The 56,525-nt window shown below is 61.1% G+C and carries 56 protein-coding genes and 1 pseudogene (2 of these 57 only partly in view); 33 read left to right on the top strand and 24 right to left on the bottom strand.

From position 1 onward, the window contains the following. The 3 genes in view from AB1462_RS08440 to AB1462_RS08450 are tightly spaced (at most 2 nt apart) and all read left to right on the top strand, a layout consistent with a single transcriptional unit that may run on beyond the window. Positions 1-173, top strand: partial view of a DUF484 family protein gene (locus tag AB1462_RS08440; protein ID WP_090401512.1) — the end only. The gene continues 544 nt to the left of window position 1, outside the view; only the last 173 of its 717 coding nucleotides appear in the window; the start codon falls outside the window, past its left edge; it ends in the stop codon at positions 171-173. A 2-nt stretch (positions 174-175) separates the two neighbouring features. Further along, positions 176-1,075 (top strand): tyrosine recombinase XerC, encoded by a 900-nt coding sequence (xerC, locus tag AB1462_RS08445; protein WP_367246576.1) that lies wholly within the window; start codon positions 176-178, stop codon positions 1,073-1,075. Beyond that, positions 1,072-1,767, top strand: a complete 696-nt coding sequence (locus AB1462_RS08450; RefSeq protein ID WP_090401510.1) for an HAD family hydrolase — start codon at positions 1,072-1,074, stop codon at positions 1,765-1,767. Before xerC ends, AB1462_RS08450 begins: the two co-directional genes overlap by 4 nt. Positions 1,768-1,883: 116 nt before the next feature. Here the strand turns inward: AB1462_RS08450 and sutA are convergent, their stop codons facing one another. The 4 genes from sutA to glnK all read right to left on the bottom strand — a co-directional run bounded on the left by sutA (position 1,884) and on the right by glnK (position 4,660). Further along, positions 1,884-2,210, bottom strand: a complete 327-nt coding sequence (gene sutA / locus AB1462_RS08455; RefSeq protein WP_027608315.1) for a transcriptional regulator SutA — start codon at positions 2,208-2,210, stop codon at positions 1,884-1,886. A gap of 102 nt (positions 2,211-2,312) precedes the next feature. Further along, positions 2,313-2,738, bottom strand: coding sequence for a secondary thiamine-phosphate synthase enzyme YjbQ (locus AB1462_RS08460; protein ID WP_071485166.1), 426 nt, complete (start codon positions 2,736-2,738; stop codon positions 2,313-2,315). Positions 2,739-2,949: 211 nt separating this feature from the next. After that, entirely contained in the window at positions 2,950-4,287 is a 1,338-nt protein-coding gene (locus AB1462_RS08465) for an ammonium transporter (protein WP_315335366.1), read from the bottom strand. Between the two features lie 34 nt (positions 4,288-4,321). Continuing rightward, a complete protein-coding gene (glnK, locus tag AB1462_RS08470) occupies positions 4,322-4,660 on the bottom strand; it encodes a P-II family nitrogen regulator (protein WP_002555808.1) in 339 nt (112 codons plus the stop codon). Between the two features lie 422 nt (positions 4,661-5,082). Between glnK and AB1462_RS08475 the strand changes: the two genes are divergently transcribed. Together AB1462_RS08475 and AB1462_RS08480 are read left to right on the top strand one after the other, a co-directional pair. Beyond that, positions 5,083-5,343, top strand: coding sequence for an accessory factor UbiK family protein (locus AB1462_RS08475; RefSeq protein ID WP_090401508.1), 261 nt, complete (start codon positions 5,083-5,085; stop codon positions 5,341-5,343). Positions 5,344-5,484: 141 nt separating this feature from the next. Further along, positions 5,485-6,981 (top strand): YifB family Mg chelatase-like AAA ATPase, encoded by a 1,497-nt coding sequence (locus tag AB1462_RS08480; protein ID WP_367246577.1) that lies wholly within the window; start codon positions 5,485-5,487, stop codon positions 6,979-6,981. 62 nt (positions 6,982-7,043) lie between these two features. On the opposite strand, the gene AB1462_RS08485 is transcribed toward AB1462_RS08480, so the two are convergent. Both AB1462_RS08485 and AB1462_RS08490 read right to left on the bottom strand, forming a co-directional pair. Continuing rightward, positions 7,044-9,020: a methyl-accepting chemotaxis protein gene (locus AB1462_RS08485; RefSeq protein ID WP_090401458.1), complete on the bottom strand. Its 1,977-nt coding sequence runs from the start codon at positions 9,018-9,020 to the stop codon at positions 7,044-7,046. Positions 9,021-9,198: 178 nt separating this feature from the next. Continuing rightward, a complete protein-coding gene (locus tag AB1462_RS08490) occupies positions 9,199-10,119 on the bottom strand; it encodes a LysR substrate-binding domain-containing protein (protein ID WP_259191645.1) in 921 nt (306 codons plus the stop codon). Between the two features lie 152 nt (positions 10,120-10,271). Between AB1462_RS08490 and AB1462_RS08495 the strand changes: the two genes are divergently transcribed. Next, entirely contained in the window at positions 10,272-11,684 is a 1,413-nt protein-coding gene (locus AB1462_RS08495; RefSeq protein WP_090401456.1) for a NorM family multidrug efflux MATE transporter, read from the top strand. Here AB1462_RS08495 and AB1462_RS08500 read toward each other — a convergent pair. Beyond that, positions 11,681-13,354: a bifunctional diguanylate cyclase/phosphodiesterase gene (locus tag AB1462_RS08500; protein ID WP_090401455.1), complete on the bottom strand. Its 1,674-nt coding sequence runs from the start codon at positions 13,352-13,354 to the stop codon at positions 11,681-11,683. The genes AB1462_RS08495 and AB1462_RS08500 overlap by 4 nt on opposite strands. Before the next feature lie 254 nt (positions 13,355-13,608). Here AB1462_RS08500 and rep point away from each other — a divergent pair, with 254 nt between their 5' ends. Further along, positions 13,609-15,618: a DNA helicase Rep gene (gene rep, locus AB1462_RS08505; RefSeq protein ID WP_027608306.1), complete on the top strand. Its 2,010-nt coding sequence runs from the start codon at positions 13,609-13,611 to the stop codon at positions 15,616-15,618. A gap of 58 nt (positions 15,619-15,676) precedes the next feature. Next, on the top strand, positions 15,677-16,249 hold the full coding sequence (locus tag AB1462_RS08510) for a xanthine phosphoribosyltransferase (RefSeq protein ID WP_053258645.1): 573 nt from the start codon (positions 15,677-15,679) through the stop codon (positions 16,247-16,249). A 136-nt stretch (positions 16,250-16,385) separates the two neighbouring features. Here AB1462_RS08510 and AB1462_RS08515 read toward each other — a convergent pair whose 3' ends face one another. From AB1462_RS08515 to dadA, 6 genes are all read right to left on the bottom strand, one after another. Further along, positions 16,386-18,308, bottom strand: coding sequence for an acetyl-CoA hydrolase/transferase C-terminal domain-containing protein (locus AB1462_RS08515; RefSeq protein ID WP_367246578.1), 1,923 nt, complete (start codon positions 18,306-18,308; stop codon positions 16,386-16,388). Between the two features lie 136 nt (positions 18,309-18,444). Continuing rightward, the gene (locus AB1462_RS08520; RefSeq protein WP_053127685.1) at positions 18,445-18,858 is read right to left on the bottom strand and encodes a c-type cytochrome; all 414 of its coding nucleotides are present in this window, start codon (positions 18,856-18,858) and stop codon (positions 18,445-18,447) included. A 181-nt stretch (positions 18,859-19,039) separates the two neighbouring features. Continuing rightward, positions 19,040-19,588 carry a cupin domain-containing protein gene (locus AB1462_RS08525; RefSeq protein WP_003176893.1) on the bottom strand — a complete coding sequence of 183 codons (549 nt, stop codon included), beginning with the start codon at positions 19,586-19,588 and terminating at the stop codon, positions 19,040-19,042. Positions 19,589-19,704: 116 nt separating this feature from the next. Continuing rightward, positions 19,705-20,778: an alanine racemase gene (gene alr / locus AB1462_RS08530; RefSeq protein ID WP_259191642.1), complete on the bottom strand. Its 1,074-nt coding sequence runs from the start codon at positions 20,776-20,778 to the stop codon at positions 19,705-19,707. A gap of 80 nt (positions 20,779-20,858) precedes the next feature. Continuing rightward, positions 20,859-21,212, bottom strand: a complete 354-nt coding sequence (locus AB1462_RS08535) for a RidA family protein (RefSeq protein WP_259191641.1) — start codon at positions 21,210-21,212, stop codon at positions 20,859-20,861. Further along, positions 21,184-22,485 (bottom strand): D-amino acid dehydrogenase, encoded by a 1,302-nt coding sequence (dadA, locus tag AB1462_RS08540; protein WP_090401449.1) that lies wholly within the window; start codon positions 22,483-22,485, stop codon positions 21,184-21,186. The genes AB1462_RS08535 and dadA overlap by 29 nt, the downstream gene beginning before the upstream one ends. 156 nt (positions 22,486-22,641) lie before the next feature. Here dadA and AB1462_RS08545 point away from each other — a divergent pair, with 156 nt between their 5' ends. Beyond that, positions 22,642-23,130: an Lrp/AsnC ligand binding domain-containing protein gene (locus tag AB1462_RS08545; RefSeq protein WP_003176896.1), complete on the top strand. Its 489-nt coding sequence runs from the start codon at positions 22,642-22,644 to the stop codon at positions 23,128-23,130. 17 nt (positions 23,131-23,147) lie between these two features. Here AB1462_RS08545 and AB1462_RS08550 read toward each other — a convergent pair whose 3' ends face one another. Further along, entirely contained in the window at positions 23,148-23,501 is a 354-nt protein-coding gene (locus tag AB1462_RS08550; protein ID WP_003176897.1) for a YkgJ family cysteine cluster protein, read from the bottom strand. 114 nt (positions 23,502-23,615) lie between these two features. Here AB1462_RS08550 and AB1462_RS08555 point away from each other — a divergent pair, with 114 nt between their 5' ends. Further along, positions 23,616-24,908, top strand: a complete 1,293-nt coding sequence (locus tag AB1462_RS08555; protein ID WP_315335370.1) for an FAD-binding oxidoreductase — start codon at positions 23,616-23,618, stop codon at positions 24,906-24,908. Here AB1462_RS08555 and AB1462_RS08560 read toward each other — a convergent pair whose 3' ends face one another. Next, positions 24,909-25,133: a DUF1127 domain-containing protein gene (locus AB1462_RS08560; protein WP_024078086.1), complete on the bottom strand. Its 225-nt coding sequence runs from the start codon at positions 25,131-25,133 to the stop codon at positions 24,909-24,911. A gap of 166 nt (positions 25,134-25,299) precedes the next feature. Between AB1462_RS08560 and AB1462_RS08565 the strand changes: the two genes are divergently transcribed. Then, a complete protein-coding gene (locus AB1462_RS08565; protein WP_367246579.1) occupies positions 25,300-26,724 on the top strand; it encodes a PLP-dependent aminotransferase family protein in 1,425 nt (474 codons plus the stop codon). A 62-nt stretch (positions 26,725-26,786) separates the two neighbouring features. After that, positions 26,787-28,352 (top strand): phospholipase D family protein, encoded by a 1,566-nt coding sequence (locus AB1462_RS08570; RefSeq protein ID WP_259191635.1) that lies wholly within the window; start codon positions 26,787-26,789, stop codon positions 28,350-28,352. A gap of 12 nt (positions 28,353-28,364) precedes the next feature. On the opposite strand, the gene AB1462_RS08575 is transcribed toward AB1462_RS08570, so the two are convergent. Continuing rightward, positions 28,365-29,507, bottom strand: coding sequence for an MFS transporter (locus AB1462_RS08575; protein ID WP_090401445.1), 1,143 nt, complete (start codon positions 29,505-29,507; stop codon positions 28,365-28,367). 148 nt (positions 29,508-29,655) lie between these two features. Further along, positions 29,656-31,149, bottom strand: a complete 1,494-nt coding sequence (locus AB1462_RS08580; RefSeq protein ID WP_090401444.1) for an aldehyde dehydrogenase — start codon at positions 31,147-31,149, stop codon at positions 29,656-29,658. A gap of 230 nt (positions 31,150-31,379) precedes the next feature. Between AB1462_RS08580 and AB1462_RS08585 the strand changes: the two genes are divergently transcribed. Further along, positions 31,380-31,742 (top strand): cupin domain-containing protein, encoded by a 363-nt coding sequence (locus tag AB1462_RS08585; RefSeq protein WP_367246580.1) that lies wholly within the window; start codon positions 31,380-31,382, stop codon positions 31,740-31,742. A gap of 71 nt (positions 31,743-31,813) precedes the next feature. On the opposite strand, the gene rpmG is transcribed toward AB1462_RS08585, so the two are convergent. Then, positions 31,814-31,969, bottom strand: coding sequence for a 50S ribosomal protein L33 (gene rpmG / locus AB1462_RS08590; RefSeq protein WP_003176906.1), 156 nt, complete (start codon positions 31,967-31,969; stop codon positions 31,814-31,816). Between the two features lie 11 nt (positions 31,970-31,980). After that, positions 31,981-32,214 carry a 50S ribosomal protein L28 gene (gene rpmB / locus AB1462_RS08595; protein WP_003176907.1) on the bottom strand — a complete coding sequence of 78 codons (234 nt, stop codon included), beginning with the start codon at positions 32,212-32,214 and terminating at the stop codon, positions 31,981-31,983. A gap of 458 nt (positions 32,215-32,672) precedes the next feature. Here rpmB and AB1462_RS08600 point away from each other — a divergent pair, with 458 nt between their 5' ends. Beyond that, a complete protein-coding gene (locus AB1462_RS08600) occupies positions 32,673-34,265 on the top strand; it encodes an ABC transporter substrate-binding protein (RefSeq protein WP_315335372.1) in 1,593 nt (530 codons plus the stop codon). A 28-nt stretch (positions 34,266-34,293) separates the two neighbouring features. Here AB1462_RS08600 and radC read toward each other — a convergent pair whose 3' ends face one another. Further along, positions 34,294-34,968 (bottom strand): DNA repair protein RadC, encoded by a 675-nt coding sequence (gene radC / locus AB1462_RS08605; protein ID WP_090401441.1) that lies wholly within the window; start codon positions 34,966-34,968, stop codon positions 34,294-34,296. A 143-nt stretch (positions 34,969-35,111) separates the two neighbouring features. Between radC and coaBC the strand changes: the two genes are divergently transcribed. The 6 genes and pseudogenes from coaBC to AB1462_RS08635 all read left to right on the top strand — a co-directional run bounded on the left by coaBC (position 35,112) and on the right by AB1462_RS08635 (position 41,551). Next, the gene (gene coaBC / locus AB1462_RS08610) at positions 35,112-36,320 is read left to right on the top strand and encodes a bifunctional phosphopantothenoylcysteine decarboxylase/phosphopantothenate--cysteine ligase CoaBC (RefSeq protein ID WP_027608291.1); all 1,209 of its coding nucleotides are present in this window, start codon (positions 35,112-35,114) and stop codon (positions 36,318-36,320) included. Positions 36,321-36,325: 5 nt separating this feature from the next. Beyond that, complete coding sequence (gene dut / locus AB1462_RS08615; RefSeq protein WP_053127661.1) at positions 36,326-36,781, top strand: dUTP diphosphatase; 456 nt, start codon at positions 36,326-36,328, stop codon at positions 36,779-36,781. Positions 36,782-37,021: 240 nt separating this feature from the next. Continuing rightward, positions 37,022-38,443 (top strand): annotated as a pseudogene (locus tag AB1462_RS08620) (phosphomannomutase/phosphoglucomutase); the annotation flags it as partial. Between the two features lie 18 nt (positions 38,444-38,461). Then, a complete protein-coding gene (gene argB, locus AB1462_RS08625; protein WP_015886532.1) occupies positions 38,462-39,367 on the top strand; it encodes an acetylglutamate kinase in 906 nt (301 codons plus the stop codon). A gap of 268 nt (positions 39,368-39,635) precedes the next feature. Continuing rightward, entirely contained in the window at positions 39,636-40,694 is a 1,059-nt protein-coding gene (locus tag AB1462_RS08630) for a type IV toxin-antitoxin system AbiEi family antitoxin (protein WP_090401438.1), read from the top strand. Continuing rightward, a complete protein-coding gene (locus AB1462_RS08635; protein ID WP_090401437.1) occupies positions 40,682-41,551 on the top strand; it encodes a hypothetical protein in 870 nt (289 codons plus the stop codon). Before AB1462_RS08630 ends, AB1462_RS08635 begins: the two co-directional genes overlap by 13 nt. Before the next feature lie 73 nt (positions 41,552-41,624). On the opposite strand, the gene pyrE is transcribed toward AB1462_RS08635, so the two are convergent. Next, complete coding sequence (gene pyrE, locus AB1462_RS08640) at positions 41,625-42,272, bottom strand: orotate phosphoribosyltransferase (RefSeq protein WP_027608288.1); 648 nt, start codon at positions 42,270-42,272, stop codon at positions 41,625-41,627. Between the two features lie 82 nt (positions 42,273-42,354). Between pyrE and AB1462_RS08645 the strand changes: the two genes are divergently transcribed. Beyond that, entirely contained in the window at positions 42,355-43,134 is a 780-nt protein-coding gene (locus tag AB1462_RS08645; RefSeq protein ID WP_003195493.1) for an exodeoxyribonuclease III, read from the top strand. A 58-nt stretch (positions 43,135-43,192) separates the two neighbouring features. Here the strand turns inward: AB1462_RS08645 and AB1462_RS08650 are convergent, their stop codons facing one another. Continuing rightward, on the bottom strand, positions 43,193-43,561 hold the full coding sequence (locus tag AB1462_RS08650; RefSeq protein ID WP_367246581.1) for a DUF4870 domain-containing protein: 369 nt from the start codon (positions 43,559-43,561) through the stop codon (positions 43,193-43,195). A 22-nt stretch (positions 43,562-43,583) separates the two neighbouring features. After that, entirely contained in the window at positions 43,584-44,306 is a 723-nt protein-coding gene (gene rph, locus AB1462_RS08655) for a ribonuclease PH (protein ID WP_016975928.1), read from the bottom strand. Positions 44,307-44,522: 216 nt separating this feature from the next. Between rph and AB1462_RS08660 the strand changes: the two genes are divergently transcribed. The 6 genes from AB1462_RS08660 to AB1462_RS08685 all read left to right on the top strand — a co-directional run bounded on the left by AB1462_RS08660 (position 44,523) and on the right by AB1462_RS08685 (position 49,819). Continuing rightward, positions 44,523-45,386, top strand: a complete 864-nt coding sequence (locus tag AB1462_RS08660) for a YicC/YloC family endoribonuclease (RefSeq protein WP_259191627.1) — start codon at positions 44,523-44,525, stop codon at positions 45,384-45,386. A 10-nt stretch (positions 45,387-45,396) separates the two neighbouring features. Further along, positions 45,397-46,017: a guanylate kinase gene (gene gmk, locus AB1462_RS08665; protein WP_027608284.1), complete on the top strand. Its 621-nt coding sequence runs from the start codon at positions 45,397-45,399 to the stop codon at positions 46,015-46,017. A 167-nt stretch (positions 46,018-46,184) separates the two neighbouring features. Then, a complete protein-coding gene (gene rpoZ, locus AB1462_RS08670; RefSeq protein ID WP_017735757.1) occupies positions 46,185-46,448 on the top strand; it encodes a DNA-directed RNA polymerase subunit omega in 264 nt (87 codons plus the stop codon). A gap of 60 nt (positions 46,449-46,508) precedes the next feature. After that, the gene (spoT, locus tag AB1462_RS08675; protein ID WP_015886535.1) at positions 46,509-48,614 is read left to right on the top strand and encodes a bifunctional GTP diphosphokinase/guanosine-3',5'-bis pyrophosphate 3'-pyrophosphohydrolase; all 2,106 of its coding nucleotides are present in this window, start codon (positions 46,509-46,511) and stop codon (positions 48,612-48,614) included. Positions 48,615-48,638: 24 nt separating this feature from the next. After that, the gene (locus AB1462_RS08680; protein WP_367246582.1) at positions 48,639-49,019 is read left to right on the top strand and encodes a RidA family protein; all 381 of its coding nucleotides are present in this window, start codon (positions 48,639-48,641) and stop codon (positions 49,017-49,019) included. A gap of 56 nt (positions 49,020-49,075) precedes the next feature. Next, positions 49,076-49,819, top strand: a complete 744-nt coding sequence (locus tag AB1462_RS08685) for a hypothetical protein (protein WP_090401435.1) — start codon at positions 49,076-49,078, stop codon at positions 49,817-49,819. A 62-nt stretch (positions 49,820-49,881) separates the two neighbouring features. On the opposite strand, the gene AB1462_RS08690 is transcribed toward AB1462_RS08685, so the two are convergent. Next, the gene (locus AB1462_RS08690; RefSeq protein WP_090401434.1) at positions 49,882-50,733 is read right to left on the bottom strand and encodes an SDR family oxidoreductase; all 852 of its coding nucleotides are present in this window, start codon (positions 50,731-50,733) and stop codon (positions 49,882-49,884) included. Positions 50,734-50,922: 189 nt separating this feature from the next. Here AB1462_RS08690 and exbB point away from each other — a divergent pair, with 189 nt between their 5' ends. The 6 genes from exbB to AB1462_RS08720 all read left to right on the top strand — a co-directional run. Further along, positions 50,923-51,894, top strand: a complete 972-nt coding sequence (exbB, locus tag AB1462_RS08695) for a tonB-system energizer ExbB (protein ID WP_090401433.1) — start codon at positions 50,923-50,925, stop codon at positions 51,892-51,894. A 6-nt stretch (positions 51,895-51,900) separates the two neighbouring features. Next, positions 51,901-52,326 carry a TonB system transport protein ExbD gene (gene exbD / locus AB1462_RS08700; RefSeq protein ID WP_032884416.1) on the top strand — a complete coding sequence of 142 codons (426 nt, stop codon included), beginning with the start codon at positions 51,901-51,903 and terminating at the stop codon, positions 52,324-52,326. Further along, positions 52,323-53,072, top strand: coding sequence for an energy transducer TonB (locus AB1462_RS08705; protein WP_090401431.1), 750 nt, complete (start codon positions 52,323-52,325; stop codon positions 53,070-53,072). Before exbD ends, AB1462_RS08705 begins: the two co-directional genes overlap by 4 nt. A gap of 142 nt (positions 53,073-53,214) precedes the next feature. Then, positions 53,215-54,135, top strand: a complete 921-nt coding sequence (locus tag AB1462_RS08710) for a hydrogen peroxide-inducible genes activator (protein WP_015886540.1) — start codon at positions 53,215-53,217, stop codon at positions 54,133-54,135. 8 nt (positions 54,136-54,143) lie between these two features. Continuing rightward, entirely contained in the window at positions 54,144-56,219 is a 2,076-nt protein-coding gene (recG, locus tag AB1462_RS08715) for an ATP-dependent DNA helicase RecG (protein ID WP_090401430.1), read from the top strand. Between the two features lie 77 nt (positions 56,220-56,296). Next, positions 56,297-56,525 carry the 5' end (the start) of an aminoacyl-tRNA deacylase and HDOD domain-containing protein gene (locus AB1462_RS08720; protein WP_090401429.1) on the top strand. It continues 1,172 nt past the right edge of the window, so only the first 229 of its 1,401 coding nucleotides appear in the window; its start codon is at positions 56,297-56,299; the stop codon falls past the right edge of the window.

Below are 56,525 nucleotides of genomic sequence, written 5' to 3' on the forward strand. Positions count from 1 at the left end.
CTACCGCCGTAGTCGCCCTCAGCCATCAAGGCCTGCACGGCGTACTGGCCATTGCCAGCCGCGATCCCGCGCACTACAAGAGCTCGGTGGGCACCTTGTTCCTGACCTATATTGCCGAAGTGCTGGGCCGCGTCTTGCCACGCTTCACCACCGCCCTGCGCGCGGTGCGCTAGCCATGGAACGGCAACTGGACGCTTACTGCGCTCACCTGCGTAACGAGCGCCAGGTGTCACCCCATACCCTGGAGGCTTACCGACGGGACTTGAACAAGGTCCTGGCGTACTGCGAGAAACAGCAGGTCACCAGCTGGAAGGCCCTGGACATCCAGAACCTGCGCAGCCTGGTCGCACGGCTGCATCAGCAAGGCCAGTCCTCGCGCAGCCTGTCACGCCTGCTGTCGGCGGTGCGCGGTCTCTATCACTACCTCAATCGCGAAGGCCTCTGCGACCACGACCCGGCCAATGGCCTGTCCCCGCCGAAAGGCGAACGACGCCTGCCCAAGACCCTGGACACCGACCGTGCCCTGCAATTGCTCGATGGCGCCGTGGAGGACGATTTCCTCGCCCACCGCGACCAGGCGATCCTCGAGCTGTTCTACTCTTCGGGCCTGCGCCTGTCGGAGCTGACGGGCCTGAACCTCGATCAACTCGACCTGGCCGATGGCCTGGTGCAAGTGCTCGGCAAGGGCAGCAAGACCCGGGTGCTGCCGGTAGGCAGGAAAGCCCGCGAAGCCCTGCAACTGTGGCTGCCGCTGCGCGCCCTGGCCAACCCGGTGGACGACGCGGTGTTTATCAGCCATCAAGGCCGGCGCCTGGGGCCACGGGCCATCCAGTTACGGGTCAAGGCCGCGGGCGAGCGCGAGCTGGGGCAGAACCTGCATCCGCATATGCTGCGGCACTCCTTTGCCAGCCATATGCTGGAATCGTCCCAGGACCTGCGCGCCGTGCAGGAACTGCTCGGCCACTCCGACATCAAGACCACGCAGATCTATACCCATCTGGACTTCCAACACCTGGCAACGGTCTACGACAGCGCCCATCCACGGGCCAAACGCATCAAGGACGGCGACTCATGAGCATCAAGCTGATCACTTTCGACCTGGACGACACGCTCTGGGACAACGTACCCGTCATCATCAGCGCCGAAGCGTCGATGCGCGAATGGCTGGCGGTTAACGCCTCCAAGGTGGGCGACCTGCCGCTGGAACACTTCGCCAGCCTGCGTCAGCAGGTGCTGCAACGTCATCCCGAACTCAAACACCGCATCAGTATCCTGCGCCATCGGGTGTTGATACATGCGTTTGAAGAGGCCGGGTATCCACAGCCTGAGGCCACGGAAATGGCTGATGTGTGTTTCGAAGCATTCATTCACGCCCGCCATCAACTCACTCCCTTCCCTGAAGCGGAGCCGATGCTGCAAGCGCTGCGCCAGCACTTTCTGCTGGGTGTGATTACCAATGGCAATGCCGATGTGCAGCGTGTGGGCCTGGCGGACTACTTTCACTTTGCCTTGCGCGCTGAAGATATCGGCATCGCCAAGCCGGATGCGCGGTTGTTTCAGGAAGCGCTGCAGCGAGGCGGAGTGGATGCCAGCGCGGCGGTGCATGTTGGCGATCACCCTGGGGATGACATTGCCGGGGCGCAGCAAGCGGGGCTGAGGGCGGTGTGGTTTAACCCCACCGCCAAGGTGTGGGAAGCAGACAAGCGTCCCGACGCGGAGATTCGTAGCCTGACTGAGCTACCGGAGTTGCTGCGCAGTTGGCAGTAGCACCAGAGATCCAAGCCCCCTCCCACATTTGGATTACCACAAGGCTCAAATAAATCATCAGGCATGAAAAAACCCGCAGCGACGGCGGGCTTTTTCTTACAAGCAGGTGGCTGACCTTAGATAGGTCGGCTGCCGTACTTGTTATCCGGCTTCTTGGGCGGGTCTGCAACCACATTGGGCTCGACTTCGACCACTTTGCCGCCTTTGGCAAGAAACTCTTCCATCGCACGGGCCAACGCATCGCGCTCTTTGTTCTTGGCCTCAACGCTCGGCAATTCGTCTACCGACACAGCAGCCTTGGCCTTGCCTTTGGCAGCTGGAACAGGAGCGTCATCACCACCGTCGTCTTCAGCGACGTCTTCCGCCGCCGCTTCAAGACCTTCTTCGGTGTCGTCTTCGTCACCTACTTCGAGTTCGTCGTTTTCCAGATCATCGTCGCTCATGTTCTACCTCATGACTTGCGAAAAGCAGATTAGTTATAGCCCAGCTTCGCCCTCTGTCGAGGTTGCCGGAAAAAAATCAACATCCACTGGATAACCAGTGGCTTATGCCCCATCACCGTGCAAGGTGGCGAGGACTTTACGAGCACCGCCATGATCACGGTGCTCGCCCAGATAAACACCTTGCCAGGTCCCCATCGCCAAGCGGCCGGCCTTGACCGGCAAACTCAGCTGGCAGCCCAGGAGACTGGCCTTGAAGTGCGCCGGCAGATCATCCGGACCTTCGTCGTTGTGTTCGAACCCGGCACGGCCTTGCGGCACCAGCGAGTTGAAAAACCGCTCGAAGTCACGGCGAACCGCCGGGTCGGCATTCTCGTTGACGGTCAACGAGGCCGAAGTGTGCTGCAACCACAGGTGTAACAGGCCGACGCGACACGCCTTCAATTCAGGCAAGCCGGCAAGCAACTCATCGGTCACCAAGTGAAAGCCCCGGGGCTTGGCCCGCAGGGTAATCAGGGTCTGTTGCCACATACAGTTCTCCGCCCATCGGCGCGCATTCTAGCGCGCTCTGGGAAAAAACAAAGTGCCGAATACGCCTACATGCCTGTAAGACATTCGCACGGTGGAAAGTGCCGCGTGCGCCCCATCACAAACTCGACGCAAAAACCGGTACAGCTTGTTATCACTGACAAACGCCAGGCAAAAAAATGCCCGGCAAGCCGGGCATCTTTTTTTCGCGTACTTACAGGTTGTAGCCGCGTTCGTTGTGTTGCGCCAGGTCGAGGCCGACAGCCTCTTCCTCTTCGGTAACCCGCAGCCCCATGACCGCGTCCAGCACCTTGAGGATGATGAAGGTCACGATAGCCGTGTAGATCACGGTGAAACCGACACCTTTGCACTGGATCCAGACTTGAGCTGCGATGTCAGTCACGGTGCCGAAGCCGCCCAATGCAGGGGCTGCAAACACACCGGTGAGGATCGCGCCGACGATACCGCCGATACCGTGCACACCGAATGCGTCCAGGGAGTCGTCGTAGCCCAGCTTGCGCTTGAGGCTGGTGGCGCAGAAGAAGCAGACCACACCGGCCACCAGGCCGATCACCAGGGCGCCCATCGGGCCAACAGTGCCGGCGGCCGGTGTAACGGCTACCAGACCAGCCACGACACCCGAGGCGATGCCCAGTGCGCTTGGCTTACCGTGAGTGATCCACTCGGCGAACATCCAGCCCAGTGCTGCAGCAGCGGTCGCAATCTGAGTCACCAGCATCGCCATACCGGCGGTGCCGTTGGCCGCAGCCGCAGAGCCGGCGTTGAAGCCGAACCAGCCGACCCACAGCATGGCCGCACCCACCAGGGTGTAACCCAGGTTATGAGGCGCCATCGGGGTGGTTGGGAAGCCTTTACGCTTGCCGAGCACGATACACGCCACCAGGCCAGCTACACCGGCGTTGATGTGCACCACGGTGCCGCCAGCGAAGTCCAGCACGCCCCAGTCCCACAGCAGGCCACCGTTGCCGCTCCACACCATGTGGGCGATTGGCGCATAGACCAGGGTGAACCAGATAGCCATGAAGATCAGCATGGCGGAGAACTTCATGCGTTCGGCGAACGCACCTACGATCAGCGCCGGGGTGATGATGGCGAAGGTCATCTGGAAGGTGATGAACACTGCTTCCGGGAACAGCGCAGCCGGCCCGGTGATGCTGGCCGGGGTCACACCCGCCAGGAACGCCTTGCCCATGCCGCCGAAGAAGGAGTTGAAGTTGACCACCCCCTGTTCCATACCGGTGGTATCGAACGCGATGCTATAGCCGTAGATGACCCACAGAATGCTGATCAGGCCCGTGATGGCGAAGCACTGCATCATCACCGACAGAATGTTCTTGGAGCGCACCATGCCGCCGTAGAACAGCGCCAGGCCTGGAATGGTCATGAACAGCACCAGCGCGGTGGATGTGAGCATCCAGGCGGTGTCGCCGGAATTGAGGACTGGAGCAGCCACTTCGTCTGCCGCCATGGCCAGGCTTGGCATTACGATGGACAACAGGGCTCCGAGCCCTGCGAATTTACGCAGAGTCATATTGTTTTCTCCTGGGGCGTTGGGGTTTGGCGGCTTAGATTGCGTCGGTATCGGTTTCGCCGGTACGGATGCGAATAGCCTGTTCCAGATTGACCACGAAGATCTTGCCGTCACCAATTTTGCCGGTGTTGGCGGCCTTGGTTATCGCCTCGATAACCCGGTCAAGATCCTTGTCGTCAATGGCGACATCAATCTTCACCTTCGGCAGGAAATCGACTACATATTCCGCGCCGCGATACAGCTCGGTGTGACCCTTCTGCCGACCGAAGCCCTTGACCTCAGTAACGGTAATGCCCTGCACGCCGATCTCGGACAACGACTCGCGTACATCGTCCAACTTGAACGGCTTGATGATGGCAGTGACTAGCTTCATGAAAACTCTCTCCCGAATTGGTGGACTTGCCCCAGGAAAACAAACCCGTCTCAAGTCTAAGCGCAGTGCCTGGCTTTGTAACGCATCGTCGCAAGGGCAATTGCCATTGCGACGCCAGCGAACCACTGGTGACGAAACCTGTACCCCTGATCCGTCGGCGCACTGCATTCGTCACAGCGACTGCATCAGTGCATGGGTCATGATCGTCTAAGCAGAAACCTTGCCAGCTCCGTAAAAATCACTGAAATCAGTCCTTTGCCCACTCAAGCCCACCAGCGGGGCTATCTGGCGACGGCAATGCGCACGAAAACGGTGCATAGCCGCCCAGCCTGATGCGCGAAAAGCGTGCGACTCAGGCCGTGAAAAAGACTATAGACGCTGCGTGATACACTGCCCGCCAACAGTTTTCCGGAATATTCCCCATGCTCGCGCCCAAAGACCTCCTCGACGCCCTGAGCGGCCATGCCTCTCGCCTGTTCAGCGGCGACACCCCGCTGCCCCGCAATGAAATCGAAAGCCAGTTCAAGGCCTTGCTGCAAAGTGGCTTCAGCAAGCTCGACCTGGTGAGCCGGGAAGAGTTTGATAGCCAGATGGTGGTTCTCGCCCGCACCCGTGCGCGGTTGGAGAGCCTGGAGGCTAAGGTCGCAGAGCTGGAAGCGCGGTTGAGCCCTCCTGCTGAATAAACGCGATCAATGTGGGAGGGGGGTTGCTCCCTCCCACATTTGCTCTGGATACGTTCTGTAAAACCTCCCCGCCTCGCGTCCCCCCACCTCGTCTACCCTTGAAAAACCGCAGGAAGCGGCCTCCCCATTCAAGGAACGAGCATGTCCCTCGCCATCGTCCACAGCCGCGCCCAGATCGGCGTCGAAGCCCCTGCCGTCACCGTCGAAGTGCATATGGCCAATGGTCTGCCGTCCCTGACGCTGGTGGGGCTGCCCGAAACCGCGGTCAAGGAAAGCAAGGACCGCGTGCGCAGTGCCATTCTCAACTCCGCGCTGCAATACCCCGCCCGCCGGATCACCCTCAACCTCGCGCCCGCCGACCTGCCCAAGGACGGCGGGCGTTTTGATCTGGCGATTGCCCTGGGGATCCTGGCGGCCAGTATGCAGGTGCCGGCGTTGATGCTCGATGACGTGGAATGCCTGGGGGAGCTGGCGCTGTCCGGTGAAGTACGAGCGGTAAAAGGCGTGTTGCCGGCAGCGCTGGCAGCGCGCAAGGCCGGGCGCACCGTGATAGTGCCGCGGGCAAATGCCGAGGAAGCATGCCTGGCTTCCGGGTTGAAGGTGATTGCGGTGGACCACCTGCTGCAGGTGGTGGCGCATCTGAATGGACATGTGCCGATCGAGCCTTACAAGTCCGATGGCTTGCTGTACTTGAACAAGCCTTACCCGGACTTGAGTGAAGTGCAGGGCCAACTGGCGGCCAAGCGCGCGTTGCTGATTGCGGCGGCGGGCGCGCATAACCTGCTGCTCAGTGGGCCGCCCGGCACCGGCAAGACCTTGCTCGCCAGCCGCCTGCCAGGTTTGTTACCCCCGTTGAACGAACAGGAGGCGCTGGAGGTTGCCGCGATTCAATCGGTTGTAAGCCTGGCACCGCTGAGCCATTGGCCCCATCGACCGTTCCGCCAACCGCATCACTCGGCATCAGGCCCGGCACTGGTGGGCGGCGGCTCGAAACCACAGCCGGGAGAAATCACCCTGGCTCATCATGGGGTGCTGTTCCTGGATGAACTGCCGGAATTTGATCGCAAGGTGTTGGAAGTGCTGCGTGAACCGCTGGAATCGGGGCATATCGTGATTTCCCGAGCCCGCGACCGAGTGAGTTTCCCGGCACGCTTTCAGCTGGTCGCGGCGATGAACCCCTGCCCTTGCGGCTATATGGGCGAACCCAGCGGGCGCTGTCGCTGTACGCCGGAGCAGATCCAGCGGTATCGCAACAAGCTGTCCGGGCCGTTGCTGGACCGGATCGATTTGCACCTCACCGTGGCTCGGGAAACGACTGCGCTGAACCCGATCCAACAGGCGGGCGAGGATACCGCCCATGCCTCAGCACGAGTCGCCCAAGCCCGCGAGCATCAGCAAAAGCGCCAGGGCTGTGCGAATGCCTTTCTTGATCTGCCAGGGCTGCGCGAGCACTGCAAGCTCGCGAAGGTGGATGAAGGCTGGCTGGAAACGGCCTGTGAACGACTGACGCTGTCACTGCGCGCGGCGCATCGGCTGCTCAAGGTGGCACGCACCCTGGCGGATCTGGATCAGGTGGATGCCATCTCGCGTGACCATTTGAAGGAAGCCCTGCAATATCGCCCGGCGGCGATCACTTAAGCTTGGCGCAGATCTAAATGTGGGAGGCGTTTTCCCCCTTCCACACTTTGTACAGCGGTGGCTCAGCGAAATCGATCCACCTCATGGCGCAGGCTCGCCGCCAGCGTCTCCAGCTCCTTGGCGGTAATCGCCAGGTTGGACACCACTTCACGCTGCTCGCTGTTGGCCAGCGCGATGCTCTGCAGGTTGCTGCTGAGCAGGGTCGCGGTGCTGCTCTGCTCCTGGGTGGCGGTGGTGATCGCAGCGAACTGCTGACCGGCCGAGCGGCTTTGCTCATCGATACGCGCCAGGGCCGAGGCCACGTCAGCGTTGCGCGACAGACCTTCCTGCATCAGCGCGTTGCCTTGTTCCATGGTGCTGATGGCGTTGCCGGTTTCCTTCTGAATGCTCTGGATCATCCCGGAAATTTCGTCGGTGGCCTCGCGGGTACGCGACGCCAGATTACGTACTTCGTCCGCCACCACGGCGAAACCACGGCCTTGCTCCCCTGCGCGGGCGGCTTCAATAGCAGCGTTGAGCGCCAGCAAATTGGTCTGTTCGGCAATCGAGGTGATCACGCCGACGATCCCGCCGATTTCCTGGGAGCGCTGGCCGAGGGTGTTGATCACCGTGGCCGTGCTGTTCAGGGCCGTGGCAATGTGTTCCAGGGACGACGACGCTTCCTGCATCGAAGTGCGGCCAATGCGGGTCTGCTGGGCGTTTTCCTGAGCCAGGCGTTCGGTATTGCCCATGTTGTCGGCGATATTCAACGACGTGGCGCTGAACTCCTCCACCGCGCCGGCCATGCTGGTGATCTCGCCGGACTGCTGCTCCATGCCCTCATAGGCACCGCCGGACAAACCGGACAACGCCTGGGCGCGGCTGTTGACCTCTTCGGCCGCGTTACGGATATGCGAGACCATGGTCGACAGCGCTTCGCCCATCTGGTTGAAGCTGCGCGCCAGTTGGCCGATTTCGTCATGGCTGGACACATTCAAGCGTGCGCTCAAATCGCCCGCGCCCAAGGCCTCGGCCTGACGCACCAGGTCACTCAGGGGCTGCAACTTGCTGCGCAGCAACCAGACCGTCGCGCCCACGGCCAGCAACATCGCCAGCACGCTGCCGATCACCAGGCGAATACCCACAGCCCAGGTCACAGCGCGGATTTCAGCTTTCGGCATGCTCGCGATTACGGCCCAAGGCCCGCCTTCGAACGGTACCGAAACGCTATAGAAATCTTCGTTCTTGTCGCTCCAGAAGCGGCCTTTGCCTGGGGTCTTGGCCAGGTCCAGCATCACCGGCACCGATTGATCCAGCGCCTGCACGCCGGCGGGTGGCACCAGCCAGTGCTTCTGCTCATCCAGCAGCGCAAGGGAACCGGTCTGGCCAATTCGGAAGCGCTTGAGGTTTTCGAATTGGACATTCTGCGCATCGGTGTAGTCAAAACCGATGAACAGCACAGCAATGACCTTACCGCCGCTGTCACGCACCGGGCTGTACTGGGTCATGTAGGAGCGATCGAACAATACCGCCCTGCCGATATAGGTCTGCCCACCCACAACGCGCTGATAGGCTGGGCCCTGACGGTCGAGGACGGTACCGATGGCGCGGTTGCCATCCTGCTTGGTCAAGGACGTGCTGATACGGATGAAGTCGTCGCCACTGCGCACAAATACGGTGGCCACGCCGCCGGACATTTGCTTGAACTCATCCACTTGATCAAAGTTGTTATTCAGCACCTCGCTGCCTAGGTACAGGCTCGGCGTCTGAACACCGGCCACGGTCACGGGCTGGTCCGCATGCACGCTCAACCCGGCGCCGAAGCGCTTTTCAAACAGCCCGCTCAAACGCTGAGTGCTCTCGCGCAAGGTGCCGTGGAAGGTATTGAGCTGGTCGGCGAGCAAACGCGCCTCACTGGCCAGGTGTTCCTCGCGGGTGTCGAGGTTGGCGGAGTCGAGGGAACGCAAGGCAAACACCGTACTGCCGCTGATAACGACAGCCAGAATCACGGCTAACGCGAGACCTAACTGGGAGGCGATCCGGGCGCGAGGTTGAGACATGACAGCTCCTGGCCGAGGCCAGGATCATCCTGATCTCATAGCGCTGCTCGGCAAATTATCTGATGGGAAGCGTTGGTGCACGATAGTTCCAACACACCTACTTCGGCGGGCTGAGGCAATACTTGAGCGATTAACAGGGGTATGACGCAAACGGTTGCCAACCAACATCTCCAACCCTTCAGTCGAGACGCTCTACCGCAGGCAACACCATGGCCTGTACCTCGCTTTGCAGAAAATCCGCCAAGCGTCGCAAGCGCTCGCCACCGGGGCGGGTTTTTGGCCACACCAGGTAGTAATTTTCCCCGCTGGCCACGGCCGTCGGCCATGGCAGGCTCAATCGTCCTTGGGCTACGTCTTCTGCCACCATCAGCAAATCGCCCATGGAAACGCCGTAGCCCCGCGCGGCGGCGATCATGCCCAACTCCAGGGTATCGAACACCTGCCCCCCCTTGAGTGACACTTGGGACGACAGCTGCATGCGCTCCAGCCAATTACGCCAGTCTCGCCGGTCGGGCGTGGGGTGCAGCAATTCGGCGGTGGCCAGGCGCGCGGCGTCCCAAGGACCCTCCTCCAGCAGGTTCGGCGCACCGACAGGAATCAACAGCTCGGGGAACAGGTAAATGGCCTCCCAATCCGCCGGAAAGCGCCCATCGCTCAGCAGCACCGCACAGTCGAAAGGCTCCTGATTGAAGTCCACCTCGTCCACGCTCATCCAGGCGCTGGTCAGTTGCACCTCATTGCCCGGCTGTAGCGCCCGGAAGCGGCTGAGCCGCGCCAGCAGCCAGCGCATGGTCAATGTGGAGGGGGCCTTCATGCGCAGGATGTCATCTTCGGCATTCAAGGTATGGCAGGCCCGCTCCAGCGCCGCGAACCCTTCGCGCACACCGGGCAACAACAGGCGCGCCGCCTCAGTGAGCTGCAAGGCGCGGCCGTTGCGCTGGAACAGGCGGCAGGCGAAATGCTCTTCGAGCGTGCGGATATGTCGGCTCACGGCACTTTGGGTAATCGACAGCTCCTCCGCTGCGCGGGTGAAGGAGTTGTGCCGGGAGGCGGCTTCAAAGGCACGCAACGCATAAAGAGGAGGAAGACGGCGGGACATAGGAAAGGCTCCGACAGTGCAGTGTCGAAACCCTACCAGAATCAAACAGGCATGAGTTTTAATCATGCGAACGATCGCTTTTATCCCTTTGTGCAATCGGCTGGGAGCGCCGAGAATCAACCCCTCCCCAACCCTCTGACTTTTTGAGCGTGATGATCATGCAGCATCCGGCACGTACCGAACTCTGGGCCATTCTGCGGCTGTCAGGGCCGTTGATTGCCTCGCAGTTGGCGCACATGCTGATGGTGTTGACCGACACCCTGATGATGGCGCGCCTGAGCCCCGAAGCCCTGGCCGGTGGCGGCCTGGGCGCAGCGAGTTATTCGTTCGTCGCGATTTTCTGCATCGGCGTGATTGCCGCCGTGGGCACCCTGGTTGCCATCCGCCATGGCGCGGGCGATATCGAAGGCGCCACCCGCCTGACCCAGGCGGGGCTGTGGCTGGCCTGGCTGATGGCCCTGGCGGCGGCCCTGCTGCTGTGGAACCTCAAGCCGGTGTTGCTGATGTTCGGCCAAACCGAAACCAATGTGCACTCGGCAGGGCAATTTCTGACCATGCTGCCGTTCGCCCTGCCCGGCTACCTGAGCTTCATGGCCCTGCGCGGTTTTACCAGCGCCATCGGCAAGGCCACTCCGGTGATGGTGATCAGCCTCGGCGGCACGGTAGTCAACTACCTGCTCAACCACGCGCTCATCGAAGGCATGTTCGGCCTGCCCAAACTCGGCTTGATGGGCATTGGTTTAGTCACGGCCATTGTCGCCAACAGCATGGCGCTGGCGTTGATGTGGTACATCCGCAGCAACCGAGCTTATGCAGCCTACCCGCTGGGCACCGGGCTGCTTCGCCTCAACACCCGGTACTTGCGCGAGCTGTGGCGCCTCGGCCTGCCGATTGGCGGTACCTATGCGGTGGAGGTCGGGCTGTTTGCCTTTGCAGCACTGTGCATGGGCACCATGGGCAGCACGCAGTTGGCAGCGCACCAGATCGCCCTGCAAATCGTGTCGGTGGCCTTTATGGTGCCGGCGGGGATGTCCTACGCGGTGACCATGCGTATCGGCCAACATTACGGCGCCGGGCAGTTGGTGCATGCACGCATGGCCGGGCGCGTCGGCATTGGCTTTGGCGCGGCGATAATGCTGGGATTCGCCGCGGTGCTGTGGCTGTTTTCCGATCCGCTCATTGGACTGCTTATCGACCACGACAACCCGGCGTTCCACGACGTGATCGTCCTGGCCGTCAGCCTGCTCGCCGTCGCCGCATGGTTCGAGCTGTTCGACGGCGTGCAAACCATCGCCATGGGCTGCATTCGTGGACTCAAAGACGCCAAGACCACGTTCCTGATCGGGGCGGGCTGCTACTGGTTGATTGGCGCGCCGTCAGCCTGGTTGATGGCCTTCACGTTGGGCTGGGGCCCGACCGGCGTGTGGTGGGGCCTGGCGCTGGGCCTGGCCTGCGCGGCGATAAGCCTGACCTGGGCGTTTGAAGCGAAGATGAAGCGGATGATTCGGCGCGAAGGCTCGGAGCCCGAAGCCGACACCGGGTTTCAGGCTGCACAGACCGACTAGAGCCCCTCCCCCACGCGGGTGTGCTGGCCGTTGCCGAAGGTCAGGTATTCCACCAGCTCCGGCAACGGCAGCGGCTTGCTGATCAGGTAACCCTGGGCCTGGTCGCAGCCGAACAACCGCAACAGTGCCAGTTGCTCGGGGGTTTCTACACCTTCGGCCACCACTTCCAGATTGAGGTTGTGCGCCAGGTTGATCATGGCGTGCACCAGCTTGCGGTTTTCCTCGCGCTCTTCCATGCCGCCGACAAAGCTCTTATCGATTTTCAACAAGGCGATCGGCAGGCTGTTGAGGTGCACGAACGATGAGAAACCCGTGCCGAAGTCATCCAGGGAAAACCGCACGCCCAGGCGGCCAAGGGCGTCCATGGTCTGCTTGACCAGGTCACTGCGGCGCATCACGGCGGTTTCGGTCAGTTCGAATTCCAGCCACTGCGCTTCCACGCCGCGCTCGCTGATCAGTCGGCTCAGCGTGGAGAGCAATTGGCTGTCCTGGAACTGGCGAAACGACAGGTTGACCGCCATATGCAGCGGCGGCAGGCCGCGTTCGCGCAGGTCCTGCATGTCACGCAGGGCCCGGGAAATCACCCAGTAACCCAACGGTACAATCAGGCCGCTCTGCTCGGCCAGGGGCACGAATTCGCTCGGCGGCAACAGGCCCCGCTCGCCGTGGCGCCAGCGCACCAAGGCTTCCAGGCCGACGATATGCCCGTCGTCCAGGTCGAGACGCGGTTGGTAATGCAGCTCCAGCTCATCGCGGCGCAAGGCACGGCGCAGCTCGCTTTCCAGGTCGGCCAGGCTGCGCGCATTGCGGTTGATGCGCTCATTGAAGATATGAAAGGTGCAGCCCTGGGTGCTCTTGGCTTGCTGCATGGCGATATGGGCGTGCCACATCAGCGGGTCGGCGCCGGCACGGGCGCGGGCATGGGCCACACCCAGGCTGCAACCGATCAGCAGGCTTTCGCCATCCACCCAATACGGCTCGGCCATGGCTTCGGTGATGCGCTCGGCCATCCACTCCGCACGCTGAGGCGCTCGGCGCGTATCGATCAGCAGGGCGAATTCGTCGCTGCCCAGGCGCGCCAGTTGATCACCGGCTTCGAGCTGGCTCTTGAGCCGCGAGACCACTTGCAGGATCAAGCGGTCGCCGGCCTGGTGACCGAGAGCATCGTTGGCATGGCGGAAATTATCGAGGTCCAGGTGACCGAGGGCCAGGCCGCGACCTTCGTTCTCGGCCAGCCGTGCGGCCAGCAGGGTCTGGAAGCCCTGGCGGTTGGCAATGCCGGTGAGCGGATCCTGCTCGGCCAGGCGTTGCAGGGTATTTTCCAGCACACCACGCTCACGCACATGGCGCAGGCAACGACGCAGTGTGTCGGCGTCCAACGCATTGCGGATCAGCCAGTCACTGACGCCAAGCGGCGAAACCAGCGGCTCCTGCTCCAACAACAACACGCACGGCAAACTGCAACGCCCAGGGCCGGGTTGCAGGCTGGGCGTAGTCAACAGCACGGCGCTGTCGTCGTCATCGAACAGACGACTCACCGAGTCCCAGTTTGGCGCGCTGATCAGCACAGCCCCATCGCCCATCGGCGCCAGGCACTCGCGCAACAACGCTGCCCACTCAGGCATATCGGCCAGTAGCAGCAAACGCAAGGGTTCGACAGGCGTAGACAAGCTAGCTCCCTAGACTCTGCAAAAATTCGTTGGCGGCGGGCATTATGACGTGCGGCCTGATAATCACCAATGATAGGGGTTATCAAATACGCAGGCTGTAAGCAATTGTCTTAAAACCCAGACATCCTGCGGCAAAGTATCAAAAGCGGCAAATTTAGATCGAGTGGTACGTCACACCGTCGATCCAGGGCAGCAGAATCTCGCCAGCCTGTTAAAATGCCCGCCCTTTTGAATAACGACTCCTAAAATTCCGTATGTCCCGACTCAATCCCCGGCAGCAAGAAGCCGTGAACTACGTCGGCGGCCCTCTATTGGTGCTCGCCGGTGCTGGCTCCGGCAAGACCAGCGTGATCACCCGCAAGATCGCGCACCTGATCCAGAACTGTGGCATCCGCGCCCAGTACATCGTCGCCATGACCTTTACCAACAAGGCGGCGCGGGAAATGAAAGAGCGTGTCGGCACCCTGCTCAAGGGTGGCGAAGGCCGTGGCCTCACCGTGTGTACCTTCCACAACCTGGGCCTGAACATCATCCGCAAGGAGCATGTGCGGCTGGGCTACAAGCCGGGCTTCTCGATCTTCGACGAGACTGACGTCAAGGCCCTGATGACCGACATCATGCAGAAGGAATACGCGGGCGACGACGGCGTCGACGAGATCAAGAACATGATCGGCGCCTGGAAAAACGACCTGATCCTGCCGCCCGAAGCCCTGGAAAACGCGCGCAACCCCAAGGAACAGACCGCCGCTATCGTCTACACCCACTACCAGCGCACGCTCAAGGCGTTCAACGCGGTGGACTTCGACGACCTGATCCTGCTGCCGGTGAAGCTGTTCCAGGAACACGCCGACATCCTCGAAAAGTGGCAGAACAAGGTGCGCTACCTGCTGGTGGACGAATACCAGGACACCAACGCCAGCCAATACCTACTGGTGAAGTTGCTGATCGGTACGCGCAACCAGTTCACCGTGGTGGGCGACGACGACCAGTCGATCTACGCCTGGCGCGGCGCCCGCCCGGAAAACCTGATGCTGCTCAAGGACGATTACCCGTCCCTGAAAGTGGTGATGCTGGAGCAGAACTACCGCTCCACCAGCCGTATCCTGCGTTGCGCCAACGTGCTGATCTCGAACAACCCCCACGAGTTTGAAAAACAACTGTGGAGCGAGATGGGCCACGGCGATGAAATCCGCGTGATCCGCTGCCGTAACGAAGACGCCGAAGCCGAGCGCGTGGCCGTGGAAATCCTCAGTCTGCACCTGCGCACCGACCGCCCCTACAGCGACTTCGCGATCCTCTATCGCGGCAACTACCAGGCCAAGCTGATCGAACTGAAGTTGCAACACCACCAGGTGCCGTATCGCCTGTCAGGCGGCAACAGCTTTTTCGGACGCCAGGAAGTGAAAGACCTGATGGCCTACTTCCGCCTGATCGTGAACCCGGACGACGACAACGCCTTCCTGCGCGTGATCAACGTGCCGCGCCGCGAGATCGGTTCCACCACCCTGGAAAAGCTCGGCAACTACGCCACCGAACGCAAGATCTCGATGTACGCCGCCACCGACGAAATCGGCCTGGGTGAACACCTGGACACGCGCTTCACTGATCGCCTGTCGCGCTTCAAGCGCTTCATGGACAAGGTGCGCGAGCAGTGCGCCGGCGAAGACCCGATCAGCGCCCTGCGCAGCATGGTCATGGACATCGACTATGAAAACTGGCTGCGCACCAACAGTTCCAGCGACAAGGCCGCGGATTACCGCATGGGCAACGTCTGGTTCCTGATCGAAGCGTTGAAGAACACCCTGGAAAAAGACGAAGACGGCGAAATGACCGTCGAAGACGCCATCGGCAAGCTGGTGCTGCGCGACATGCTCGAGCGCCAGCAGGAAGAAGAAGACGGCGCCGAAGGCGTACAGATGATGACCTTGCATGCGTCCAAGGGCCTGGAATTTCCCTACGTGTTCATCATGGGCATGGAAGAGGAAATCCTCCCGCACCGTTCCAGCATCGAAGCCGACACCATCGAGGAAGAACGGCGCCTGGCCTACGTGGGCATTACCCGCGCACGTCAGACACTGGCCTTCACCTTTGCCGCCAAGCGCAAGCAGTACGGCGAAATCATCGATTGTGCCCCCAGCCGGTTCCTGGACGAACTGCCGCCGGATGACCTGGCCTGGGAAGGCAATGACGACACTCCGACCGAGGTGAAGGCCGTTCGCGGCAACACCGCCCTGGCGGATATACGCGCGATGTTAAAGCGCTAGAATCGACTACTTTTTAATCTACTTTCGGCGCACAACGCGCCATTAGAGGAAGCTTTCCGTGGAAGCACTGCACAAGAAAATTCGCGAAGAAGGCATCGTGCTTTCCGATCAGGTACTCAAGGTCGACGCCTTTCTGAACCACCAGATCGACCCGGCGCTGATGAAACTGATCGGCGACGAATTCGCCGCGCGGTTCAAGGACTCGGGCATTACCAAGATCGTCACGATTGAAGCGTCGGGCATTGCGCCGGCAATCATGACGGGGCTGAACCTTGGTGTGCCGGTGATCTTTGCGCGCAAGCAGCAGTCCCTGACCCTGACCGAAAACCTGCTGTCGGCGACGGTGTATTCCTTCACCAAAAAAGTTGAAAGCACCGTGGCAATCTCGCCGCGCCACCTGACCAGCAGCGACCGCGTACTGGTGATCGATGACTTCCTGGCCAACGGCAAGGCGTCCCAGGCGCTGATTTCGATCATCAAGCAAGCCGGTGCGACCGTTGCCGGCTTAGGGATTGTGATCGAGAAGTCGTTCCAGGGTGGCCGTGCGGAGTTGGATGCGCAGGGTTATCGGGTTGAGTCGCTGGCGCGGGTGAAGTCGCTGGCCGGTGGCGTCGTCACCTTCATCGAGTAATTTGCTACGAGGTGAACACGGATCAAAATGTGGGAGGGGGCTTGCCCCCGATAACAGTGGCTCAGCCAACACATTTGGGACTGATACACCGCTATATGGGGCAAGCCCCCTCCCACATTTGGCTTTGTGTTGGTTTTTAGTGTGCGGTTGCTTGTAAGCCAGCGAGCAATAGCCGCTGATAGAGATCCTCTTTCAGCCCCTCCGGTTTATCCAACCGCATCCGCCTCAAATGCTCTGGAAACGCCTCCGGCTCAGGTGCATCCAGCGCCGCCTTGCCCAGCTCCAGAATCTCCGTCAGCTTGAATTTGCTCTTGAGCCAGTTCAATGCGCGCAACAGATCCCGCTCTTCATCCGTGAAATCGCTACCCAGCGGATACTCCGGGAACAGCCGCCGATGCCGGGCCTGGATACCTAGGAGGCGCTCCGGCGTGTTGTCGCTGAAGCGCGGATCGAGCAGGAAATCCTTGGGCAACTTGCCGGCCTTTTGCGCCTGCTCGATCAAGTCGGCCTGGAAGCGTGAGTCGGTAATGTTGAGCAACGCCTCGATCACCTTGGCATCGGTCTGCCCGCGCAGGTCGGCAATGCCGTACTCGGTGATGACGATGTCCCGCAGGTGCCGGGGAATGGTGCAATGCCCATACTCCCAGACGATATTGGAACTGACCTCCCCCGCTGCCTCGCGCCAGCTGCGCAAAATCAGGATGGCGCGCGCACCTTCGAGCGCGTGGCCCTGGGCGACGAAGTTGTATTGCCCACCCACGCCGCTGAGCACGCGGCCGTCCTCCAACTGGTCGGCCACGCCTGCGCCCAGCAATGTCACCGTGATCGCGCTGTTGATGAACCGCGCGTCCTGGCGTTGCAGGCGCTTGAGTTCTTCCTGGCCGTACAGCTCGTTGATGTAGCTGATGCGGGTCATGTTGAATTGCAGGCGCTTGGTATGGGTCATCTCCTGCAAGCGCTGGTAGAAACTGCGCGGCCCCAGGAAGAAACCGCCGTGGATCGACACGCCGTCGGGCTGCGCCGCATCGTCCAGCAAACCGGCGTTGGCTTGTTCCTGAGTCGCCACATCCGGGTAGACCTTGCGCCGGATAATCCCTGCATCCGCCAGCACCAGCAGGCCGTTGACGAACATTTCGCTGCAACCGTAGAGGCCACGGGCGAAGGGATCGACACCGCCTTCACGGCTGATCAGCGGGGCCCACTGGTATACATCAATGTCCGTCAGCAGCAGTCGGTAGGCTTCGTTGTCGGCCTGGCGCGCCAACAACGCGGCGGTCAGCGCATCGCCCATGGAGCCGATGCCGATCTGTAAGGTGCCCCCATCACGCACAAGGGTACTGGCATGCAGGCCGATGAAATGGTCCTGGAACCCCACCGGCATGTTCGGCGTGGAGAACAACGTGGTGCTGTCCTTGGCATCGATCAGGTAGTCGAACGCATCCATGCCCAACTCGGAATCGCCCGGCATGTAGGGCAAATCGGTGTGAACCTGACCAACGATCAAAACAGTTTCGCCCGCGTCACGGCGCTTGGCGATCATCGGCAGCAAGTCGAGGGTGATATCGGGGTTGCAGCTCAAGCTCAGGCGATCCGGGTGCTCGGCGCTGCTCGCGACCAACTGCGCCACCAGGTTCAGGCCAGCGGCGTTGATGTCGCGGGCGGCGTGGCTGTAGTTGCTGCTGACATAGTCCTGCTGGGCCGACGTGCTGTGCAGCAGACTGCCAGGCTGCATGAAGAACTGCTGCACATGGATATTCTTCGGCAGGCTGTCTGAGTGCAGCGCGGCGAGAAACTCCAACTCTGGGTAATCACCAAACACCCGCTCGATAAAGGGTTCGAGAAAGCGCTTCTGCAAGCCATCGCCCAAGGCCGGGCGACCCAGGCTCAACGCGGTGTAAATCGTCAGCGCCCGCTCCGGCAGCTTGGCGATACGCCGGTACAACGCATTGGCGAACAGGTTGGGCTTGCCCAGCCCCAGGGGCATACCCATGTGGATATGCGCCGGTAGCCGCGCCAGTACGTCGTCAACTGCTTGCTCGATTGAACACAACTGCACCATCCGACCCTCCTGAACATTCCATGATTAGGGTTGGACAGAGAGTGGCGGGTCTTTGCTGCAAAGAACAGCCTCGAAACACAAATTACAGCCACAAAAAAGCCGCTCGTAAGCGGCATTTTTGGCGAAGATCGACTAATTACAGACCGGACATCTTCTTGATAGCACCCTTCAGCTCATCATCCGAGCAATCAGCACAGGTGCCTTTTGGCGGCATGGCGTTGATACCGGTGATCGCCTTGGCCAGGATGCCGTCGAGACCGCCTTGGTGATCAGCGCGTTCTTTCCAGGCGGCTGTGTCGCCGATTTTAGGCGCGCCCAGCAGACCGGTGCCGTGGCACGCGTTGCAGTGTTTGGCGATCACGTCATCTGGCGTTTTCGCACCACCGCCGCCGCCCGCTGCCACAGCCACTTCCATCCCCTTGCATTCCTGCCCCTGGACGCACACCTGGCCCACAGGCTCCAGGCGCTTGGCAATTTCATCATTGGTCGCAGCTTGAGCGCTGACAGCCCATAGGGCCAGTACGGTTGCTGGTGCAGCCAGCATTTTCATAATTAGATTCACGCGTTCACCCTCAATGGTGGCTATTCACGCCTGCGGCCACGGTTTCGCAGGCGGCGAAAGTATAACGGTTAGCCCGTCTGGCCGAAACAACCCTATTAAACAAAGGGAGATTCAGTCTCGCGGAATGCTGCTCGGGTGCCTCTGCAACGCTGGCAGGACGCCTCTTTTGTTAAAAGTTCGCGGGTGTGGCTGCGCTGATTAGTCGCGCCGGCACGTCGAACGGATTACGAAAACGATGGGGCTTGGTGCTTTCAAAGTAGTAGCTATCGCCGGCTTCGAGCACAAAAGTTTCAAGACCGACCACCAACTCCAAACGGCCTTCCACCAGAATCCCGGTTTCCTCGCCTTCGTGGGTGAGCATTTCCTCGCCAGTATCGGCGCCCGGCGGGTAGATCTCGTTGAGAAATGCGATCGCGCGGCTCGGATGAGCACGACCCACCAGTTTCATGGTGACGGCGCCGTCAGAGATGTCGATCAGCTCATTGGCTTTATAGACGATCTGCGTCGGTATTTCCTGGAGGATCTCCTCGGAAAAGAACTCGACCATGGACATGGGGATGCCGCCCAGCACCTTGCGCAAGGAACTGATCGAGGGGCTGACACTGTTTTTTTCGATCATCGAAATGGTGCTGTTGGTGACACCCGCGCGCTTGGCGAGCTCACGCTGGGAAAGACCCTTCAGCTTACGGATGGATTGCAGTCGTTCGCCGACGTCCAATGCGGGAGCCTCCTAGGATTCAGGCTTTGTTGTAATTGAGCGTTATCATGGCGACAGCGTTCAGTATTTACAACACTTGGACCTAAATCCCAGGGAGCTGTGTTCGTACCTGGCGGTCAAGCGCCGGAATAGAGCCTTGGCACACGACGCAGGTTGCAGAAGATCTGGTACGGGATGGTTTCGGCGGCGACGGCGACGTCACTGGCCAGGATGTTTTTGCCCCACAGCTCCACTGTGGAACCAAGACCCGCCTCAGGGACGTCCGTCAGATCGATGCACAGCATGTCCATGGACACACGACCCAGCAATTGGCTGCGCTGCCCCGCTACCAGCACCGGCGTACCGGTGGGCGCGTGGCGCGGGTAGCCGTCGGCATAACCCATGGCAACCACGCCGATACGCATCGGTTTAGGCGTGATGAACCGGGCGCCGTAGCCTACCGGCTCGCCGGCCGGCAGTTCACGCACGCAGATGACTTTCGATTCCAGGGTCATCACCGGCTGCAGACGCGCGGCCAAGGCCTGGTCCTCACCAAACGGTGTGGCGCCATACAGCATGATGCCCGGACGTACCCAGTCACTGGACACACTCGGCCAGCCCAGCACCGACGGCGAGTTACGCAGGCTGACCTCAGCCACCAGACCTTGGCGCGCCGCATCAAACACCGCCACTTGCTCATTGCTGCTGACGCAATCGAGTTCATCGGCGCGGGCAAAATGGCTCATCAACACAATCTTCGCGACTTTGCCGCTGGCCAGCAGGCGCTGGTAAGCCTGGTGGTAATCCTTGGGGTGCAGGCCAACGCGGTGCATCCCCGAATCCAGCTTGAGCCAGATGGTCAGCGGCTTGAGCAGGCAGGCCTGTTCAATGGCCTCCAGTTGCCACAGCGAATGCACCACGCACCAGAAATCATGCTCGACGATCAGCGGCAGCTCGTCAGCTTCGAAAAAACCTTCCAGCAGCAGCACCGGCGCGCGAATGCCGGCGGCGCGCAATTCCAACGCTTCTTCGATGCACGCCACGGCAAACCCATCGGCTTCGGCTTCCAGCGCCTGGGCAACGCGCACGGCACCATGGCCATAGGCATCAGCCTTGACCACGGCGAGGGCCTTGGCCCCCGTGACTTCACGGGCCAATTGGTAGTTGTGGCGCAGGGCTTGGAGGTCGATCAGGGCACGGGCAGGACGCATGGCGGCAGGCTTCTAGGCGGCAAAGTGAAGAAAAAACCGGCACCGGCCAACAGCTTCGGCACCGGGAGAGGGATCGTTGTTTAAGGCAGCGCGGCCACGACGGACAGCTCTACCAGGATTTCCGGTTCGCACAGCTTGGCTTCAACCGTAGCGCGGGCCGGGGCAACGCCCTTGGGCAGCCACGTGTCCCACACCGCGTTCATACCGGCGAAATCGGCGTCGATGTCTTTCAGGTAGATCGTCACCGACAGCAGCTTGGTTTTGTCGGTGCCGGCCAGGTCCAGCAAACGCTCGATATTGACCAGGGTTTCACGGGTCTGCTGTTCGATCCCGGCGTTCATGTCGTCGCCGACTTGCCCGGCCAGATACACGGTACCGCTGTGAACAACGATCTGGCTCATGCGCTCATTGGTGAGCTGGCGCTGGATTGACATGTTTTGCAGACTCCTGGTGGTTGCCATAACGGGAAATATCGAGGCCTTCGGCGCTGATCTGCGGCGTTTTCTTCGCCATCAGGTCGGCCAGCAAACGACCGGAGCCGCACGCCATGGTCCAACCGAGGGTGCCATGGCCGGTGTTCAGGAACAGGTTCTTGAACGGCGTGGCACCGACAATCGGCGTGCCGTCGGGTGTGGTCGGACGCAGGCCGGTCCAGAAAGTGGCTTCGGCCAGATCGCCGCCTTGAGGATAAAGGTCGTTGACGATCATCTCCAGGGTTTCACGCCGACGCGGGTTAAGCGACAGGTCAAAACCGGCTATTTCAGCCATGCCGCCGACGCGGATGCGGTTGTCGAAACGGGTGATGGCGACCTTGTAGGTCTCGTCGAGAATGGTCGACGTCGGCGCCATCGCCGAGTTGGTGATCGGCACGGTCAGCGAGTAGCCCTTGAGCGGGTACACCGGTGCCTTGATCCCCAGCGGCTTGAGCAGCTTCGGCGAATAACTGCCAAGGGCCAGTACGTAGCGGTCGGCGGTTTCCAGCTTCCCGTCGATCCACACGCCGTTGACGCGCTCGCCCGCGTAGTCGAGCCGTTGGATGTCCTGTTCGAAGCGGAACTCCACGCCCAGTTGCTTGCACATGTCGGCCAAGCGGGTGGTGAACATCTGGCAGTCGCCGGTCTGGTCATTGGGCAGGCGCAGGGCCCCGGCGAGGATATCGGTGACACTTGCCAGGGCCGGCTCAACACGGGCGATACCGGCGCGGTCGAGCAGCTCGAACGGCACGCCGGACTCTTTCAACACGGCAATATCTTTGGCGGCGCCATCGAGTTGCGCCTGGGTGCGGAACAGTTGGGTCGTGCCGAGGCTGCGGCCTTCGTAGGCGATGCCGGTTTCGGCGCGCAATTCGTCGAGGCAGTCACGGCTGTACTCGGACAGGCGCACCATGCGCTCCTTGTTCACCGCATAACGGCTGGCGGTGCAGTTGCGCAGCATCTGCGCCATCCACAGGTATTGGTCAATATCCGCCGTGGCCTTGATCGCCAGCGGCGCGTGGCGTTGCAGCAACCACTTGATGGCCTTGAGCGGTACGCCCGGCGCGGCCCATGGCGAAGCGTAGCCTGGGGACACCTGGCCTGCGTTGGCGAAACTGGTTTCCATGGCGGCTGCGGGCTGACGGTCGACTACAACCACTTCAAAGCCGGCCCGCGCCAAATAGTAGGCACTGGTCACACCAATGACGCCGCTACCCAAGACCAGAACGCGCATTTTTATATCCTCATCGCGGGCTTAGCCGCTGACGTGTGTTATTCGAGCAATGATGGGCGCAGTATAAAAAGCAATCGCCAGTGCATTTCACTATATAAATGCCTATATTTGGCGACAATTCTCGGCAAAAACCCTTTTCACAGAGGCGTATCCCCTATGCGTACCAACACCCAGACCAAGCGGGAGCTGGACAAGATCGACCGCAACATCCTGCGCATCCTGCAAACCGACGGGCGAATCTCGTTCACCGAGCTGGGGGAAAAGGTCGGGCTCTCCACCACGCCGTGTACCGAGCGGGTACGGCGGCTGGAGCGCGAGGGGATCATCATGGGCTACAACGCACGGCTCAATCCCCAGCACTTGAAGGGAAGTTTGCTGGTATTTGTCGAGATCAGCCTCGATTACAAATCCGGCGACACCTTTGAAGAGTTCCGCCGCGCCGTGTTGAAACTGCCTCATGTGCTGGAGTGCCACCTGGTGTCGGGTGACTTCGACTACCTGGTGAAAGCGCGGATTTCCGAGATGGCCTCGTACCGCAAATTACTCGGCGACATCTTGCTCAAGCTGCCCCATGTGCGGGAATCGAAGAGCTATATCGTGATGGAAGAGGTGAAAGAGAGCCTTAACCTGCCGATCCCGGACTGACTGATCCCGTATATCTGTTAGACCAGCACTTGCCGGGTGCTCGCCATGTACTCATGGATCTGCTTCTCCACCCGAGGGTGAATCAGCTCTACGGGCCCCCGCCCATTGGGGCATGGCAAGGTCTTGGTGGTGCCGAACAGCCGACAGATCAGCGGCCGCTCGTCATACACGGTGCAGCCGTTGGGGCCCAGGTGCACGCAGTTCAGCTCGTCCATCGCCGCGTCCTGCTCGGCAGCGGTCTTGCGTGGCAGGCGCGACATTTCCTCCGGCGAAGTGGTGACCGGCCCACAGCAGTCGTGGCAGCCGGGGACGCACTCGAACGAAGGAATCTGACGGCGTAGCGCGCTGATTTTCTGACTGTTGCAACTCATCGAAACACGTACCGAACGGCGAATAGAGGTGGATTCTGAAGCAAAACGCCCTGCGCAGACAGCTTCGTCCGACCGCTGTATCCTGCGTCAAATTTTCCAAACAGGGATGCTCCCATGACTGCCAGCGCCCGGCACACCGCTTCCTACTACGCCGCCAGCAGCGTACCGCAACCCGATTACCCTGCGCTGACAGGCGAAGTGAGCGCCGATGTGTGCGTGATCGGCGGCGGTTTCTCCGGGCTCAACACAGCCCTGGAGCTGGCTGAGCGCGGTTTCAGCGTGGTGTTGCTGGAGGCGCGCAAGATCGCCTGGGGCGCCAGCGGGCGCAATGGCGGCCAGTTGATTCGCGGTGTCGGTCATGGCCTGGAGCAGTTCGCCAACGTGATCGGCACCGATGGCGTGCGCCAGATGAAGCTGATGGGCCTGGAAGCCGTGGAGATCGTGCGTGAACGCGTCGAGCGCTACCAGATCCCCTGCGACCTGACCTGGGGCTACTGCGACCTGGCCAATAAACCTCGCGACCTGCAAGGCCTGGCCGAAGACGCCGAAGAACTGCGCAGCCTGGGCTATCGCCACCAAGTGCGCCTGCTGCAAGCGAGCGAAATGGGCAGCGTCATCGGCTCCGACCGCTATGTGGGCGGCATGATCGACATGGGGTCGGGCCACCTGCATCCGTTGAACCTGGCTCTCGGAGAAGCCGCCGCCGCGCAGCAATTGGGTGTGCAGCTGTTCGAACAGTCCGACGTCACGCGCATCGACTACGGCCCCGAGGTCAAGGTGCACACCGCCCAAGGCACGGTGCGCGCCAAGACCCTGGTACTGGCTTGCAATGCCTATCTCAATGGACTGAATCCGCAATTGAGCGGCAAGGTGCTGCCCGCCGGCAGCTACATCATCGCCACCGAACCGTTGAGCGAAGCGCAAGCCGCCAACCTGCTACCGCAGAACATGGCAGTGTGTGACCAGCGCGTGACGGTGGATTACTTCCGGTTGTCCGCCGACCGCCGTCTGTTATTCGGCGGCGCCTGCCACTACTCCGGACGCGACCCCAAGGACATCGGCGCCTACATGCGGCCAAAGATGCTGCAGGTGTTCCCACAGCTGGCCGACGTGAAGATCGATTACCAATGGGGCGGCATGATCGGCATCGGCGCCAACCGCCTGCCGCAGATCGGCCGCTTGGCGGATCAGCCCAACGTGTATTACGCCCAGGCCTACGCAGGCCATGGTCTCAACGCCACGCACCTGGCGGGCAAGCTGCTGGCCGAAGCCATCAGTGGCCAGCAGCAGGGACGTTTCGATTTGTTCGCCCAGGTGCCGCACATCACCTTCCCCGGCGGCAAGCACCTGCGCTCGCCGCTGCTGGCCTTGGGAATGCTCTGGCACCGCCTCAAAGAGCTGGTCTGATCAATCACGCCAGAAGGGTTTCAGGCCTTCCTGGCGTGCTTGCTCTGGGGTCAACCCAACGTCGCGCAATTGCTCGCGGGTCAAGTGCAGCAAGGCCTTGCGCGTATGGCGGCGGTGCCAGAACAGGCTCCAGCGGCTGATCTCGCGCGGTGACGTCGCCCGCTCTTGCCCAGCCTGCAATTCCTGACTGTGTAACATCAGCCGCACATCGCTCATGCCGTTCATTTTGCTGCCCCTCATTTGCTTGTTGCCATGAGTGGCTAGAATGGGCCAGAAGGCAAAACCATTACAGATTCAACCCACCTTTATTAAATCCATACAGACACTGCCTTTACGCGGCTGAATCCTGTATTTTTCCCCTATCTGTACTGGTCCCCTGGGAGCGACCGCCATGACGCTTTACGTCAACCTCGCCGAATTACTGGGCACACGCATCGAACAGGGCTTCTATCGCCCCGGAGATCGGCTGCCGTCCGTACGCGCCTTGAGTGTGGAGCACGGGGTCAGCCTGAGCACCGTGCAGCAGGCGTATCGGCTGCTGGAAGACAATGGCCTGGCGATGCCCAAGCCCAAGTCCGGCTACTTTGTACCGGTGGGTCGGGAGCTGCCGGCACTGCCCGAGGTCGGCCGCCCGGCCCAGCGCCCGGTGGAAATCTCCCAATGGGATCTGGTGCTGGAGCTGATTCGCGCCGTTCCGCGCAAAGACGTCATACAGATGGGACGCGGCATGCCGGATGTATTGTCACCCACCCTCAAGCCCCTGCTGCGCAGCCTGGCCCGCGTCAGCCGGCGCCAGGATCTACCGGGGCTGTATTACGACAATATCCTCGGCTGTATGGAACTGCGCGAGCAAATCGCCCGGCTGTCACTGGATTCCGGCTGCCAACTGACGGCCGAGGACATCGTGATTACCACTGGCTGCCACGAGGCGCTGTCCGCCAGCATCCACGCCATCTGCGCGCCCGGCGACATCGTTGCGGTGGACTCGCCCAGCTTCCACGGCGCCATGCAGACCCTCAAGGGCTTGGGCATGAAAGCCCTGGAAATCCCCACCGACCCGATCACCGGCATCAGCCTCGAAGCCCTGGAACTGGCGCTGGAACAGTGGCCGATCAAGGTCATCCAGCTGACCCCCAACTGCAATAACCCGCTGGGCTACATCATGCCGGAAGCGCGCAAACGCGCATTGCTGACCCTGGCCCAGCGCTATGATGTAGCGATCATCGAAGACGATGTGTATGGCGAACTGGCCTACAGCTACCCACGCCCTCGTACGATTAAGTCCTTCGACGAAGACGGTCGCGTGCTGCTGTGCAGCTCGTTCTCCAAGACCCTGGCGCCGGGCCTGCGCATTGGCTGGGTCGCTCCGGGCCGGTACCTGGAGCGGGTACTGCACATGAAGTACATCAGCACCGGCTCCACCGCCACGCAGCCGCAGATCGCAATTGCCGAGTTTCTCAAAGGCGGTCATTTCGAGCCGCATTTGCGACGGATGCGCACACAATACCAGCGTAATCGCCACCTGATGCTCGACTGGGTCAGCCGCTATTTCCCCGCCGGCACACGCGCCAGCCGCCCCCAAGGCAGTTTCATGCTGTGGATAGAACTGCCGGAAGGCTTCGACACCCTCAAGCTCAACCGCGCGCTGGTGGAACAAGGCGTACAGGTGGCTGTGGGAAGCATCTTTTCTGCTTCGGGCAAGTACCGGAACTGCCTGCGCATGAACTACGCTGCCAAGCCAACCGCGCAGATTGAAGAGGCTGTGCGCAAGGTCGGCGCTGCCGCGATCAAGATGCTGGCCGAAGTGGTGGACTGACCTTTCGCGAGAAATCGCCGTCATATGTCGACAACCGCCCTGACCTGGAAACGACTCCCTTGATGATTCGACGGCTTTTACCGTTTTTCCTGTTGGGAGCCCTGGCCTTGAGCGGCTGCGCCACGGTGAGTACCCCGCGCATACCCAGCGATGCCCTGCCGGCCGCCCAGTCGTCGTTCGGCCGCTCGATCCAGGCCCAGGCCGCGCCTTACCAGGGCCGTTCAGGTTTCCGCCTGCTGCCCAACAGCAGCGAAGCCTTCATGGCCCGCGCCGAGCTGATCCGCAACGCCCAGACCAGCCTTGACCTGCAGTACTACATCGTCCACGACGGCATCAGCACGCGGATGCTGGTGGATGAACTGCTCAAGGCCGCCGACCGTGGCGTGCGCGTGCGCATCCTGCTGGACGACACCACCAGCGACGGCCTCGACCAGATCATCGCCACCCTCGCCGCCCACCCCAAGATCGAGATTCGCCTGTTCAACCCCCTGCACCTGGGGCGCAGCACCGGGGTGACGCGCGCCATGGGCCGCCTGTTCAACCTGTCGCTGCAACACCGGCGCATGCACAACAAGCTGTGGCTGGCGGACAACAGCGTGGCTATCGTCGGTGGGCGCAACCTGGGGGATGAGTATTTCGATGCCGAGCCCAACCTGAACTTCACCGATATCGACATGCTCAGCGTCGGGCCGGTAGCCGAGCAACTCGGGCACAGTTTCGATCAGTACTGGAACAGCGCCCTGAGCAAACCCATTGACGACTTTGTCTCCAATACGCCCTCCAAAGGTGACCTGGCCGCCGCGCGCCTGAGCCTGGAAGCATCGCTGGCCGAGTCGCGCCAGCAAAAGCACGCGCTGTATGCGCGCTTGCGCACCTACCAGACCCAGCCACGCATGGACATCTGGCGCCGCGAACTGATTTGGGCCTGGAACCAGGCACTGTGGGACGCGCCGAGCAAGGTGCTGGCCAGGGCCGACCCGGACCCGCACCTGCTGCTGACCACGCAACTGGCCCCGGAGCTGGAAGGCGTTAACCGTGAGCTGATCATGATCTCGGCGTACTTTGTGCCAGGGCAACCTGGGCTGGTGTACCTCACCGGCCGCGCCGATGCGGGCGTGTCGGTGAGCCTGCTGACCAACTCCCTGGAAGCCACCGACGTTCCGGCGGTGCATGGCGGCTATGCACCGTACCGCAAGGCTTTGCTGGAGCACGGGGTAAAACTCTACGAACTGCGCCGCCAACCGGGTGACGGTGGCGGTAGCGGCCCGCACCTGTTTCGGCGAGGCACGTTCCGCGGTTCGGACTCGAGCCTGCACAGCAAGGCGATGATCTTTGATCGGCAAAAATCGTTTGTGGGCTCTTTCAATTTCGACCCGCGCTCCGTGCTGTGGAACACCGAAGTCGGCGTACTGGTGGACAGTCCCGAACTGGCGGAACACGTGCGCAACCTGGCGCTGCAAGGCATGGCGCCAGCGTTGAGTTACGAAGCGAAATTACAGGACGGCCAGATAGTGTGGGTGACCGAGGACAACGGCCAACTGCACACCCTGAGCCGTGAGCCAGGCAGCTGGTGGCGGCGATTCAATGCCTGGTTCGCCACCTCGGTCGGCCTTGAGCGCATGCTCTAAGAACAGTGAGGATCAAGCCGGCTGAGCAGCACCAAATGCGCCTTGGCGCAGCAACAGCACCACCAAACCCAATGCCCCGACCGCCATCAGCAACGGCAGCGCATGCCCACTGATCCACTGGCTACCCGCGCCGGCCACCAGCGGGCCGATCAGGCAACCGATGCCCCACAACTGCGCGATGTGGGCGTTGGCACGCACCAGCGCATCGTCACGATAACGCTCGCCGATCAGAATCAGCGACAACGTGAACAACCCGCCAGCACTGGCGCCGAACAGCACCCATAGTGGCCAGATCAGCAGCGTGTGCATCAGCAACGGAACGGCCAGGCTCGACGCCAGCAACAACAGCGCGCAACTCAGGAATAAGGTGCGCCGCGGCAGGTAATCCGCCAGCGCACCGATGGGCAGTTGCAGCAGCGCATCGCCGACCACCACCGTGCTGACCATCGCCAAGGCAATTTCCGCAGTGAAACCCTGCTGCAGGCAATACACCGGCAGCAGCGTCAGGATCATCGCCTCAAACGCGGCGAACAGCGCCACCGCCCAGGCAATCGCCGGCAGGCTCAGGCAGAAACGCCACAAGTCCGCGAAGGTCACGCTGAACGATTCGGCACTCGGCGCACCGGAGCGGCCCAGCAATGCCAGCGGAGCCAGCACCAGCAGGCCAACACCGACCCAGAAACCATAGTCATGGTCGGTACCGATCACGCCCAGCAGCAAGGGCCCCGAGAGCTGGCTCAAGGCATAACTGCAGCCATACAGCGCCACCAGACGGCCGCGCCACTGCTCCACCACCAACTGGTTGATCCAACTTTCGCCGAGGATAAACACGATGGTCAGGATCACCCCGATCATCAGGCGCAACACCAGCCATATCGGGTAGCTGGGCAGAATTGCCAGCAACCCGATGGACACCGCGCCGCCCCACAGGCACAAGCGCATCAGGTTGGCGGTACCGAGCCAGGCGGCCAACCGGCTGGAGACCTTGGCGCCAAGCAATACGCCGAAGGCGGGCATGGCGGCCATTACGCCAATAGCGAAACTGCCGTAGCCCCAGCCCTCAAGGCGCAGGGATACCAACGGCATGCTGACGCCCAGGGCCAGGCCGACACTGAGTACCGAGGCCAGGACGGCGAAATAGGTCGCCCAACGCATTACCACGCTCCTGTGGATAATTATGGGTTCACACAAAACAGTGTGGGAGGGGGCTTGCCCCCGATTGCGGTGGATCATTGAGCACTGTTAGTGCCTGACACACTGCTATCGGGGGCAAGCCCCCTCCCACATTTGGCTGCAGTGTTGCTTACAGCTTGATCCAGGTCGCCTTCAGCTCGGTGTACTTGTCGAATGCATGCAGCGACTTGTCGCGACCATTACCCGACTGCTTGAAGCCGCCAAACGGTGCGGTCATGTCGCCGCCGTCGTATTGGTTAACCCACACACTACCGGCACGCAGGGCCTTGGCGGTGAGGTGCGCCTTGGAAATGTCCGACGTCCACACCGCAGCGGCAAGGCCATATTGGGTGTCGTTGGCGATCTTGATCGCTTCTTCGGCGCCGTCAAAGGTGATCACCGACAGCACCGGGCCGAAGATTTCTTCCTGGGCGATTCTCATGGCGTTGGTCACACCGTCGAAAATCGTCGGCTCGACGTAGGTGCCGCCCGTCTCTTCCAGGATGCGCTTGCCGCCCGCTACCAACTTGGCGCCGTCGGCGTGCCCCGCCTCGATGTACGACAGCACGGTGTTCATCTGCTGGGTGTCCACCAACGCACCGACGTTGGTCGCCGGATCCAGTGGATTGCCGGGTTTCCAGCCCTTGAGGGCCTCGATCACCAGCGGCAGGAATGTGTCCTTGATCGAACGCTCCACCAGCAGGCGCGAACCGGCGGTGCAGACTTCGCCCTGGTTGAAGGCGATGGCGCTGGCGGCGGACGCGGCGGCGGCTTGCAAGTCCGGAGCATCGGCAAACACGATGTTCGGGCTCTTGCCGCCGGCTTCCAGCCATACGCGCTTCATGTTCGATTCGCCGGAGCGGATCAACAGTTGCTTGGCGATCTTGGTCGAACCGGTGAACACCAGCGTATCGACGTCCATGTGCAGCGCCAGCGCGTTGCCGACGGTGTGGCCGTAGCCCGGCAGCACGTTGAACACGCCTTTGGGAATACCGGCTTCAACGGCCAGGGCCGCGATGCGGATGGCCGTGAGCGGGGATTTTTCGGACGGCTTGAGGATCACCGAGTTACCGGTCGACAGCGCCGGGCCGAGCTTCCAGCAGGCCATCATCAGCGGGAAGTTCCACGGCACGATGGCCCCCACAACGCCGACCGGCTCGCGGGTCACCAGACCCAACTGATCGTGCGGGGTGGCAGCGACTTCGTCGTAGATCTTGTCGATTGCCTCGCCGCTCCAGCTCAGAGCATTTGCCGCGCCGGGCACGTCAATGTTCAGGGAATCGCTGATCGGCTTGCCCATGTCCAGGGTTTCGAGCAGCGCCAGCTCTTCGGCATTGGCCTTGAGCAGCGCGGCGAAACGGATCATGGTGGCTTTGCGTTTGGCCGGCGCCAGGCGCGACCAGACACCGGAATTGAAGGTGGCGCGGGCGTTTTCCACAGCGCGCTGGGCGTCGGCGGCGTCACAACTGGCCACGCTGGTGAGCAGGCGGCCATCGACCGGGCTGATGCATTCGAAGGTGTCACCGGAAACAGCAGCGGTATATTCGCCATTGATGTAGGCGCGGCCTTCGATCTTCAAATCCTTGGCGCGTTGTTCCCAGTCGGCACGGGTCAGGGTGGTCATGCGAGTGTCCTCCTCTTATTGAATACAAGGGCCAGGCGATGTCCCCCGGCAGCCTCAAAGAATGCTTGCCCGCCAGCCAGCTGTTCGGCTCAAAGGCAGCTGCCACCCTAAACCAGCGGCCGGGGATGTTTCAATATATTTGACATAACGCCGGTAAACGCCCTTGCGATGTTCATTTTAATAAACATAGACTTTGGGCTCTCCAACCCCAGGCCAGACGGGACACGCACATGAGCATCCAGGACATCGTCGACTTCAACCAAGCCAACACCGCCCCAGACCGCTACCGCCCTGCCGCCGAAAAAATCCTCAAGGGCGATCCCGAACAAACGGTGTACAACCATTACAACAGCCCATGCGGCCAGATGAGCGCCGGGGTCTGGGAAGGTGACGTCGGGCAATGGAAGATCAACTACAGCGAGCATGAGTATTGCGAGATCGTGCAGGGGGTTTCGGTGCTACGCGATGGCGAGGGTAACGCCAAGACCTTGCGTGCCGGCGACCGCTTCGTGATCCCCGCCGGTTTCAGCGGCACTTGGGAAGTGCTGGAGCCGTGCCGCAAGATCTACGTGGTGTTCGAGCAGAAAGCCTGATCAACAAATCCCAGGCAAAAAAAAGCCCGTATCGTGAGATACGGGCTTTTTTTCACAAGGAAGAAAATCAATTACTTGATTTTGCCTTCTTTGTAGATCACGTGCTTGCGAACGCGCGGGTCGAACATTTTCTTTTCGAGCTTGTCCGGGGTAGTACGCTTGTTCTTGTCGGTAGTGTAGAAGTGACCAGTACCGGCGCTAGAGATCATTCGAATCAATTCACGCATGATAGAGCTCCTTAGATCTTGCCAGCGGCACGGATTTCGGCCAGCACGACAGTGATGCCACGCTTGTCGATGATGCGCATGCCTTTGGCAGATACACGCAGGCGAACAAAACGTTTCTCTTCTTCAACCCAGAAGCGGTGATGCTGCAGGTTCGGCAGGAAACGACGACGGGTTTTGTTATTTGCGTGGGAAATGTTATTCCCAGTCACCGGACCCTTACCGGTAACTTGACAGACTCTCGACATGCCTCAGCCCTCTAAAACCACATGCCCAACCCGGCATGGGTTGGCCGCTTAATCTCTCAGTCATTTGGCGCCAGGCGCCGCGTTTCTTTAGGGTCTTACCGGCTACACCTACAAGCGAAGGAACCGGGCCCCTAGAAAAGAGCGCTGCTTTATACCAGAAAGACCCATGTGCAACAACAGCCCGTGTATTTTTACCGGCGTAAATCTCGGCGACAGACGCCCGAACCGTTGCCAGGAGGGGCCGCTGTAACAGCCGACCGCTCGTCGCACAGAATGATTTACAGCGCTCGCGCGCGCCGTAAAGCGCACAGCGAAACGCGCTGGGGTGCCATCAAAACAGCATTTGAGGCAAAAGCACAGGCAAAAATGGGCTAGTCATTTATCAATCAGACCACTACGGTAGGGCTTTTCCAGACTGCACTCGCAGATGGGCCTTCGATCTGCAAAGGAAACCGAACATGCGCCTCGCTGCCCTACCGCTATTGCTAGCCCCTCTATTTATCGCGCCGCTGGCCTCTGCCGCCAGCAATTTGAGCGTCTGCACCGAGGCCAGCCCCGAAGGGTTCGATGTGGTGCAGTACAACTCGCTGACCACCACCAACGCCTCGGCCGATGTGCTGATGAACCGCCTGGTGGATTACGACGCAGCCAGCGGCAAACTGGTGCCGAGCCTGGCGGACAGCTGGGACGTCTCGCCGGATGGCCTGACCTATACCTTCAAGCTGCACCCGGACGTGAAATTCCATCGCACCGAGTATTTCACCCCAAGCCGCACCCTGACCGCCGAAGACGTGCGCTTCAGTTTCGAACGCATGCTCGACCCGGCCAACCCGTGGCATAAGATCGCCCAGAGCGGCTTCCCCCACGCCCAGTCCCTGCAATTGCCAGCCCTGGTCAAGAAGATCGATGCCCTCGACCCGCTGACCGTGCGCTTTACCCTCGATCACGCCGACTCCACCTTCCTCGCGGCCCTGAGCATGGGCTTTGCCTCGATCTATCCGGCGGAATACGCCGACAAACTGCTCAAGGCCGGCACGCCAGAGAAGCTCAACAGCCAACCGATCGGCACCGGGCCGTTCATCTTCAGCCGTTTCCAGAAAGATGCCGTGGTGCGCTACAAGGCCAACCCGGACTACTTCGCCGGCAAACCGGCTGTGGATAACTTGATATTCGCCATTACCCCGGACGCGAACGTGCGCCTGCAGAAACTGCACCGCGATGAATGCCAGATCGCCCTGTCGCCCAAGCCCCTGGATGTGGGCGAGGCCGAAAAGGACCCAGCACTCAAGGTGGAAAAAACCGCAGCGTTCATGACCGCATTCGTGGCCATCAACAGCCAGCACCCGCCACTGGACAAGCCCGAGGTGCGCCAGGCAATCAACCTCGCCTTCGACAAGGGCAGCTACCTCAAGGCCGTGTTTGAAGGCACCGCCGAAGCCGCCAACGGCCCTTACCCGCCGAATACCTGGAGCTACGCCAAAGACTTGCCGGGTTATCCCCAGGACCTCGCCAAGGCCAAGGCCTTGCTGGACCGCGCCGGCCTCAAGGACGGATTCAAGACCACCCTCTGGACGCGCCCCACCGGCAGCCTGCTGAACCCTAACCCGAACCTCGGCGCACAACTGCTGCAGGCGGACCTGGCCAAGATTGGCATCCAGGCCGAGATCCGCGTGATCGAATGGGGTGAGCTGATTCGCCGCGCCAAAGCGGGTGAACACGACCTGCTGTTCATGGGCTGGGCAGGCGACAACGGCGACCCGGATAACTTCCTGACCCCGCAGTTTTCCTGCGCGGCGGTTAAATCCGGCACCAACTTCGCCCGCTACTGTGATCCGGCGCTGGACAAGCTGATCAGCGCCGGCAAGACCACCAGCGAACAAGGCGTGCGCAGCAAGCTGTATCAACAGGCCCAGGCGCAGATCCAGCAACAGGCGCTGTGGTTGCCGCTGGCGCACCCGACGGCGTTCGCCCTGGCGCGCAAAAACGTCGAGGGCTATCAGGTGAGCCCGTTCGGGCGCCAGGACTTCTCGAAGGTCAGCGTCAAACCATGAGAACCAGGCCCGCCCCCAGGGGGCGGGCTTACATCCAGCCATATTCGGCCATCGACAACGGATCACCGTCCCCCACGATGATGTGATCCAGTACCCGCACATCCACCACTTCCAGGGCCTTTTGCAGCAGTTTGGTCAATTTTCGATCAGCCGCGCTGGGCTCCGCGTTCCCGGAAGGATGGTTGTGACACAGAATCAACGCCGCGGCGTTATAGGCCAGGGCACGCTTGACCACTTGACGGGGGTAAACCACGGCCGCGTCGATGGTTCCTTGGGACAACGCCTCGAACCCCAACACCCGGTGCTTTGAATCAAGAAACAGGCAGCCGAAGATCTCGTGTGGCTCATGACGCAACAACGCCTTGAGGTAGTCGCGCACCGCCACCGGGTTTTCCAGCACCGAATCGCAACGCAGGCGCTCGGCCATATGGCGCCGGGACATTTCCAGCACCGCCTGCAACTGCGCAAACTTCGCCGGCCCCAAGCCCAATTGCTGGCTGAACAACGCCTGGCTGGCTTCCAGCAGCGGGCGCAGACCGCCAAATTGCGCCAGCAGATGGCGCGCAAGGTCCACCGCGCTCCTGCCGGTTACCCCGGTGCGCAGGAAGATCGCCAGCAATTCAGCATCGGACAGACTCGCCGCGCCCCACTCCAAAAGCTTCTCTCGCGGCCGCTCTGCCGCCGGCCAATCACGAATACTCATCCCACCTCCCTGTGCATGTGCGCCGCTGTTGCGGAACGGACGCTGTGTTATCGTAGGCCCTCTTTTTTGCGTGCGATTTCACCTGGGGAGGGGGCATCGCAGGCGTCACTGAACTGGCTTCACTGAACTGGAAAGGCAAACCAATGCAGCGTCTGTATCGGAAACGCATCGTTCTCGGCGTCGGCGGCGGCATTGCCGCCTACAAGAGCGCAGAGCTGGTCCGCAGGCTTCTCGACCAGGGCGCCGAAGTGCGCGTGGTCATGACCCGCGGCGGCAGTGAGTTCATCACCCCGCTGACCATGCAGGCCTTGTCCGGACACCCGGTTCATCTGGACCTGCTGGACCCGGCAGCCGAAGCCGCCATGGGTCATATCGAGCTGGCCAAGTGGGCCGACCTGGTGCTGATCGCTCCTGCCACCGCCGACCTGATCGCGCGCCTGGCGCAAGGTATTGCCGATGACCTGCTGACCACCTTGGTACTGGCCACCGATGCCACCGTCGCCATCGCCCCGGCCATGAACCAGGCCATGTGGCGCGACCCGGCGACCCAGGCGAACACCCAACTCCTGCAAAGCCGTGGCCTCAAGGTGTTCGGCCCGGCCTCCGGCAGCCAGGCCTGCGGCGATGTCGGCATGGGCCGCATGCTCGAAGCCACCGACCTGGCGCTGTGCGCCGCCGAGTGTTTCCAGCACTTGGCCCTGACCGGCAGGCACGTGCTGATTACGGCGGGCCCGACCCAGGAAAACATCGACCCTGTGCGCTACATCACCAACCATAGCTCAGGAAAAATGGGCTTTGCCTTGGCGGAAGCTGCGGTCGAGGCCGGCGCACGCGTTACCCTGATCACCGGCCCGGTGCACTTGCCGACCCCAGATCGCGTCACGCGCATCGACGTAGTCAGCGCCCGGGACATGCTGGCGGCCTGTGAGGCCGCCATCCCGTGTGACCTGTTTATCGCTTCGGCAGCAGTTGCAGACTACCGCCCGGAAGTCGTCGCCCCGCAAAAGCTCAAGAAAGACCCTACGAGTGGCGACGGCCTGCTCCTGCAAATGGTGCGCAACCCGGACATTCTGGCAACCATCGCCACGCGTCCGGACCGCCCCTTCAGCGTCGGCTTTGCCGCCGAGACCGAGCACCTGCTGGACTACGCCGCACGCAAACTGAAAGACAAAAACCTCGACCTGATCGTTGCCAATGATGTCGCCAACCCGAGCATCGGCTTCAACAGCGAGGAAAACGCCTGCAGCGTGATCGACCGCGAGCTGCACGCCACCCTTTTCGCCCAGACCAGCAAAGGCAAGATTGCCCGCCAACTGATCTCTTTTATCGCCCAACGGCTGAACCAGGTTTAATTTCCATGCACGCTTTGCAAGCCAAGATCCTCGACCCCCGCATCGGCACCGAATTCCCGCTGCCGGCCTACGCCACCCCAGGCTCCGCCGGCCTGGACCTGCGCGCCATGCTCAAGCAAGACACCGTCCTTGAGCCGGGCCAGACCCTCCTGATCCCTACCGGTCTGTCGATCTACGTCGGCGACCCAGGCTTGGCGGCGCTGATCCTGCCGCGCTCCGGCCTGGGCCACAAACACGGCATCGTGCTGGGCAACCTGGTAGGCCTGATCGACTCGGACTACCAAGGCGAGCTGATGGTGTCATGCTGGAACCGTGGCCAGACGGCGTTCAACATCGTTGTCGGCGAGCGCATTGCCCAGCTTGTACTGGTGCCGGTGGTGCAGGCGCACTTCGAACTGGTGCAGGATTTCGATGAAACCCAACGCGGCGCAGGCGGTTTTGGGCATTCCGGCAGTCACTGACTACGCTGAGCCTGGCCGGGCGCTTTTGCCCGGCTCAACGCCCCCGCAAGGCTTTTCAGGATGAAGAATGCGCGGACTTTATCAGCGAGATTTCCCCATTGAAATCAACGCATTACGCAGACAAAAAGACAGGAGCCAAGCTCCGATGGCACTTTTGCACCACGAACTCTCTGCCGAAAACACCGTCATACCCTTCAGTTTGAGCCTGCCGGTCAGCCACATTAAGGCCAGCCTTGCCCCCTTGAGATGGAGTTTCCCCCCGCGATGAGTACCGCAGCCCGAGTAGCCCCGACATTCCCCGACAGCATCTTTCGCGCCTATGACATTCGTGGCGTAGTGCCCAAGACCCTGACCGCCGAGACCGCCTACTGGATTGGCCGCGCCATTGGCTCCCAGAGCCTGGCCCAGGGCGAGCCGAACGTTTCGGTCGGCCGTGACGGTCGCCTGTCCGGTCCGGAACTGGTGGAACAACTGATCCAGGGCCTGGCCGACAGCGGCTGCCATGTCAGCGACGTAGGCCTGGTGCCCACCCCTGCGCTGTACTACGCCGCCAACGTACTGGCCGGCAAATCCGGGGTGATGCTGACCGGTAGCCATAACCCGTCGGACTACAATGGCTTCAAGATCGTCATCGCCGGCGACACCCTGGCCAACGAACAGATCCAGGCCCTGCACACCCGCCTGAAGACCAACGACCTGACGAGCGGCCAAGGCAGCATCACCAAAGTTGACATCCTGCCGCGCTACTCTGACGAAATCACCCGCGACGTCAAACTCGCACGACGTCTCAAAGTGGTAGTGGACTGCGGCAACGGCGCGGCCGGCGTAATCGCCCCGCAGCTGCTCGAAGCCCTGAACTGCGAAGTGATCCCGCTGTTCTGCGAGGTCGATGGCAACTTCCCCAACCACCACCCGGACCCGGGCAAGCCAGAAAACCTGGTGGACCTGATTGCCAAGGTCAAGGAAACCGGCGCTGACGTCGGCCTGGCCTTCGACGGTGACGGCGACCGCGTGGGCGTGGTGACCGAAACCGGCGAGATCGTGTTCCCGGACCGCCTGCTGATGCTGTTTGCCCGCGATGTGGTAGCGCGCAACCCTGGTGCCGAGATCATTTTCGACGTGAAATGCACCCGCCGCCTCACCCCGTTGATCAAGGAATACGGCGGTCGCCCACTAATGTGGAAGACCGGTCACTCGTTGATCAAAAAGAAAATGAAGGAAACCGGCGCCCTGTTGGCCGGCGAAATGAGCGGCCACGTATTCTTCAAGGAGCGCTGGTTCGGGTTTGACGACGGCATTTACAGCGCCGCCCGTCTGCTGGAGATCCTCAGCAAGGAAAAATCCACCGCCGAGGAGCTGTTTCAGACCTTCCCGAATGATATTTCTACGCCAGAGATCAATATCCATGTGACCGAGGAGAGCAAATTCAGCATCATTGACGCACTGCACGATGCGCAATGGGGTGAAGGCGCCAACCTGACCACCATTGATGGTGTGCGAGTCGATTACGCCAAAGGCTGGGGCCTGGTTCGCGCGTCCAACACCACACCGGTGCTGGTGCTGCGTTTCGAGGCGGATACCGAGGCTGAGTTGCAGCGCATCAAGGACGTGTTCCACGCCCAGTTGAAACGTGTTGCCCCTGATCTCCAATTACCGTTCTGATTTTTACCGGAGCCCTGAATGACCCTCGAACGCGAAGCCGCTGCCAACACCGCCAAGGTCCTGTCCGAAGCGTTGCCTTACATTCGACGCTACGTCGGCAAGACGCTGGTGATCAAGTACGGCGGCAATGCCATGGAAAGCGACGAGCTGAAAACCGGCTTTGCCCGTGACATCGTGTTGATGAAGGCCGTGGGGATCAACCCCGTGGTGGTCCACGGCGGCGGCCCGCAAATCGGCGACCTGCTCAAGCGCTTGTCGATCGAGAGTCACTTCATCGATGGCATGCGCGTCACTGACGCGCAGACCATGGACGTGGTGGAGATGGTCCTCGGCGGCCAGGTGAACAAAGACATCGTCAACCTGATCAACCGTCACGGCGGCAGCGCCATTGGCCTGACCGGCAAGGACGCCGAGCTGATCCGTGCGAAAAAACTGACCGTTACCCGTCAGACGCCGGAAATGACCCAGCCGGAAATCATCGACATCGGCCAGGTGGGCGAAGTGATCGGCATCAACACCGACCTGCTGAACCTGCTGGTCAAGGGTGACTTCATCCCGGTGATAGCGCCGATCGGCGTGGGTGCCAACGGTGAGTCCTACAACATCAACGCCGACCTTGTGGCCGGTAAGGTGGCCGAAGCATTGAAGGCTGAAAAGCTGATGCTGCTCACCAACATCGCCGGCCTGATGGACAAGGAAGGCAAGGTGCTGACCGGCTTGACCACTCAACAAGTGGACGAGCTGATCGCCGATGGCACCATCTACGGCGGCATGTTGCCGAAAATCCGTTGCGCGCTGGAAGCAGTGCAAGGCGGCGTCGGCAGCTCGCTGATCCTGGATGGCCGTGTGCCGAATGCAATCCTGCTGGAAATCTTCACCGATACAGGTGTGGGCACGCTGATCAGTAACCGCAAGCGTCCCTGATTTATAAAGCACCAAAAAACCGCAGTTTCTTACGGCGCCTACGACAATACGTACCCATGTACGGAATCTTCGTCAGGCAAAGTAGAATCTGCGGTTTTTTATGCGCAATGGAAACGCAGCCTACAACGATGATCACGAAAACGCCGCTGAAGTTTTTCAGTATTAGTGGATATTTCAACATTCACTGAAAACATCATAAAGGGTGAAATTCCTCGACTTTTTTCATCGCAATAGCTATTTTCAACATTCGCTGAAAAGGGCTCAATTAATGAAAGAACTCGAAATTCACTCCAGAGATGCGCTGCGAAGCCTCCTGAGCAAGGTACCGATTCTCGAGATTAAAAGCCTCAAATCTATGCCTCCTTCAAAAGGCTGGACTCCGGACTTCATTATCGAGATTAACGCATCAGGCAAATCACGCCCTCTGGTGTGCGAGGTAAAAGCAAACGGCCAGCCCCGATTCATAAACGCGGCCATACTTCAGCTTCGCGACTATGTGAGCGAGCAAAGGCCAGAGGCTACGCCTATTGTGGTAGCACCCTATCTTTCACCCGTAGCAAGACAATTGTGTCGGGAAAAGGGTGTGGGATATCTGGACCTGGAAGGTAATGCCTGGATCTCGTTCGATGGTGTATTCATTGATCACCAAGTAGCTGGCAAGCCGCTCTCGGAGCACAGGGAGCTTAAGTCTTTCTTCAAACCGAAATCAGCGCAGATCATACGCACGATGCTTCGGGATCCGGGCCGAGCCTGGCGGGTGGTAGAACTGTGCGAAGCCGCCGGGGTAAGCCTGGGACAAGTCAGCAATGTCCGCACAGCGCTACTGAATCGAGAATGGGCAAGAGCGACAAACGACGGCGTATGTCTATCCGATCCTCAAGCGCTCCTGGATGCATGGGCCGAAGCATACGAGCCTCCATCAGGAGAGCGTAAGGGCTTCTATACCACCTTACATGGCAGCGCATTGGAAAATGCCGCGCGCATCGCTATTGGAGAAAGGAGCGGCGGACACGCACTTTTTTCGTCCTTTTCTGCCGCTCAATGGCTCGCACCCTATGCCCGCATCAGCACGAATTACTTTTATGCCGACATTGAAGGGCTAGAGAGACTGGTTAAAGCACTACAGTTGGTTCCTGCATCAAAGGGAGAGAACGTTGTCATCACTTTACCCAACGACGAAGGACTCCTACTGGACACCGTTGAACCCGCACCGGGCGCCCTGTGCACCAGCCCCGTTCAGACATATTTGGATCTATCGGTTGCGGGAGAGCGCGGAGAGGAAGCCGCCGAATATCTACGACAGGAAAAACTGACATGGTCTCGTTAATCCCTCAAGAACCTCAATCCGCCTCAGATTATGACGACAGAACGACAGCTGCCGTGAAGGCGGTATTAGTCGAGATCGGTCAGATCCTTGGTTCCTTCAAAGGCAAGTTTGCAGTGATCGGTGGCGCGGTGCCTTGGCTCCTGCTGGCGAACGACGATATGCAGCACGTTGGAACCCTCGATGTCGATTTGAGCTTGGACGCAGAGGCTCTCGGTGATGGCGAGTACGCGACGTTGATTGAAGCACTGATGGGTAATGGGTACGAACAAAGAGGAGAACTGCGGCGATTCCAGCTCGTTCGCCAGGTTGCCGTGCAAGACGGTGGATCGGCGATAGATGTGATCGTGGACTTCTTGATGCCGCGCGACGCCGAAATCATCCAGAACAAACCTCCCATTCTCAACGACTTTGCAGTTCAACGCGCTGACGGTGCCGACTTGGCGATGCGCTTCTATCAAATGGTTGCCATTGAAGGCTCCATGCCTGCGGGTGGCAAAAATCGTGTCGAGGTCGCGGTGTGCTCGATCCCCGCCCTGCTGGCGATGAAGGGATACGCCCTGAACGGAAGGCACAAACAGAAGGACGCATATGACATCTACTACTGCGTCCGTAATTTCCCCGGAGGCATGCAAGCGCTTGCTGAGGAATGTCGATCAGTACTGGAAACCGGGAGTGGAGAACAGGGGTTTCAGTTCATCGGCGAAAAGTTTGATATCGCCGAAGGTTATGGCCCGACCGCCGTAAGGCGATTCGTCGAAGACAGCCAAATACTCGGAGATCGCACACCGGACCAATGGCAACAAGACGCTTTCGGGCAGGTTGACGCTTTATTGCGCGCCTTGCGACTGCGGGAGTAGCAGCACCCCGAAACCCGAGCTGAAAAAAGGCCCCGATCAATTGAATGGAACGGGGCCTTTTTTATCGTGGCGATTACTGAACGCCGAACTGCTCGCGATACGCCTTAACTGCCGGCAAGTGCTGCTTGAGCTGCGGATCATCTTCCAGGAACTGCAACACCTGGTTCAACGACACGATGCTTACCACTGGAATACCGAAATCACGCTCCACTTCCTGGATCGCCGACAACTCACCGTTGCCGCGCTCCTGGCGGTTCAGCGCGATCAGCACACCGGCGGCCTTGGCGCCGTCCTGGGACGCGATGATCTGCATCACTTCACGGATAGCGGTGCCGGCCGTGATCACGTCGTCGATGATCAATACATCGCCGGTCAGCGGCGCGCCCACGAGGCTGCCGCCTTCGCCATGGGCCTTGGCTTCCTTGCGGTTGAAGCACCATGGCAGATCCCGCCCATGATGTTCCGCCAGGGCAACGGCTGTTGCAGCTGCCAGGGGGATACCCTTGTAGGCTGGGCCAAACAGCACGTCGAAGGAAATACCGCTTTCAACAATGGCTGCCGCGTAGAAACGCCCCAGCTGAGCCAGGGCCGAACCCGAGTTGAACAAGCCCGCATTGAAGAAGTACGGGCTGGTGCGCCCGGACTTGAGGGTGAACTCACCGAAGCGCAAAACCCCGCGATCGATGGCAAAACGAATGAAATCGCGTTGATACGCCTGCATGAAAAAAGCCTCAGATACCACGGATTTAGCTAATTAGGTAGACGGCGTGTATCATACACGCACGCGATTTTTGGGGCCATTTATGCGGATCATCAGTGTGAACGTTAATGGTATTCAGGCTGCAGTCGAGCGTGGTTTGCTCAGTTGGCTGCAAGCTCAGAATGCCGACGTCATCTGCCTGCAGGACACCCGCGCCTCCGCCTTTGAACTGGACGACCCAGCCTTCCAACTGGATGGCTACTTCCTTTATGCCTGCGATGCCGAAGTGCCCACCCAAGGTGGCGTGGCTTTGTACTCGCGGTTGCAACCCAAGGCGGTCATCAGCGGCCTCGGCTTCGAGACAGCCGACCGCTACGGGCGCTACCTGCAAGCCGATTTCGACAAGGTCAGCATCGCGACCTTGCTGCTTCCTTCGGGGCAGAACGGCGATGAAGACTTGAACCAGAAGTTCAAGCTAATGGACGATTTCGCCCGTTACCTGGATAAACAGCGACGCAAACGTCGCGAGTACATTTATTGTGGCTCGCTGTACGTGGCGCAACAGAAGCTGGATATCAAGAACTGGCGCGACAGCCAGCAATCCCCGGGCTTCCTGGCGCCGGAACGGGCCTGGATGGACGAGATTGTCGGCAACATGGGCTATGTGGATGCACTGCGCGAAGTCAGCCGCGAAGGCGACCAGTACAGCTGGTGGCCAGACAATGAACAGGCTGAGATGCTCAACCTGGGCTGGCGCTTCGACTACCAGTTGCTGACCCCAGGCCTGCGCCGGTTCGTGCGCAGTGCACGTTTGCCGCGCCAGCCGCGCTTCTCGCAGCACGCGCCGCTGATCGTGGACTACGACTGGACACTGACCATCTAAGGTCTTTATCCAGGCACAAAAAAACCGACATCGCTGTCGGTTTTTTTGTGGGCGCTCATTATTTGACCAGGCGCCAGGTCCACGGGTAGCGATAGGCAGTGCCGTTGTTGGCCTTGATGCCAGCGATGATCGTCAGCACCAGCGCCGCCACCACCAGGATCAACATCAGCAGAAAGCCAATCACCACGAACCCCAGCACCATGCAGACCAGCCAGGCGATGGCCATGGTGATCTGGAAGTTCAGGGCTTCCTTGCCCTGATCATCGATAAGCGGGTCCATATCCTTCTTGATCTGCCACACGATCAGCGGCCCCAACAGGCTACCGAAGGGGAATACCAACCCCAGGAACGCCGCGAAGTGACACAACATCGCCCACTGGCGAACCTCCTTGGTCGGTGCCGGAACCGGCAATTGACTGTCACTCATGGCGCTTCTCCTTGAAGCCGGCTTAGTCAGCCAGTGCGGCGTTTTGCAGTTCGAAGATCTCAGTCATGCCTTTCTGGGCCAGGGCCAGCATGGCGTTCAGCTCGGCCGGCTGGAAGGGCGCACCTTCGGCGGTGCCCTGCACTTCGATGAAACCACCGGTACTGGTCATCACTACGTTCAGATCGGTCTCGGCAGCCGAGTCTTCCAGGTAGTCCAGGTCCAGCACCGGCTCGCCCTGGTACATGCCCACCGATACGGCGGCGATCATCTGCTTCAGTGGGTCGCCGCCTTTCAGGCCGCCACGCTTCTTGATGACTTTAAGGGCGTCCACCAACGCCACCATGGCGCCGGTGATGGATGCAGTCCGCGTACCGCCATCGGCCTGGATCACGTCGCAGTCGACGTAGAGGGTCACGTCACCCAGCTTGGACATGTCCAGCGCCGCGCGCAGCGAGCGCCCGATCAGGCGCTGGATTTCCAGGGTGCGGCCGCCTTGCTTGCCACGGCTGGCTTCACGCTGGTTACGCTCGCCGGTGGCGCGCGGCAGCATGCCGTATTCGGCGGTCAACCAACCCTGGCCCTGGCCTTTAAGGAAACGCGGCACGCCATTTTCAACGCTGACGGTGCAGATAACCTTGGTATCGCCAAACTCGACCAGTACGGATCCCTCGGCGTGTTTGGTGTAGTTGCGGGTGATGCGGATCGAGCGGAGCTGATCGGCAGCGCGACCACTAGGACGTTTCATAGGGGATACCTGTACTGAGGACGAAAAACTGCCGAGCATTATAGAGCCGCGAGCCGATTCGGGGCACTTCTAAAAATCTGGTTACGAATGGTCAGCCTATCGCCCATTGTTTGGGCGCGCTCGCCCCACTGCGCTACAATCCCGCGCCTTCGCAGCCTGTCGGCTTCAATTCACCCATCAGCCCGCTTTCGCGGGACTGCATCGCGAGGTACCTCCATGGTGCACAGCATGACCGCCTTCGCCCGCGTCGAAAAAGCCGGCGCCCAAGGCACCCTGAGCTGGGAACTGCGCTCGGTCAACAGCCGCTACCTGGAGCCGCACCTGCGCCTGCCGGAATCCTTCCGTGACCTCGAAGGCGCCGTGCGTGAGGCACTGCGCCAAGGCATCTCCCGCGGCAAGCTGGAATGCACCCTGCGCTTTACCGAGGAAACCACCGGCAAGCCGCTGCAGGTCGACCGCGAACGCGCTGCGCAACTGGTCGCCGCCGCCGAAACCATCGCCGGCCTGATCAAGCAGCCCGCCGCGCTGAACCCTCTGGAAGTGCTGGCCTGGCCCGGCGTGCTGGTGGCCGACGCCACTGACCCGCAGGCCCTCAATGCCGAAGCCCTCGCCCTGTTCACCCAGGGATTGAAGGAGCTCAAGGCCGGCCGCGAGCGCGAAGGCGCCGAACTGGCCCGACTGATCAACGAACGCCTGACGTCGATCGAAGCAGACGTGGTCACCTTGCGCGAGCTGGTGCCGCAGATGCTCGCCACCCAACGCCAGAAGGTCCTCGACCGCTTCACCGACATGAGGGCCGACCTCGACCCCGTGCGCCTGGAGCAGGAGATGGTGCTGCTGGCGCAGAAGAGCGATGTCGCCGAAGAGCTGGACCGCCTGAGCACCCACATCCTCGAAGTGCGCCGCGTACTCAAGTCCGGCGGCGCCGCCGGTCGGCGCCTGGACTTCCTGATGCAGGAACTCAACCGTGAAGCCAATACACTGGGCTCCAAGGCTTTCGATCCGCGCAGCACCACGGCGGCGGTCAACCTCAAAGTGTTGATCGAGCAGATGCGCGAACAAGTACAGAATATTGAGTAAGGCAACCTCCATGACCCATAGCACCGGCACCCTTTACATCATTTCCGCCCCTTCGGGCGCGGGCAAGAGCAGCCTGGTCAAGGCCCTGACCGACGCTGACGAGCAGATTCGCATCTCGATCTCCCACACCACCCGCGCCATGCGCCCGGGCGAGGTGAACGGCGTGCACTATCACTTCGTCGAGCGCACCGAGTTCGTCAAGATGATCGAACATGGCGACTTCCTCGAGCGCGCCGAGGTCTTCGGCAATCTCTACGGCACCTCGCAAAGCCACCTGCAGCAGACCCTGGACGAAGGCCACGACCTGATCCTGGAAATCGACTGGCAGGGCGCCGAGCAAGTGCGCCAGCTGATGCCCAAGGCACGCTCGATCTTCATCCTGCCGCCGTCGCTCGAAGCCTTGCACCAGCGCCTGACCAACCGTGGCCAGGACAGCGACGAGATCATCGAAGGCCGCATGCGGGAAGCCGTCAGCGAAATGAGCCACTATGTCGACTACGACTACCTGATCATTAACGACGATTTTTCCCACGCACTGGACGACCTGAAGGCGATTTTCCGCGCTAATCAACTCCAGCAAAAGCGTCAACAGCAGCGTTTCGGCAAATTACTGGCCGAACTGCTTGGCTGATTGGCTCTTCCCAAAACCGCTGCAGGGGCTTTACATTGGCGCTTGTAGCGGTTTTGCGAGGGCCTGCGAAAAATCAGCGCTTCCCTAAACGCTGGTGATTTTTTAAACTGTTTAGTCCGCTCGCCCAACCGGGCAGCGCGCATCTTGCATTCGCTCCGAGGAATATCATGGCCCGCGTAACCGTTGAAGACTGCCTAGACCACGTGGCAAACCGCTTTGAGCTGGTCATGCTCTCTACCAAGCGTGCCCGTCAACTGGCCACTGGCGGCAAAGAGCCCCTGGTCCAGTGGGAAAACGACAAGCCTACCGTTGTAGCCCTGCGTGAAATCGCTGAAGGCCTGATGAGCTACGAGTTCATCGCCAACGCTGAAATCGTTGAAGACGAACCGCTGTTTGCAGCGTTCGAGGACGAGTCCAACGAGGCCGTCTAAGCCTATGCCTGGTCGACGTAGCACGGCGCGGGGTCACAGCCTTCGGCAGGAGTTCACACTTTGCCGAGCATAGACGCCCTCGCCGATCGCTTATCGACCTACCTCGGCCCCGACCAGGTCAACCTGGTCCGCCGAGCGTATTTCTACGCCGAACAAGCCCACGACGGCCAACGCCGCCGAAGCGGTGAGGCGTACGTCACCCATCCTCTTGCGGTGGCGAATATCCTGGCCGATATGCACATGGACCATCAGAGCCTGATGGCCGCGATGCTGCATGACGTGATCGAAGACACCGGTATTGCCAAGGAGGCGCTCAGCGCGCAATTTGGCGAAACCGTGGCCGAACTGGTCGACGGGGTCAGCAAACTGACCCAGATGAACTTCGAGACCAAGGCCGAAGCCCAGGCGGAAAACTTCCAGAAGATGGCCATGGCCATGGCCCGGGATATCCGCGTGATCCTGGTCAAGCTGGCCGACCGGCTGCACAACATGCGCACGCTGGAAGTGCTGTCCGGCGAAAAACGCCGGCGCATCGCCAAGGAAACCCTGGAAATCTACGCGCCCATTGCCAACCGGCTGGGCATGCACGCCATTCGTATCGAGTTCGAAGACCTCGGCTTCAAGGCCATGCACCCGATGCGTTCGGCGCGCATCTACCAGGCCGTCAAGCGCGCCCGGGGCAACCGCAAGGAAATCGTCAACAAGATCGAAGAATCCCTGAGCCATTGCCTGGCGATCGACGAAATCGAGGGCGAGGTCAGTGGCCGGCAGAAGCACATCTACGGCATCTACAAGAAGATGCGCGGCAAGCGCCGGGCCTTTAACGAGATCATGGACGTGTACGCGTTCCGCATCATCGTGGACAAGGTCGATACCTGCTACCGCGTGCTCGGCGCTGTACATAATTTGTACAAACCCCTGCCGGGGCGCTTCAAGGACTACATCGCCATTCCCAAGGCCAACGGCTATCAATCGCTGCATACCACACTGTTCGGTATGCACGGGGTGCCGATCGAGATCCAGATCCGTACCCGCGAAATGGAAGAGATGGCCAACAACGGCATCGCCGCTCATTGGCTGTACAAATCCAGCGGCGACGAGCAGCCCAAAGGCACCCATGCCCGCGCCCGCCAGTGGGTCAAGGGCGTGCTGGAAATGCAGCAACGTGCCGGCAACTCCCTGGAATTTATCGAAAGCGTGAAGATCGACCTGTTCCCGGACGAGGTCTACGTGTTCACGCCCAAAGGCCGGATCATGGAGCTGCCCAAAGGCTCCACCGCGGTCGACTTTGCCTACGCGGTGCACACCGACGTCGGTAACAGCTGCATTGCCTGCCGGATCAACCGCCGCCTGGCCCCGCTGTCGGAACCGCTGCAAAGCGGCTCCACGGTCGAGATCGTCAGTGCACCCGGCGCGCGCCCGAACCCGGCGTGGCTGAACTTCGTGGTCACCGGCAAGGCGCGCACGCACATCCGCCATGCGCTGAAACTGCAGCGCCGCTCCGAGTCCATCAGCCTGGGCGAACGCCTGCTGAACAAAGTGCTCAACGGCTTCGACAGCGCCCTGGACAAGATTCCGCAAGAGCGCGTGCAAGCGATGCTCCACGAGTACCGCCAGGAAACCATCGAAGACCTGTTGGAAGATATTGGCCTGGGCAACCGCATGGCCTACGTGGTCGCCCGCCGCCTGCTGGGTGAAGGCGAACAACTGCCAAGCCCGGAAGGCCCACTGGCGATTCGCGGAACCGAGGGCCTGGTGCTCAGCTACGCCAAATGCTGCACGCCGATCCCGGGCGACCCGATCGTGGGCCACCTGTCGGCTGGCAAAGGCATGGTGGTTCACCTCGACAACTGCCGCAACATCACCGAGATCCGTCACAACCCGGAAAAATGCATCCAGCTCTCGTGGGCCAAGGATGTCACCGGCGAATTCAACGTCGAGCTGCGCGTGGAGCTGGAACACCAGCGCGGCCTGATCGCCCTGCTGGCCAGCAGCGTCAACGCAGCCGACGGCAACATCGAGAAAATCAGCATGGACGAGCGCGATGGTCGCATCAGCGTGGTCCAGCTGGTGGTCAGCGTGCATGACCGCGTGCACCTGGCCCGCGTAATCAAGAAACTGCGCGCCTTGACCGGTGTGATCCGCATCACCCGCATGCGTGCGTAGCCCATCCATTACAAGGAGTCATTCATGACCAAGACCGTTATTACCAGCGACAAAGCCCCAGCCGCCATCGGTACTTACTCCCAGGCCATCAAGGCAGGCAACACCGTCTACATGTCCGGCCAGATCCCGCTGGACCCAAAGACCATGGAACTGGTGGAAGGCTTCGAAGCCCAGACCGTACAGGTCTTTAAAAACCTCAAGTCCGTGGCCGAAGCTGCAGGCGGCTCCTTCAAGGACATCGTCAAACTGAACATCTTCCTCACCGACCTGAGCCACTTCGCCAAGGTCAACGAGATCATGGGCAAGTACTTCGAACAACCTTACCCAGCCCGTGCCGCCATTGGCGTTGCAGCCCTGCCAAAGGGCGCGCAGGTTGAGATGGACGCGATTCTGGTCATCGAGTAAAACACCCGGCGCAGCCTCCACAGGCTGCGCCGACTTCGTTTTAAAAGGATTTCATGATGCGCAAAGCGCTTGTAGCCTCTTCGTTGCTCGCCCTGTTGCTCGGCGGCTGCGCCAGCAACCCTGCCGACCTGGATGTGAGCGGCACCTGGATCAACCAGGTCGCCATCGATGCGGCAGCCAAAGGCGGCCCTTTGCGTGAAGCACTGCAAAGCTTTGGCCCGAACCTCGAATGGGAGGTCAACCCCAAGGCCTCGCAGGCGCGCTACTACAACGGTTTTGAAGTAGCCGAAGGCAAGTTGCTCGGTGAGCAATCCGGCGCCTGGAGCGTCGACTTCTATGGCAGCTCCGCCACCGAGCTCAAGCGCAAAGACAAGCAACTGCTGCAAGTGGCCAACGACAACGAGCCTGAACAGCTCTTCGCACGCGCCAAGGAACCCGCACCAGAAGGCGCGCCACTGGGCGCCAACTTCGAGCGTGCGCTGTACTCGGCCTACATGGGCGGCGACTGGAAGATCACTGACGGCTTCGGCAACGGCGCCATCGTGCAGTTCCAGCCCGACGGCAAGGTCGTGGGCCTGCCCAATGTCGATCGGTACTCACTGTGCCTGGCCGGTGACTGCGCCTCCATGAGCGGCGGCTACGACAGCATGTGGCTGCAACTCAACGGCGTAGGCAACCCGTGGATCTTCGTGCGCAAGGGCAAGCAGCTGGAGATCTTCCAGGCGGTCAACACCGCCCAGGCCGACGAAGTGCCTTCGTTTACACCGGGCCCTCGCCAATGGCTGCTTGAGAAGCAATAGCCATCCAAGCGCATGCCTAAATGTGGGAGGGGACTTGCCCCTCCCACATGTTCAACCGTACTTCAACCTTTCAGAATGGCCGCATAACCCTCGCGATAGCTCGGGTAGGCCGGCGCCCAACCCAGCGCCTTGGCTCGGGCATTACTGCACTGCTTGCTGCCCGCTCGCCGCACACTGGCGTCCTCGGACCACTCCGTCACGCCCAGGTAGTCACGCAACCAAGCCACCACCTCAGCCAGCGGCGCCGGTGCGTCGTCGACGCCGATATAGACCTTATCCAGCGAACCGCCCTGCTCTACATGCCGCAGCAAAAACGCGAGCAAGCCCGCCGCATCGTCCGCGTGAATCCGGTTGCCATATAGAGGAGGGTCGATCGCCACACGGTAGCCTTGGCGCACTTGGGTCAGCAGCCACTCACGGCCTGGGCCATAGATGCCGGTCAGGCGCACAATGCTTGCCGGGATGCCGCTATTGAGCGCCACTTGCTCGGCCTCCAGCATCACCTGCCCGGAATAGCCTTTCGCCTGGGTCTCAGACGTTTCGTCGACCCATTCGCCATTTTGCTGGCCATACACACTGCTGCTGGACACAAACAGCAGGTGCTTGGGCTCCTGGCCATAATCCTTCAGCCACTCCAGCACATGCTGCAAACCTTGCACGTAAGCCGCGCGATAACCGGCCTCATCGTGGTCGGTCGCGGCGGCGCAGTACACCAGGTAATCCACCCCGCCGATCGGCCAGGTGTCAGGGCAATCCTTGTTGAACAGGTCGCCGGCAATGCCAATCACCCCGTCGGGCAGGCGTGAAATATCGCGCCGCAGGCCATGAACCTCCCATTCCGAGGCCAGCAATTGGCTAGCCAGCCGACTACCCACATCGCCACATCCGGCAATCACAACAGAAGGCACAGACATCATAAAACTCCGTTCTTAAAGGTCTAGATTAGCCCTCGCAGATGACCGACGGCCAGAAAAAGGGCAAATAAAGTTACTGTATTACTTCTGTTAACAAGAATTACTTGCAATAATAACCGCCCATTTGTCCTCGACCTCTTGGGGTCTGGAAGGACGATCACTCATTTTTTTCTCTCAGGTCCGGCCAGCATGACATGTAATACAACCCCCGCTTCGCCAACCAAGCTTCACAGCCCTTCCCGCGCCTGGCGTGCGATTGCTGCGCTGCTGTTCAGCGTAATGCTGGCGCCGACCGCCGCATTCGCCGATGCCACCGCCCCGGCTACCCCGGCAGCCGCCGAGCAGAATACCGCCACTCCGGCTGCTCCCACTGCAGCACCGGCCGCTACCGACCCGGCTGCCGCTGCCGCTGCCGACGACACCGGCGTAGTGCTGGAAGAAGACAACACCCTGGGCATGGCCCACGACCTGTCGCCATGGGGCATGTACCAGAATGCTGACGTGGTGGTGAAAGCCGTGATGATCGGCCTCGCCATCGCCTCGATCATTACCTGGACCATCTGGATCGCCAAAGGCTTCGAGCTGCTGGGTGCCAAGCGTCGTCTGCGCACTGAAATCGTCCACCTGAAGAAAGCCACCACCCTCAAGGAAGCCAGCGAAAGCGCGACCAAGAAGGGCACCCTGGCCAACACCCTGGTGCACGACGCGCTGGAAGAAATGCGCCTGTCGGCCAACACCCGTGAAAAAGAAGGCATCAAGGAACGCGTGGCTTTCCGCCTGGAGCGTCTCGTTGCAGCCTGCGGCCGTAACATGAGCAGCGGCACGGGTGTGCTGGCTACCATCGGTTCAACCGCGCCGTTCGTCGGTCTGTTCGGTACCGTATGGGGCATCATGAACAGCTTCATCGGCATCGCCAAAACCCAGACCACCAACCTCGCCGTCGTTGCCCCCGGCATCGCCGAAGCCTTGCTGGCAACCGCTCTCGGCCTGGTCGCCGCGATTCCTGCGGTAGTGATCTACAACGTCTTCGCCCGTTCGATTGCCGGCTACAAGGCCCAGGTATCGGACGCGTCGGCAGAAGTCCTGCTGCTGGTCAGCCGCGACCTCGATCACCTGCCTACCGAGCGCAGCTCGCAACCGCACATGGTGAAAGTGGGGTAATCGGCCATGGGCCTGCATTTGAATCAAGGCGACGACGAACTCGTCGAGAACCACGAAATCAACGTCACGCCGTTTATCGACGTGATGCTGGTGCTGCTGATCATCTTCATGGTGGCCGCGCCATTAGCCACCGTGGACATCAAGGTTGACCTGCCCGCGTCCAGCGCCAAGCCGGCGCCGCGGCCGGAGAAACCGGTGTTCCTCAGCGTCAAGGCGGACCAACGCCTGTTCCTGGGTGAAGAAGAAGTCAAAGCCGAAACCCTGGGGCAGGTGCTCGATGCCAAGACCCAAGGCAAGAAAGACACGACGATCTTCTTCCAGGCCGACAAGGGCGTGGACTACGGCGACCTGATGAGCGTGATGGATGCCCTGCGGGCAGCCGGCTACCTCAAGGTAGGCCTGGTCGGACTTGAGACGGCAGCCAAGAAATGATCACGACGCGCCACAAACTGACGCGTTATGGCACCAGCCTTGCCGTCGTGCTGGGCGTGCATGCCGTCGCGATTGCGTTGATGCTCCATATGTCGGTTCCGCGCCAGCCGCAACTGCCACCGGCTGCCATGGTCATTGACCTGGCGCCGATGCCAGCGCCGCCGCCTCCGGCACCGCCCAAGGTCGTCACGCCGCCGCAACCGCCTGCGCCGGTCGAAGAGCTGCCTTTGCCGAAGCTGGCCGAGGCACCCAAGCCAACGATCCAGGTGCCCAAGCCGGTCAAACCCAAGCCGAAGCCTCAGCCGCCCAAACCGGTGGAGAAAAAACCCGAGCCGCCCAAGGAGAAACCTTCCGAAGAGCCGCCGAGCGAAACGCCACCGACCAACACCCCAGCTGAAAAATCGGCCCAGCCGGTTCCTGGGCCGTCGCCCCAGCAGGTCGCTGCCAAAGCTTCCTGGGAAGGCAGCCTGCTGGCGCACTTGCAGAAGTACAAGAAGTACCCGCCAGGTGCCCAGGCCCGTGGCAAGGAAGGCCTGAACCGCTTGCGCTTCGTGGTCGACGCCGACGGTAACGTGCTGTCCTACGAGTTGGTGGGCCGTTCCGGCAACGCCGACCTGGACCGCGCCACCCTCGACATGATCCGTCGTGCCCAGCCGCTGCCCAAGCCGCCGGCCGATATGCTCAAAGGCGGCAGCATCGAGATCGTTGCACCGTTCGTGTACAACATCGAAAAACGTCGTCGCTGAAAATGAAAGTGGCGAGGGACACCCCTCGCCACTCTCAGCAAAATCCCGCGCATTCCCCCCTCAATCCCCAGCAAAGTTCTGATAACGTGCGTCTATCGATTGCAGCCGGTATGCTTGGCCCGCAACCTCATGGACGCCCGCTATGACTCTTACAGAATTACGCTACATCGTTACCCTCGCCCAAGAGCAACACTTTGGCCACGCGGCCGAGCGTTGCCATGTCAGCCAGCCGACGCTGTCGGTGGGCGTGAAAAAGCTTGAAGACGAACTCGGTGTGCTGATTTTCGAGCGCAGCAAGAGCGCCGTGCGTCTCACCCCGGTGGGCGAAGGCATCGTTGCCCAGGCCCAGAAGGTGCTGGAACAAGCGCAAAGCATTCGCGAACTGGCCCAGGCCGGCAAGAACCAGCTGACCGCACCGCTGAAAGTCGGCGCCATCTATACCGTCGGCCCGTACCTGTTCCCGCACCTGATCCCGCAGCTGCACCGCGTCGCACCGCAGATGCCGCTGTATATCGAAGAAAACTTCACCCACGTGCTGCGCGACAAACTGCGCAACGGCGAGCTGGACGCGATCATCATCGCCCTGCCATTCAACGAAGCGGATGTGTTGACCCTGCCGCTCTACGACGAGCCGTTCTACGTGCTGATGCCCGCCTCCCATCCGTGGACGCAAAAAGACACCATCGACGCCGGCCTGCTCAACGACAAGAGCCTGCTGCTGCTCGGCGAAGGCCACTGCTTCCGCGACCAGGTGCTGGAAGCCTGCCCCACCCTGACCAAAGGCAACGACGGCGCCAAGCACACCACCGTGGAATCCAGCTCCCTGGAAACCATCCGCCATATGGTCGCCTCTGGCCTGGGCATCTCGATCCTGCCGCTGTCGGCAGTGGACAGCCATCACTACGCCCCCGGCGTGATCGAAGTGCGTCCACTCACGCCACCGGTGCCGTTTCGCACCGTGGCGATCGCCTGGCGCGCCAGCTTCCCACGGCCCAAAGCGATTGAGATCCTCGCCGACTCGATCCGCCTGTGTTCGGTGGCCAAGCCGCCTGCTGCGAGCTAAGTAAACGTATGACGGAGCTGTCGCAGGTGTCGGTGACGGCACTCAAGGGTGTCGGTGAGGCCATGGCCGAGAAGCTGGCCAAGGTCGGTCTGGAAAACCTCCAGGACGTGCTGTTTCACCTGCCCTTGCGCTATCAGGATCGCACCCGCGTGGTGCCCATCGGCCAACTGCGTCCTGGGCAGGATGCGGTGGTCGAAGGCACCGTCAGCGGCGCCGACGTGGTGATGGGCAAGCGCCGCAGCCTGGTGGTGCGCCTGCAGGACGGCACCGGTGGCCTGAGCCTGCGCTTCTACCATTTCAGCAATGCACAAAAGGAAGGCCTCAAGCGTGGCACCCGCGTGCGCTGCTACGGCGAAGCCCGCCCCGGCGCCTCGGGCCTGGAGATCTACCACCCGGAGTACCGCGCCATTACCGGCGACGAACCGCCCCCAGTGGACACCACCCTGACACCGATCTACCCGCTCACCGAAGGCCTGACCCAACAACGCCTGCGCCAATTGTGCATGCAGACCCTGGGCATGCTCGGTCCGCAGAGCCTGCCCGACTGGCTGCCCCTGGAACTGGCCCGCGACTATCAACTGGCGCCGCTGGCCGATGCAATTCGCTACCTGCATCACCCACCCGCGGATGCCGATGTCGACGAACTGGCCCTCGGTCATCACTGGGCCCAGCACCGCCTGGCGTTCGAAGAGCTGTTGACTCACCAGTTGTCCCAGCAACGCCTGCGCGAAAGCATGCGCTCCCTGCGTGCGCCCGCCATGCCCAAGGCTACGCGCCTGCCTGCGCAATACCTGGCCAACCTCGGCTTTGCGCCGACGGGAGCCCAGCAGCGCGTGGGCAATGAAATCGCCTACGACCTCAGCCAGCACGAGCCGATGCTGCGCCTGATCCAGGGCGACGTAGGCGCGGGCAAGACCGTGGTCGCCGCCCTCGCCGCCCTGCAAGCCCTGGAAGCCGGTTACCAGGTGGCGCTGATGGCGCCCACCGAGATCCTTGCCGAGCAGCACTTCATCACGTTCAAGCGCTGGCTTGAGCCCCTGGGCCTGGAAGTCGCGTGGCTGGCCGGCAAGCTCAAGGGCAAGACGCGTGCAGCGGCGCTGGAGCAGATCGCTGGCGGCGCACCGATGGTGGTGGGCACCCATGCGCTGTTCCAGGACGAAGTCCAGTTCAAGAACCTGGCCCTGGTGATCATCGACGAACAGCACCGCTTCGGCGTGCAGCAGCGCCTGGCCCTGCGCCAGAAAGGCGTGGGCGGGCGCATGAACCCGCACCAACTGATCATGACCGCCACCCCGATCCCGCGCACCCTGGCCATGAGTGCCTACGCCGACCTCGACACCTCGATCCTCGACGAACTGCCCCCCGGCCGCACACCGGTCAACACCGTGCTGGTCACCGATACGCGCCGCGTCGAAGTGATCGAGCGTGTGCGCGGCGCCTGCGCCGAAGGCCGCCAGGCGTACTGGGTGTGCACGCTGATCGAAGAGTCCGAGGAACTGACCTGCCAGGCCGCCGAGACCACCTATGAAGACCTCACCAGCGCCTTGGGCGAACTCAAGGTCGGGCTGATCCACGGGCGCATGAAGCCCGCGGAAAAGGCGGCGGTGATGGCCGAATTCAAGGCCGGCAACCTGCAACTGCTGGTCGCTACCACCGTGATTGAAGTGGGCGTGGACGTGCCCAACGCCAGCCTGATGATCATCGAGAACCCCGAGCGCCTGGGCCTGGCGCAATTGCACCAACTACGCGGCCGCGTCGGCCGGGGCAGCGCCGCCAGCCACTGCGTGCTGCTCTACCACCCGCCGCTGTCGCAGATCGGTCGCCAGCGCCTGGGGATCATGCGCGAAACCAACGACGGTTTTGTCATCGCCGAAAAAGACCTCGAACTGCGCGGCCCCGGCGAAATGCTCGGCACCCGCCAGACCGGCCTGCTGCAATTCAAGGTCGCCGACCTGATGCGCGACGCCGACCTGTTGCCTGCGGTGCGCGATGCAGCGCAAGCGCTGCTGGAGCGCTGGCCGGATCACGTCAGCCCGCTGCTGGACCGCTGGCTGCGTCATGGGCAGCAATACGGCCAAGTGTGACACCTGACTCACTTATCCGACCTACAGTTGTATCAAGCTGGTTATACTTCGGTGAATGTAGGAAATTGGATCAGGCCATGTCAGAAGTTGCCCTCGCCACAGCCCCACTGACCGCTCCGCCGGTCATTCGGGCTTTGCTCGCAAAACTCGCCATCAGCTACACGGAAGTCACCGAACATCCGGGCCTGAATCCTGCGCAAAAAGTCCAGGCGGTATTGCTGGAAGACGCGGTGGGCGCCCTGATGGTGTTGTTTCCGCAGAGCCAACTGCTGGACCTCAACCGCCTCACTGAACTCACGGGTCGCC

The organism is Pseudomonas sp. SB113, from assembly GCF_040754745.1.
Classification (GTDB): domain Bacteria; phylum Pseudomonadota; class Gammaproteobacteria; order Pseudomonadales; family Pseudomonadaceae; genus Aquipseudomonas; species Aquipseudomonas grimontii.

Coding starts and splice junctions, on each gene's coding strand:
- AB1462_RS08515 (WP_367246578.1), bottom strand. CDS start 18,308: ATGGTGCAGTTGTGTTCAATCGAGCAAGCAGTTGACGACGTACTGGCG.
- AB1462_RS08550 (WP_003176897.1), bottom strand. CDS start 23,501: ATGAGTTGCAACAGTCAGAAAATCAGCGCGCTACGCCGTCAGATTCCT.
- AB1462_RS08535 (WP_259191641.1), bottom strand. CDS start 21,212: ATGTCAATCCAGCGCCAGCTCACCAATGAGCGCATGAGCCAGATCGTT.
- alr (WP_259191642.1), bottom strand. CDS start 20,778: ATGCGTCCTGCCCGTGCCCTGATCGACCTCCAAGCCCTGCGCCACAAC.
- AB1462_RS08575 (WP_090401445.1), bottom strand. CDS start 29,507: ATGCGTTGGGCGACCTATTTCGCCGTCCTGGCCTCGGTACTCAGTGTC.
- AB1462_RS08630 (WP_090401438.1), top strand. CDS start 39,636: ATGAAAGAACTCGAAATTCACTCCAGAGATGCGCTGCGAAGCCTCCTG.
- recG (WP_090401430.1), top strand. CDS start 54,144: ATGACGGAGCTGTCGCAGGTGTCGGTGACGGCACTCAAGGGTGTCGGT.
- AB1462_RS08660 (WP_259191627.1), top strand. CDS start 44,523: ATGGTGCACAGCATGACCGCCTTCGCCCGCGTCGAAAAAGCCGGCGCC.
- exbB (WP_090401433.1), top strand. CDS start 50,923: ATGACATGTAATACAACCCCCGCTTCGCCAACCAAGCTTCACAGCCCT.
- rpoZ (WP_017735757.1), top strand. CDS start 46,185: ATGGCCCGCGTAACCGTTGAAGACTGCCTAGACCACGTGGCAAACCGC.
- AB1462_RS08465 (WP_315335366.1), bottom strand. CDS start 4,287: ATGACTCTGCGTAAATTCGCAGGGCTCGGAGCCCTGTTGTCCATCGTA.
- AB1462_RS08555 (WP_315335370.1), top strand. CDS start 23,616: ATGACTGCCAGCGCCCGGCACACCGCTTCCTACTACGCCGCCAGCAGC.
- pyrE (WP_027608288.1), bottom strand. CDS start 42,272: ATGCAGGCGTATCAACGCGATTTCATTCGTTTTGCCATCGATCGCGGG.
- rpmB (WP_003176907.1), bottom strand. CDS start 32,214: ATGTCGAGAGTCTGTCAAGTTACCGGTAAGGGTCCGGTGACTGGGAAT.
- dadA (WP_090401449.1), bottom strand. CDS start 22,485: ATGCGCGTTCTGGTCTTGGGTAGCGGCGTCATTGGTGTGACCAGTGCC.
- rep (WP_027608306.1), top strand. CDS start 13,609: ATGTCCCGACTCAATCCCCGGCAGCAAGAAGCCGTGAACTACGTCGGC.
- AB1462_RS08690 (WP_090401434.1), bottom strand. CDS start 50,733: ATGTCTGTGCCTTCTGTTGTGATTGCCGGATGTGGCGATGTGGGTAGT.
- AB1462_RS08495 (WP_090401456.1), top strand. CDS start 10,272: ATGATCATGCAGCATCCGGCACGTACCGAACTCTGGGCCATTCTGCGG.
- dut (WP_053127661.1), top strand. CDS start 36,326: ATGCACGCTTTGCAAGCCAAGATCCTCGACCCCCGCATCGGCACCGAA.
- argB (WP_015886532.1), top strand. CDS start 38,462: ATGACCCTCGAACGCGAAGCCGCTGCCAACACCGCCAAGGTCCTGTCC.
- AB1462_RS08710 (WP_015886540.1), top strand. CDS start 53,215: ATGACTCTTACAGAATTACGCTACATCGTTACCCTCGCCCAAGAGCAA.
- AB1462_RS08705 (WP_090401431.1), top strand. CDS start 52,323: ATGATCACGACGCGCCACAAACTGACGCGTTATGGCACCAGCCTTGCC.
- AB1462_RS08560 (WP_024078086.1), bottom strand. CDS start 25,133: ATGAACGGCATGAGCGATGTGCGGCTGATGTTACACAGTCAGGAATTG.
- rpmG (WP_003176906.1), bottom strand. CDS start 31,969: ATGCGTGAATTGATTCGAATGATCTCTAGCGCCGGTACTGGTCACTTC.
- AB1462_RS08490 (WP_259191645.1), bottom strand. CDS start 10,119: ATGTCCCGCCGTCTTCCTCCTCTTTATGCGTTGCGTGCCTTTGAAGCC.
- AB1462_RS08580 (WP_090401444.1), bottom strand. CDS start 31,149: ATGACCACCCTGACCCGTGCCGACTGGGAACAACGCGCCAAGGATTTG.
- AB1462_RS08565 (WP_367246579.1), top strand. CDS start 25,300: ATGACGCTTTACGTCAACCTCGCCGAATTACTGGGCACACGCATCGAA.
- AB1462_RS08635 (WP_090401437.1), top strand. CDS start 40,682: ATGGTCTCGTTAATCCCTCAAGAACCTCAATCCGCCTCAGATTATGAC.
- AB1462_RS08460 (WP_071485166.1), bottom strand. CDS start 2,738: ATGTGGCAACAGACCCTGATTACCCTGCGGGCCAAGCCCCGGGGCTTT.
- AB1462_RS08650 (WP_367246581.1), bottom strand. CDS start 43,561: ATGAGTGACAGTCAATTGCCGGTTCCGGCACCGACCAAGGAGGTTCGC.
- AB1462_RS08450 (WP_090401510.1), top strand. CDS start 1,072: ATGAGCATCAAGCTGATCACTTTCGACCTGGACGACACGCTCTGGGAC.
- radC (WP_090401441.1), bottom strand. CDS start 34,968: ATGAGTATTCGTGATTGGCCGGCGGCAGAGCGGCCGCGAGAGAAGCTT.
- AB1462_RS08685 (WP_090401435.1), top strand. CDS start 49,076: ATGCGCAAAGCGCTTGTAGCCTCTTCGTTGCTCGCCCTGTTGCTCGGC.
- AB1462_RS08680 (WP_367246582.1), top strand. CDS start 48,639: ATGACCAAGACCGTTATTACCAGCGACAAAGCCCCAGCCGCCATCGGT.
- exbD (WP_032884416.1), top strand. CDS start 51,901: ATGGGCCTGCATTTGAATCAAGGCGACGACGAACTCGTCGAGAACCAC.
- xerC (WP_367246576.1), top strand. CDS start 176: ATGGAACGGCAACTGGACGCTTACTGCGCTCACCTGCGTAACGAGCGC.
- AB1462_RS08485 (WP_090401458.1), bottom strand. CDS start 9,020: ATGTCTCAACCTCGCGCCCGGATCGCCTCCCAGTTAGGTCTCGCGTTA.
- AB1462_RS08480 (WP_367246577.1), top strand. CDS start 5,485: ATGTCCCTCGCCATCGTCCACAGCCGCGCCCAGATCGGCGTCGAAGCC.
- sutA (WP_027608315.1), bottom strand. CDS start 2,210: ATGAGCGACGATGATCTGGAAAACGACGAACTCGAAGTAGGTGACGAA.
- rph (WP_016975928.1), bottom strand. CDS start 44,306: ATGAAACGTCCTAGTGGTCGCGCTGCCGATCAGCTCCGCTCGATCCGC.
- AB1462_RS08545 (WP_003176896.1), top strand. CDS start 22,642: ATGCGTACCAACACCCAGACCAAGCGGGAGCTGGACAAGATCGACCGC.
- AB1462_RS08600 (WP_315335372.1), top strand. CDS start 32,673: ATGCGCCTCGCTGCCCTACCGCTATTGCTAGCCCCTCTATTTATCGCG.
- glnK (WP_002555808.1), bottom strand. CDS start 4,660: ATGAAGCTAGTCACTGCCATCATCAAGCCGTTCAAGTTGGACGATGTA.
- AB1462_RS08520 (WP_053127685.1), bottom strand. CDS start 18,858: ATGAAAATGCTGGCTGCACCAGCAACCGTACTGGCCCTATGGGCTGTC.
- AB1462_RS08645 (WP_003195493.1), top strand. CDS start 42,355: ATGCGGATCATCAGTGTGAACGTTAATGGTATTCAGGCTGCAGTCGAG.
- AB1462_RS08475 (WP_090401508.1), top strand. CDS start 5,083: ATGCTCGCGCCCAAAGACCTCCTCGACGCCCTGAGCGGCCATGCCTCT.
- gmk (WP_027608284.1), top strand. CDS start 45,397: ATGACCCATAGCACCGGCACCCTTTACATCATTTCCGCCCCTTCGGGC.
- coaBC (WP_027608291.1), top strand. CDS start 35,112: ATGCAGCGTCTGTATCGGAAACGCATCGTTCTCGGCGTCGGCGGCGGC.
- AB1462_RS08585 (WP_367246580.1), top strand. CDS start 31,380: ATGAGCATCCAGGACATCGTCGACTTCAACCAAGCCAACACCGCCCCA.
- AB1462_RS08570 (WP_259191635.1), top strand. CDS start 26,787: ATGATTCGACGGCTTTTACCGTTTTTCCTGTTGGGAGCCCTGGCCTTG.